This is a genomic window from Vibrio sp. 1978 (assembly GCF_033344345.1).
Map to the genome: position 1 here is coordinate 1 of NZ_JAWPOP010000015.1, position 57,671 is coordinate 57,671.

Annotated in this window: 51 protein-coding genes (1 of these 51 running past the window's edge); 32 read left to right on the plus strand and 19 right to left on the minus strand. The window is 45.0% G+C overall.

All coding sequences use genetic code 11. The features are described from left to right. Positions 1-348 precede the first annotated feature (348 nt). Positions 349-1,110, plus strand: coding sequence for a hypothetical protein (locus tag R8N49_RS15215; protein WP_064354473.1), 762 nt, complete (start codon positions 349-351; stop codon positions 1,108-1,110). 103 nt (positions 1,111-1,213) lie between these two features. Continuing rightward, positions 1,214-2,245 carry a cytosolic protein gene (locus R8N49_RS15220; protein ID WP_171342684.1) on the plus strand — a complete coding sequence of 344 codons (1,032 nt, stop codon included), beginning with the start codon at positions 1,214-1,216 and terminating at the stop codon, positions 2,243-2,245. A gap of 163 nt (positions 2,246-2,408) precedes the next feature. Here the strand turns inward: R8N49_RS15220 and R8N49_RS15225 are convergent, their stop codons facing one another. Both R8N49_RS15225 and R8N49_RS15230 read right to left on the minus strand, forming a co-directional pair. After that, positions 2,409-2,765 (minus strand): YibL family ribosome-associated protein, encoded by a 357-nt coding sequence (locus R8N49_RS15225; RefSeq protein ID WP_005374274.1) that lies wholly within the window; start codon positions 2,763-2,765, stop codon positions 2,409-2,411. 85 nt (positions 2,766-2,850) lie between these two features. Further along, positions 2,851-3,846, minus strand: coding sequence for a 2-hydroxyacid dehydrogenase (locus R8N49_RS15230; protein ID WP_132936944.1), 996 nt, complete (start codon positions 3,844-3,846; stop codon positions 2,851-2,853). Positions 3,847-4,088: 242 nt separating this feature from the next. Between R8N49_RS15230 and R8N49_RS15235 the strand changes: the two genes are divergently transcribed. Beyond that, positions 4,089-4,571, plus strand: coding sequence for a L,D-transpeptidase family protein (locus tag R8N49_RS15235; RefSeq protein WP_017819702.1), 483 nt, complete (start codon positions 4,089-4,091; stop codon positions 4,569-4,571). Between the two features lie 35 nt (positions 4,572-4,606). On the opposite strand, the gene R8N49_RS15240 is transcribed toward R8N49_RS15235, so the two are convergent. Further along, a complete protein-coding gene (locus tag R8N49_RS15240; protein ID WP_132936945.1) occupies positions 4,607-5,317 on the minus strand; it encodes a glycerophosphodiester phosphodiesterase family protein in 711 nt (236 codons plus the stop codon). A gap of 230 nt (positions 5,318-5,547) precedes the next feature. On the opposite strand from R8N49_RS15240, the gene R8N49_RS15245 reads away from it, so the two are divergent. The 19 genes from R8N49_RS15245 (at position 5,548) to R8N49_RS15335 (ending at position 22,577) form a co-directional block, all read left to right on the plus strand. Then, a complete protein-coding gene (locus R8N49_RS15245; RefSeq protein ID WP_005386018.1) occupies positions 5,548-6,213 on the plus strand; it encodes a response regulator transcription factor in 666 nt (221 codons plus the stop codon). Continuing rightward, complete coding sequence (locus tag R8N49_RS15250; RefSeq protein ID WP_064369509.1) at positions 6,213-7,586, plus strand: sensor histidine kinase; 1,374 nt, start codon at positions 6,213-6,215, stop codon at positions 7,584-7,586. The genes R8N49_RS15245 and R8N49_RS15250 overlap by 1 nt, the downstream gene beginning before the upstream one ends. A gap of 207 nt (positions 7,587-7,793) precedes the next feature. Continuing rightward, on the plus strand, positions 7,794-9,887 hold the full coding sequence (locus R8N49_RS15255; protein WP_054579204.1) for a TonB-dependent siderophore receptor: 2,094 nt from the start codon (positions 7,794-7,796) through the stop codon (positions 9,885-9,887). 74 nt (positions 9,888-9,961) lie between these two features. Then, positions 9,962-10,729 (plus strand): DUF3450 domain-containing protein, encoded by a 768-nt coding sequence (locus tag R8N49_RS15260; protein WP_005374260.1) that lies wholly within the window; start codon positions 9,962-9,964, stop codon positions 10,727-10,729. After that, positions 10,730-12,097 carry a MotA/TolQ/ExbB proton channel family protein gene (locus R8N49_RS15265; RefSeq protein ID WP_053350833.1) on the plus strand — a complete coding sequence of 456 codons (1,368 nt, stop codon included), beginning with the start codon at positions 10,730-10,732 and terminating at the stop codon, positions 12,095-12,097. Continuing rightward, positions 12,097-12,651 (plus strand): MotA/TolQ/ExbB proton channel family protein, encoded by a 555-nt coding sequence (locus R8N49_RS15270; RefSeq protein ID WP_054579205.1) that lies wholly within the window; start codon positions 12,097-12,099, stop codon positions 12,649-12,651. Before R8N49_RS15265 ends, R8N49_RS15270 begins: the two co-directional genes overlap by 1 nt. Continuing rightward, the gene (locus R8N49_RS15275; RefSeq protein WP_005374257.1) at positions 12,648-13,052 is read left to right on the plus strand and encodes an ExbD/TolR family protein; all 405 of its coding nucleotides are present in this window, start codon (positions 12,648-12,650) and stop codon (positions 13,050-13,052) included. Before R8N49_RS15270 ends, R8N49_RS15275 begins: the two co-directional genes overlap by 4 nt. After that, the gene (locus R8N49_RS15280) at positions 13,052-13,672 is read left to right on the plus strand and encodes an energy transducer TonB (protein WP_005374256.1); all 621 of its coding nucleotides are present in this window, start codon (positions 13,052-13,054) and stop codon (positions 13,670-13,672) included. Before R8N49_RS15275 ends, R8N49_RS15280 begins: the two co-directional genes overlap by 1 nt. Next, on the plus strand, positions 13,669-14,841 hold the full coding sequence (locus tag R8N49_RS15285) for a tetratricopeptide repeat protein (RefSeq protein WP_017635539.1): 1,173 nt from the start codon (positions 13,669-13,671) through the stop codon (positions 14,839-14,841). The genes R8N49_RS15280 and R8N49_RS15285 overlap by 4 nt, the downstream gene beginning before the upstream one ends. A gap of 133 nt (positions 14,842-14,974) precedes the next feature. Further along, a complete protein-coding gene (locus R8N49_RS15290) occupies positions 14,975-15,604 on the plus strand; it encodes a PepSY-associated TM helix domain-containing protein (protein ID WP_064369691.1) in 630 nt (209 codons plus the stop codon). A gap of 21 nt (positions 15,605-15,625) precedes the next feature. Further along, positions 15,626-16,165, plus strand: coding sequence for a DUF2271 domain-containing protein (locus tag R8N49_RS15295; protein ID WP_054576196.1), 540 nt, complete (start codon positions 15,626-15,628; stop codon positions 16,163-16,165). A 15-nt stretch (positions 16,166-16,180) separates the two neighbouring features. Next, positions 16,181-17,011 carry a DUF4198 domain-containing protein gene (locus R8N49_RS15300; protein ID WP_025768070.1) on the plus strand — a complete coding sequence of 277 codons (831 nt, stop codon included), beginning with the start codon at positions 16,181-16,183 and terminating at the stop codon, positions 17,009-17,011. Positions 17,012-17,053: 42 nt separating this feature from the next. After that, positions 17,054-17,374, plus strand: coding sequence for a hypothetical protein (locus tag R8N49_RS15305; protein ID WP_005374251.1), 321 nt, complete (start codon positions 17,054-17,056; stop codon positions 17,372-17,374). After that, complete coding sequence (locus tag R8N49_RS15310; protein ID WP_054576195.1) at positions 17,371-17,922, plus strand: DUF6162 family protein; 552 nt, start codon at positions 17,371-17,373, stop codon at positions 17,920-17,922. The genes R8N49_RS15305 and R8N49_RS15310 overlap by 4 nt, the downstream gene beginning before the upstream one ends. 22 nt (positions 17,923-17,944) lie before the next feature. Further along, a complete protein-coding gene (locus R8N49_RS15315) occupies positions 17,945-18,871 on the plus strand; it encodes a metal ABC transporter solute-binding protein, Zn/Mn family (protein ID WP_005374249.1) in 927 nt (308 codons plus the stop codon). Then, complete coding sequence (locus tag R8N49_RS15320; RefSeq protein WP_025768067.1) at positions 18,871-19,599, plus strand: metal ABC transporter ATP-binding protein; 729 nt, start codon at positions 18,871-18,873, stop codon at positions 19,597-19,599. The genes R8N49_RS15315 and R8N49_RS15320 overlap by 1 nt, the downstream gene beginning before the upstream one ends. Further along, complete coding sequence (locus R8N49_RS15325; RefSeq protein WP_005393560.1) at positions 19,599-20,474, plus strand: metal ABC transporter permease; 876 nt, start codon at positions 19,599-19,601, stop codon at positions 20,472-20,474. The genes R8N49_RS15320 and R8N49_RS15325 overlap by 1 nt, the downstream gene beginning before the upstream one ends. Positions 20,475-20,496: 22 nt before the next feature. Then, entirely contained in the window at positions 20,497-21,366 is an 870-nt protein-coding gene (locus R8N49_RS15330) for a metal ABC transporter solute-binding protein, Zn/Mn family (RefSeq protein WP_053304671.1), read from the plus strand. Positions 21,367-21,581: 215 nt separating this feature from the next. Continuing rightward, a complete protein-coding gene (locus tag R8N49_RS15335) occupies positions 21,582-22,577 on the plus strand; it encodes a porin (protein WP_031780879.1) in 996 nt (331 codons plus the stop codon). 215 nt (positions 22,578-22,792) lie between these two features. Here R8N49_RS15335 and R8N49_RS15340 read toward each other — a convergent pair whose 3' ends face one another. The 4 genes from R8N49_RS15340 to speA all read right to left on the minus strand — a co-directional run bounded on the left by R8N49_RS15340 (position 22,793) and on the right by speA (position 29,716). Continuing rightward, positions 22,793-24,958, minus strand: coding sequence for a S9 family peptidase (locus R8N49_RS15340; RefSeq protein WP_225455350.1), 2,166 nt, complete (start codon positions 24,956-24,958; stop codon positions 22,793-22,795). A 311-nt stretch (positions 24,959-25,269) separates the two neighbouring features. Further along, positions 25,270-26,475 (minus strand): multidrug efflux MFS transporter EmrD, encoded by a 1,206-nt coding sequence (gene emrD, locus R8N49_RS15345; protein ID WP_005374234.1) that lies wholly within the window; start codon positions 26,473-26,475, stop codon positions 25,270-25,272. Positions 26,476-26,883: 408 nt separating this feature from the next. Next, positions 26,884-27,804, minus strand: coding sequence for an agmatinase (gene speB / locus R8N49_RS15350; RefSeq protein WP_064369506.1), 921 nt, complete (start codon positions 27,802-27,804; stop codon positions 26,884-26,886). A gap of 1 nt (position 27,805) precedes the next feature. Beyond that, on the minus strand, positions 27,806-29,716 hold the full coding sequence (speA, locus tag R8N49_RS15355) for an arginine decarboxylase (protein ID WP_064369690.1): 1,911 nt from the start codon (positions 29,714-29,716) through the stop codon (positions 27,806-27,808). Between the two features lie 323 nt (positions 29,717-30,039). Here speA and R8N49_RS15360 point away from each other — a divergent pair, with 323 nt between their 5' ends. After that, a complete protein-coding gene (locus R8N49_RS15360) occupies positions 30,040-30,765 on the plus strand; it encodes an MBL fold metallo-hydrolase (RefSeq protein ID WP_033906547.1) in 726 nt (241 codons plus the stop codon). A gap of 66 nt (positions 30,766-30,831) precedes the next feature. Here R8N49_RS15360 and R8N49_RS15365 read toward each other — a convergent pair whose 3' ends face one another. From R8N49_RS15365 to R8N49_RS15375, 3 genes are all read right to left on the minus strand, one after another. Next, the gene (locus R8N49_RS15365) at positions 30,832-31,260 is read right to left on the minus strand and encodes an ATP-dependent zinc protease (protein ID WP_005384193.1); all 429 of its coding nucleotides are present in this window, start codon (positions 31,258-31,260) and stop codon (positions 30,832-30,834) included. A gap of 65 nt (positions 31,261-31,325) precedes the next feature. Beyond that, complete coding sequence (gene rimK / locus R8N49_RS15370; protein ID WP_005374224.1) at positions 31,326-32,231, minus strand: 30S ribosomal protein S6--L-glutamate ligase; 906 nt, start codon at positions 32,229-32,231, stop codon at positions 31,326-31,328. A gap of 329 nt (positions 32,232-32,560) precedes the next feature. Beyond that, positions 32,561-33,175, minus strand: coding sequence for a TetR/AcrR family transcriptional regulator (locus R8N49_RS15375; protein ID WP_025768062.1), 615 nt, complete (start codon positions 33,173-33,175; stop codon positions 32,561-32,563). 155 nt (positions 33,176-33,330) lie between these two features. Here R8N49_RS15375 and R8N49_RS15380 point away from each other — a divergent pair, with 155 nt between their 5' ends. Both R8N49_RS15380 and R8N49_RS15385 read left to right on the plus strand, forming a co-directional pair. Beyond that, positions 33,331-34,344: an MBL fold metallo-hydrolase gene (locus R8N49_RS15380; RefSeq protein ID WP_186585616.1), complete on the plus strand. Its 1,014-nt coding sequence runs from the start codon at positions 33,331-33,333 to the stop codon at positions 34,342-34,344. Positions 34,345-34,439: 95 nt separating this feature from the next. Then, positions 34,440-34,784, plus strand: a complete 345-nt coding sequence (locus R8N49_RS15385; protein ID WP_025768060.1) for a DUF5329 family protein — start codon at positions 34,440-34,442, stop codon at positions 34,782-34,784. On the opposite strand, the gene R8N49_RS15390 is transcribed toward R8N49_RS15385, so the two are convergent. Next, positions 34,752-35,651, minus strand: a complete 900-nt coding sequence (locus tag R8N49_RS15390) for a LysR family transcriptional regulator (protein ID WP_005384184.1) — start codon at positions 35,649-35,651, stop codon at positions 34,752-34,754. The two genes, R8N49_RS15385 and R8N49_RS15390, sit on opposite strands and share 33 nt — an antisense overlap. 1,331 nt (positions 35,652-36,982) lie before the next feature. Further along, on the minus strand, positions 36,983-37,321 hold the full coding sequence (locus R8N49_RS15395; RefSeq protein WP_005374208.1) for a YggL family protein: 339 nt from the start codon (positions 37,319-37,321) through the stop codon (positions 36,983-36,985). Positions 37,322-37,588: 267 nt separating this feature from the next. On the opposite strand from R8N49_RS15395, the gene R8N49_RS15400 reads away from it, so the two are divergent. Next, complete coding sequence (locus R8N49_RS15400; RefSeq protein ID WP_186585536.1) at positions 37,589-39,625, plus strand: PhoX family protein; 2,037 nt, start codon at positions 37,589-37,591, stop codon at positions 39,623-39,625. Positions 39,626-39,724: 99 nt separating this feature from the next. On the opposite strand, the gene R8N49_RS15405 is transcribed toward R8N49_RS15400, so the two are convergent. Both R8N49_RS15405 and R8N49_RS15410 read right to left on the minus strand, forming a co-directional pair. After that, entirely contained in the window at positions 39,725-41,116 is a 1,392-nt protein-coding gene (locus R8N49_RS15405) for a glycoside hydrolase family 1 protein (RefSeq protein WP_186585534.1), read from the minus strand. A gap of 148 nt (positions 41,117-41,264) precedes the next feature. Then, entirely contained in the window at positions 41,265-43,325 is a 2,061-nt protein-coding gene (locus R8N49_RS15410; protein WP_186585532.1) for a sensor histidine kinase, read from the minus strand. A 171-nt stretch (positions 43,326-43,496) separates the two neighbouring features. Between R8N49_RS15410 and R8N49_RS15415 the strand changes: the two genes are divergently transcribed. Continuing rightward, positions 43,497-44,846: a sigma-54-dependent transcriptional regulator gene (locus R8N49_RS15415; protein ID WP_186585530.1), complete on the plus strand. Its 1,350-nt coding sequence runs from the start codon at positions 43,497-43,499 to the stop codon at positions 44,844-44,846. 43 nt (positions 44,847-44,889) lie between these two features. Here R8N49_RS15415 and R8N49_RS15420 read toward each other — a convergent pair whose 3' ends face one another. Continuing rightward, entirely contained in the window at positions 44,890-46,098 is a 1,209-nt protein-coding gene (locus tag R8N49_RS15420; protein WP_005374203.1) for a GGDEF domain-containing protein, read from the minus strand. Positions 46,099-46,201: 103 nt separating this feature from the next. Then, the gene (gene brnQ / locus R8N49_RS15425) at positions 46,202-47,512 is read right to left on the minus strand and encodes a branched-chain amino acid transport system II carrier protein (RefSeq protein ID WP_186585529.1); all 1,311 of its coding nucleotides are present in this window, start codon (positions 47,510-47,512) and stop codon (positions 46,202-46,204) included. 836 nt (positions 47,513-48,348) lie between these two features. Between brnQ and R8N49_RS15430 the strand changes: the two genes are divergently transcribed. The 3 genes from R8N49_RS15430 to lhgO all read left to right on the plus strand — a co-directional run bounded on the left by R8N49_RS15430 (position 48,349) and on the right by lhgO (position 52,806). Then, complete coding sequence (locus R8N49_RS15430; RefSeq protein WP_005374185.1) at positions 48,349-49,359, plus strand: TAXI family TRAP transporter solute-binding subunit; 1,011 nt, start codon at positions 48,349-48,351, stop codon at positions 49,357-49,359. 88 nt (positions 49,360-49,447) lie between these two features. Further along, complete coding sequence (locus R8N49_RS15435) at positions 49,448-51,571, plus strand: TRAP transporter permease (RefSeq protein ID WP_186585528.1); 2,124 nt, start codon at positions 49,448-49,450, stop codon at positions 51,569-51,571. Positions 51,572-51,579: 8 nt separating this feature from the next. Continuing rightward, positions 51,580-52,806, plus strand: a complete 1,227-nt coding sequence (lhgO, locus tag R8N49_RS15440) for an L-2-hydroxyglutarate oxidase (RefSeq protein ID WP_186585527.1) — start codon at positions 51,580-51,582, stop codon at positions 52,804-52,806. Between the two features lie 65 nt (positions 52,807-52,871). Here the strand turns inward: lhgO and R8N49_RS15445 are convergent, their stop codons facing one another. The 3 genes from R8N49_RS15445 to R8N49_RS15455 form a co-directional block, all read right to left on the minus strand. Beyond that, entirely contained in the window at positions 52,872-53,276 is a 405-nt protein-coding gene (locus R8N49_RS15445) for a hypothetical protein (protein ID WP_054574501.1), read from the minus strand. A 174-nt stretch (positions 53,277-53,450) separates the two neighbouring features. Next, positions 53,451-54,449 carry a cytochrome d ubiquinol oxidase subunit II gene (gene cydB / locus R8N49_RS15450; protein WP_005374173.1) on the minus strand — a complete coding sequence of 333 codons (999 nt, stop codon included), beginning with the start codon at positions 54,447-54,449 and terminating at the stop codon, positions 53,451-53,453. 10 nt (positions 54,450-54,459) lie between these two features. Continuing rightward, positions 54,460-55,848 (minus strand): cytochrome ubiquinol oxidase subunit I, encoded by a 1,389-nt coding sequence (locus R8N49_RS15455; RefSeq protein ID WP_017635517.1) that lies wholly within the window; start codon positions 55,846-55,848, stop codon positions 54,460-54,462. Positions 55,849-56,007: 159 nt separating this feature from the next. On the opposite strand from R8N49_RS15455, the gene R8N49_RS15460 reads away from it, so the two are divergent. Both R8N49_RS15460 and R8N49_RS15465 read left to right on the plus strand, forming a co-directional pair. Next, positions 56,008-57,252, plus strand: a complete 1,245-nt coding sequence (locus tag R8N49_RS15460) for an NADH:ubiquinone reductase (Na(+)-transporting) subunit B (RefSeq protein ID WP_318190013.1) — start codon at positions 56,008-56,010, stop codon at positions 57,250-57,252. 298 nt (positions 57,253-57,550) lie between these two features. Beyond that, a protein-coding gene (locus tag R8N49_RS15465; protein WP_053307136.1) for a tryptophanase crosses the window boundary here: on the plus strand, positions 57,551-57,671 show its 5' portion. 1,280 nt of this gene lie beyond the right edge of the window; 121 of the gene's 1,401 nt are visible here — the first part of the coding sequence; it begins with the start codon at positions 57,551-57,553; its stop codon lies off the right edge, out of view.

The window sequence follows — 57,671 nt, forward strand, 5'->3', positions numbered from 1 at the left end:
GAAAGCACCGGTCTTGAAAACCGGCATACGTTAATAGCGTATCTAGGGTTCAAATCCCTATCTCTCCGCCACTTTTAAAAAAACCGCTGTTCTTACAGCGGTTTTTTTGTATCTGCTGTTTTTTAACCGCTGTTATCGAAACTTCTAATTGGTTTTTCTCTAGCTCTTTCTCCAAGTTTTTGCGTACCTACATTGGGTTTAGTTTACGCAGTAATACCTTCAATCGAAGACATTTCCATACGTCTCATTTGGGCTTCAAATAGAGCTTTGTTAAGTCTCAACGTGGGATGCTTAAACGCATTTTGATAGAGTCCCAGTCTAAATACTGCAAATGTACTTGGAGAAAAAATGAAGCTACTTTACTGGTTAGATGAATGGCAAGCTCTTACTCAACAAGAACAAGAGATGGCTTTACCTATCTCTGGCTACGATTTACTTGATGATGTGTTTGTGAAGTATGAACTCGTTGATCTTAACAAGCCATTGTTGTTTACATTTTCTCCTTCCGGTACTGATGTGCAGGTACAAGATTTAACTCCGGATTTTTCTCCTTGGGGCTACGAGCTCGGAATACAACAACAAGTAAACATTATTGCCTTTCAACATTTAGGACAAAGTAATTGGTTCCGTAGTCGGAATTTGATTTTCTTTCTGGAGCAGCTATCTGAGTTGCTTCATCCCTTCAAATGTCGTTTGGGTTATGGGCAAAGTCGAGGTGGCTTTGCAATTGGCGCGTTCGCTAACTTGCTGAAACTAGAACATCTTTTGTTGTTTTATCCTGTTAGCACTAAAAATAAAGCGTTAGTGCCTTGGGATGATCGGCCGAGTACTGAGCTTGCTCAGCAGTTTGCTTGGGAAAGCGGCTACCATGATCGAGATTTGGGCAATGCCAAAGGTTATATTATTTATGACCCATCCAATCGCATTGATCGTCTTCATGCTAAACGTTATCCAGAGCTTACCCATTTAAAAGTCGTCGGTATGGGACACGGCACTCAATCCACACAATTAGATAAATTAGAATTTTTTAATCTGGTGGCGCAGGAGTTTGTTCGCCATCAAACCTTAGATATTGACCAATTTAATAAGCAAATTCACGCTTTGTTTTAAAAGAGGACTGATATCAGAGTCCCCTGTAACCAGGGGGGAGATGATCACACACTAAAACTAGATTTTTAACACAATTGCTAGGCGCAATTTAGATGGAGGATTAATGAAGTTACTGTACTGGTTGGATGAATGGCTGGCTCTTTCTCGTGAAGAACAGCAAACCAGGCTACCGATGTCCGGGGAGGACTTACTTGATGATGTATTTGTTAAGTATGAGTTTGTCGACCGCAATAAACCGTTGTTGTTCACCTTTTCCCCTGCTGGTACGAATCTACAAGTACAGGACTTACACTCAGACTTTGCGCCTTGGGGCTATCGCTTAGCCCAGAAACAAAAAGTAAATATTATTTCATTTCAGCATCTTGGGAAAAGTAACTGGTTTCGTAGCCGTAATTTAATTTTCTTTCTAGAGCAACTGTCGACTTTACTTGAGCCCTTTGAATGTCGTTTAGGCTATGGACTTAGCCGCGGTGGTTTTGCTATTGGTGCCTTTTCCAATCTATTAAAGTTGGATCAAGTATTGATGTTTCACCCGGTCAGCACAAAAAACAAAGTTTTGGTGCCATGGGATGATAGGCCAAGTACTGAATTAGCCCAACAATTTGATTGGGAAGGAAAGTATCACGACCTTGACCTTGGCGATGCAAAAGGCTACATCATTTATGATCCAACTAATGAAATCGACCGCCTTCACGCCAAACGCTACCCAGAGCTCACTCACTTAAGAGTCTTCGGGATGGGACATGGTACCCACGCGACGTATTTGAATAAATTCGGTTTTTATAAGCAAGTGGCCGTAGACTTTATACGTTATCAGAAGATAGATATAGCGCAGTTTCGTCATCAGACCAAAACGCTGCGCTTAAAAGAAGATTACTATCAGTGCCTTAACAAGGCGAATGCGAGCTCACAGCATCGTTTAAACTTACTGAGTACCGCTCATAATGTACTAATTGAAGAAAAGAAAGAACATGTGAAGGAGCATCAAGCGCAAATCGATATTCAGCCACTTGTTGATATTGCACTTAAGCATGAGTATGACAACCCGCAAGATGCAGTACAGCTTTTGGAAGTCGCTCAGCAGCTGGTTCCGAATGATCCCGTTGTGGAGCGCAAGTTGCAGCAACTGTCGTAACGTGGAGATGTAATGCGGACGATATTGGTCGAAATAGGTCAGTGGCTTTTGTCGCTGGCCTTTTTAATAGCTTATGGATTGATATTTCGATGAAATCTAATGAAGCAGTACAAAATAAAAAGCCCAAGCAAATGCTTGGGCTCCATAAATGTTAATGCGAGTTTTAAAACTCTTTTGGCGCAAAGCCTGTCATCACATCAAGGCGAAGTTCTTTACCAACTTTTGTTAATGGGTGAACGATTACTAAGCCGCGTACGCGTTTTTTCAGTTTGCCGATGTCCGCTTGTTCTGCTTTGGTGATTTCACGAGAGAAAGGCATATCAAGTAAGCTTTTACGTTCTTTGTTCAGCTCATAGTTTTGCTTGTGCTTTAACTGGTTAAGCTTTTTGGTAAGCTGTTCTACTTCATCCGTGAACTTTGTAATCATTTCGTGATCACCACGAGAACGTGCCGCATCAAGTTTACGTTGGCATGTATCTAAACGGTTGTGCAGCTTTTGAATATCAGTTTTTATGCTCATGGTAATTTGGCTCAAATTTTAAATAGTCGAGAAGTATAGCATAGCTGAGATCACACGCTCTACTATACTTCTCGATTGTCTGGCTTTAGTTAATCAGTTCATTGCCCGATACGTTACCAGAGAAAAAGGCTTCGACGTTATCAAGCGTCACAGAGGCAATATTATTCAGTGCTTCGTGAGTCAAGAATGCTTGGTGGCCAGTAAACAGCACGTTATGACAAGCCGATAAACGGCGGAAAACATCATCTACAATGACATCGTTAGATTTATCTTGGAAGAATAAGTCTTTTTCATTGTCATACACGTCTAGGCCAAGCGCACCAATCTTACCTTGTTTCAACGCTTCTATCGCCGCTAGTGAATCTAGCAACTCGCCTCGACTGGTGTTAATGATCATTACACCATCTTTCATTTGCGCGAAGGCTTTTTCGTTCAATAAGTGATAGTTTTCTTCACTCATTGGACAATGGAGAGAGATAATATCCGCATTAGCGTAGATTTCTTCAAGCGAACAGTAACGGGCTCCCATTTCTAGCGCTAATGGGTTTTCGTAGGGGTCGTAGCAAAGCAGTTCCATGCCAAGCCCTTTGAAGATACGCATCGTCGCGATACCAATCTTACCCGTACCAATAATACCAACGGTTTTTCCGAAAAAGTTAAAGCCAACAAGACCTTCTAGCGAGAAGTTGGCGTCACGTGTGCGTTGGTAGGCCTTGTGAAGACGGCGGTTTAGGCACATCATTAAACCAACCGTGTGCTCTGCCACTGCTTCTGGTGAGTAAGCAGGAACTCGAACCACTTGTAAGCCTAGTTCTTTGGCTGCTTGTTGATCAACTTTATCATATCCCGCGCAGCGCATAGCAATAAGCTTGGTCCCGCCCAGAGAAAGCTGTTTAAGGACAGGAGCTGAAAGATCATCATTAACAAACGCACATACGACATCACTGCCGTGCGCCATCTTGGCTGTTTTTTCGGTTAGTCGGAAGTCGTGATAGTGAAATTCAAAATCGCGGTTATTTTTAATTTTATTAAAAGAGGCTTCGTCGTAGGATTTTGCACTAAAAAAAGCAATGTTAATCATGGTTCCCTCTCAAAAAGTGCGGACTTTATAAATAAATATGCTTATAAAGTAATGCAACTTAGCCGCAATGAATAGAGAAATCTTCTCTTTGACTTTTGTTGTATCAAATAACAATAAGAAGTACGCCTTTCAGCGAGTGCTATCTTACGGTTCCGCATTAGATACTGTTTGCTTTACGAGCATTAACTGACTAGCATTATCGCTCTTTTCTTGTTCACTTTATTAGCTTAGGCGTTACGACAATGTCAGTAAAATGGTGCTCTATGTTCTTGTGTTGTGTGTTTGCTTCTGGCACTCACGCAGCTGTTGACCTCGTTAAAGTCGACAAGTCTAAGCGTCGAATGTATTTGATGGAACAAGGAGCAGTGCTAAAAGAATACCGAATTGCTTTAGGAGCGAACCCTCAAGGACATAAACAAGAAGAGGGAGACAATCGCACACCAGAGGGCGAATACACTCTAGATTATGTTATAGAGGACTCTGCTTTTTATCGTTCTGTGCATATCAGTTACCCTGATGCGATTGATACGTTGGAAGCGAAGCGCCGAGGTGTCTCCCCTGGAGGGAACATCAAAATTCATGGCTTAAAAAACGGTGAGAGTCAGTTGCCGATTTATATCCAAAGTTTTGATTGGACTAATGGGTGTATTGCGATTACCAACGAGGAGATGGACGAATTTATCCAGCTTGTCGAGATGGGGACACCAATTCAGATTGAGTGGTAATAAAAGGTCCCCTTTAATGTTCTGGCTCTTATAGGCTATGGCATAAAGCGCTGTGGATGATCACTAAAAATACCGTCTAACTGAGGCAGGTATTTCAGTTTATTTGGATTGTTCACCGTATAGCACATCACTTTGTAACCGGCTTGTTGGAGTTTGTTTATCTGGCGAGTACGAACCCAGTTAATGTTTAGGTTGCAGCTATAGGCACTAACTTCTTCCAAAAGGCGTTTATCTTTTCTCGTAAAGAATTCACTTAACACACCCAATCGGTAGCCACTGCAGTATTTGTGCATCGCTCTAATGATGTCATGACTAAAGCTCGATAGGAGTACATTCTCTTGCGGCATTGGACTTTTTGCTAACGCATTGGCGAGAGTCTGCGCCACTTCTTCCGCTGGATGGTTGTCTACTTTAACTTCGATATTCAAGTTAAGCTTATTCTCAGTAGCTAAAGTGAGCAGTTCATCTAGTGTCACGATCTTCTCGCCTGAAAAGTCTGTGCTAAACCAACTACCGAAATCTAATGCTTTTAACTCTTCCAGGGTGAGCTCATCAACACGGCCTTGTCCATTGCTGCATCGATTGACGGTATGATCATGGCAAACCACGAAAACATTATCTTTGGTAGGCTGTATATCCACTTCCACCCACTTCAACCCCAGGTTAATGGCTGCTTGAATGCTTATTTTTGTATTCTCAGGGTATGAACCTGCCACGCCACGGTGACCAATTAATAACGTTTCCATTCGCTTTATCTTTTGCATTGCGGTTGCCAGATTGTACTCGTTTTTTCTATGAAGATATATCTAGGTGCATATTGTTAGGAACCTTTAGTAAAAGTGAACATTAAACTCTAATGGCACGTTGCTGCTTCTTGGACTGAGTCCTGTGGACTTAAAGCCTTAGAGTGTGTAGTTGTTTAATTGGTAAATGAGTAATAAAATGCGAACCATTTTTATTTGAATGGTGAGTGGTAATGTCACGAGTTTTGATAGTCGATGATGACGTTCCTTTGTGTGAGCTGTTAGAAGCGGTTTTGCAAGAGGAGGGCTACATCGTCTCTTCTGTGCATTGCGGTGAAAGTGCGCTGCAATATATGGAAAAAACGCCTGTAGATCTTGTATTGCTTGATGTCATGTTACCAAACCTTAACGGCATGCAAGTTGCTCGTAGGATCTGTCAGCGCTTCGCGACACCTATTCTAATGCTTACCGCTCTCAACGATGAAAACTCGATGCTTGATGGTTACCAAGCGGGGGCCGATCAGTATATCGGAAAGCCTTTTAATGTCGCTGAGCTTCTAATGCGCATCAAAGCGATTCTTCGTCGTGTTGGCTTGGAACGTCAACGTCAGACGATGTGTAGTACCGTTCAAACGATCAGTGACCAGCTTAATAGCTTACCCCTCACAAGTACGGAAGCTGAACTATTGAGCTACTTGGTAAAAAACCAAGGAGTCGTGATTTCAAAAGCAGAGCTTCAAACTGAAGTGTTAAAGAAAGAGCTGAGTCCTTTTGATCGCAACCTTGATATGCACATCAGTAACATACGTCGCAAGTTAGTTGAAGCGGGGCTTTCCAAGCAACATATCAAAACCTTCCGTGGCAAAGGTTACAGTTATTTAGAGGCTGTAAACCGTTAATGAAGCTCCGGTGTCCACCTTTTATTGCAAAACGTAAAGACAGCTTAGCGTTCAAGTTATTTAGTTGTATGACCGCAATTGTCATTAGCATTTTGGTCGTGCAATCCTTAGCGGAACAAGCTCTGGTGAAAGCCATGTTGAAAGTGCCCGATAGTGTGCGAGAAGAAATGCTAGACCTTGCACATCAAGCCAATGTATTGATTGAGCACGGAGACATGGACGAACTTGCTGACTGGGCAAATGCGCAAAACTTTTATTTATTTGTGTTGAATGAACATCAGCAACCAGTTACGCACCGTCTGATGCATCCGCACTTCGAGTTCAAACTTCAATTTAAGAGAAGCATTGATGATCAACTTGAGGGGAAAGTGAATCGCCCCATCATCAATATTCCTTTAGTTCATGGCAATACTTTAGTGATTCAATTGCCACATCGACTGCACCCTGCAAATGACTTCATTCTGTATTTCTCTATTCTCAAAGTCGTGATTGCAGTGGTTATTTTGGCGCTCTTTTCACTGCTAATGGCACGTAACTTACAGCAACCATTGGATCGATTGAGAGAAGCAAGCAAAAAGCTATCTAATGGAGATTTTAATGTCAGTGTCGTGAAAGAGCTGAAGTCGAGCACGCGTGAGTTTAACGAGTTAGCGCAAGATTTCGATCACATGACGCAACAGATTCATTCTCTCGCTGAAAAGCAGCGACTGCTTATAAGAGATGTCTCTCACGAATTGAGAACGCCGTTAGCGAGGCAGAACTTGGTTCTACATCTTTTGCGAAAGCGTGTTGGAGAAAGTGAGCAAAGCCTAGTGACAAGGCTAGAAGATGAAGCAAAAGAGCTAAACCATTTGATCAGCGATATATTGGAGTTCAGTCGCTTGGAAAATGCGCGCTTCGACAAAGCCACGAAACGCTGTGATTTAGAAGTTTTGCTCTCCCCGCAAGTAGAACGTTGCAAAATAGATTTGAAGTCAGAACAGACGTTGTCTTTCCGCTCAGAAGCTGTATGTGCTAAAGCCATTTGTGAAGAAACGCTGGTCATTCGTTGTTTGAACAATCTTATTGGTAATGCCATTAAATATTCAGGACAAGCATCTCAGATAGAAGTTTCTCTGGAAAATTATGTCAAAGAAGGGCAGCAATTCACCACCATGTCAGTATCTGATAATGGGCCTGGTATTCCAGAGAACAAGCTAGTCGATATTTTTGATCCGTTTACACGCTTAGATGCTTCTAGAGATAAAAAGCTTGGTGGCTACGGTTTAGGTCTTGCGATTGTCAAAGAATCCATGCGTATTATGGGTGGAGCAGTCACGGCGAAAAACCGTGAGCAAGGCGGTTTGAGGGTTACTTTAGTGTTCAAGCAATAAGTATGATTAAGTCGTAATTTTTGTGATTAATGTCACATTATCATGGCGCATCATCAGAGAGTACTTTACAAAAGTTTGCAAATGCAAAGAATGTAAATTTAATGCAAATGGTAATACTTATCACTTATATTCACCCGCGAAATAATTAAGAGGGAATCGCATTCAACAAGTATGTGACCCGAAAAATAATAATCGGAGTGAAAGGATATGTTTACTAAGAGCCATTTGGCGTTAGTGATCGGTGCAGTGTTAGCAACACCTGCAGTGGCGGAAGTTCAAACAGACGAACATGTAGTTGTAGAAGGTCGAGAGTTCGGCTACAAGGCAGATACAAACAGTACAGCAATGCGCATGGAAATGACGCAGCTGGAAACGCCGGGACAAGTAGCGGTTATCGATGAAACGGTAATTGATGAGCAGCGTGCAAGTACACTTGGTGAAGTGCTACGTAACGATGCAAGTGTTAGCGCGGGTGGTACAAGCCGTAACCGCGAACGTTTCTCTCTACGTGGTTTTGAACTTAGCAGTTCAGACGGTTTTCTTCGTGATGGTCGTCAACACTGGTCACACTACCGTCAGCCAATTGAGCTTTTAGAGCGTGTTGAAGTGCTTAAAGGTCCATCAGGTCTGCTATACGGTAAATCTGAGCCGGGTGGTTTGGTAAACATGGTTTCGAAAAAACCAACAACTCAAACACAAGCAAGTTTGAGTCAAGATCTAGGTTCGAATGATCACTCACGCACTGTGCTTGATGTGAGTGGCGCGCTAAATGATGCAGAGACACTGCGTGCGCGCGCAATTTTTGCCAAAGAAAGCTACGGCTCTTGGCGCAGGTACGGTGATGGCACTGAGCCTAGAACAGATCGTACGGTAGCGGGCCTAGTGGTTGAGTACGACATCACCGACAACTTTATGGTGTCAGCGCATTACGATCGCACGAAAGACGATGGTAGCGTAGACTCTGGCGCATACATTGTTGATGGCAAAGCGGTTCGCGGTGATAAGTACATTTGGGATGCGCAGTGGTCTGAAATTGATAACGAAGTAGAAAACTACGGTGTCGATATTAATGCGCAAGTCACGGATAACGTGAACGTAAAAGCAGGTTACAACCGCCAAGACTTTAAGCGTTTTGATGTAGAGTCTTACCCTAAGTTTGATCAGTATGAAGAGTTAAATACGATTAAGCATCGAGGCAACGATCGCTCCGATAATTGGGTATTTGATACTGCATATATAGATGTGACGACGGACTTTACTTTGTTCGGTACGGAAAACACGTTGTTAGTGGGCGCTAACTACTTAGACTACAGTTATGATCGCTTTATGGCATTTCATAATGAGGCGAGTATTGCGCCAGGAGAAACGGTGCCTAAGCCTAGCTATAGTAGTTCGAGGAAATCACCAACAGCTGAGTACGATACTTGGGGTATCTACGCGCAAAATATGATGACGATTAATGATTACTGGCAAGTGCTTGCAGGTGTTCGTTATGACGAAAAGCGTGATGATGAACTGACCGAAAACCAAGTTTCTCCAAAGTTAGGTGTGATATTCCACCCATCGACGAATGGCTCGGTTTACGTTCAGTATTCTGAAAGCTTCATGCCTCAAGGTGAAGTCAGCAACGGTAGTCGTACCTACATCAATGAAGGTGAGAAACTCGACGCTGAGCGTGGTATCTCTTATGAAATCGGTACGAAGTGGGAACTGTTTGATCAGCGTTTATTTGTATCTGGTGCTGTGTTTGATATCACGTTAGAGAACATCTCGCTGGATGTTGAAAGCGGCAAAGACGCGGGCGGCAATCTCCTACACAAGAAAACGCAAGGTGGTGAGCAAGTTCACAAAGGCGCTGAGTTAATGGCTCAAGGTTTTGTGACCCCAGAGTTGTCGCTAACCGCTTCTGCAATGTATTTGGATGCAGAGCTTAAGAAGGCAGAAAGATATGAGGGCAACCGCCCTGTAGACGTGCCAGAGTTCTCGGCAAGCCTATGGTCTAGCTACAAGGTTCAAGACAACACTAACTTAAACCTTGGTTTGATTTATGAAGGTGATCGCTACGGTGATGCAAAAAACACCTTCAAGAAAGATGGCTACGCTCGCGTTGATATGGGCGTGTCATACAAACATAAGTACGATGAAAACTTGGATATCATTGCTCGATTCAATGTCGAGAATTTATTCGATACCGACTACTTCGCAGGTGGTGGTAGCACGAATGGCGAGCAAAAAGGTGCGAGTGGGGTTGTGGTTGGAGAAAGCCGCAACTACATGGCAACAATCCAGTTCAAGTACTGATAACAATTTGATTATTAAAGGGGAAGGGTAGTCTTCCCCTTTGGTCGTTTTTGGAACACAGAAATATAACTCGTATGAATCTAATGAAATCAAGTATCGCTCTGTTGATATCATCGGTTTTGATTCCCGCTCACGCGGCGAACTTAAACGATGCACAAGCTGTGCAGAGTAAAACAAACCAGTCGTCGGCGGTAAGCCAAAAACGTATTGATGCAAGCGCAGAAAAATCACTTACTCTAGAAGCTGAAATTGAGCAGCTGCAAGAAGAAGTCGGTAACTTGAAGATTTATCGCGATCATCTTGCAAGCCTTGTTGAGAGCCAAAATCAAGAAGTTGATAGCTTGAACGAGCAAATTGAACAGATTGCTCAAACTCGTCAAGGTGTCGTGCCTTTAATGTATCACATGCTTGAGGGCTTAAAAGTGCTCGTCGCTAACGACAAGCCTATACGCAAAGCGCAACGTGAGGAGCGAATTGCAAAGCTGGATTCCATGATGACGCGTGCAGACGTTGCGGATGCAGAGAAGTTTCGTCGTATTTTAGAAGCGTACCAAATTGAAATGGATTACGGCACCAAGCTTGGCGTTTACCAAGGCAAGATTAACCTGGGTGACAATGAAGCTGTGGAGGCGGACATTCTCTATTTAGGCCGTTTGTCTTTGGTAGCGCGTAGCTTATCTGGTGACACATTTTGGAGCTGGTCACAGCAACAACAAGCATGGCAACAAGTGGGTTCTGAGCAAAAATCAGAGCTAGACAAAGCGTTCGCTATGGCGAATAAACAGATCGCGCCGAGTATGTTAACTCTGCCAGTGTCGTTAACCGCTGCGGAGGGCAAATAAATGATGAAAAAATGGTTATCGGTTGCATTAATCTCGACAGCCGCATTAATGCCTTATACAACTTTTGCTAGTGATGCGTTGTTACAAAAGGCGCAGCAAGAAAATCGTCAACAGCAATCGCACAATGTCGCGCGTGAATCAGGTTTTAAGCAAACAGAGCAAGACCTACAGGCTATAAAGAATAAATTGGTGGCAGAGCGTGCTGCTCTTCAAGCAGAGGCGGACTCATTAAGTGTTACCTTCGGTGAAAATGAAGCAGAACTGGCACAGCTAGAAGAAAAGTTGCGTCTAGAAACCGGGAGCCTAGGTGAGTTATTTGGCGTCGTTCGCCAGAACGCAAAAGAGCTAGAGTCTGAGCTAAAAAGCTCAGTAACCGGTGTAGATGCAAACTCATATCAGAAAGATATCGATGCTATTGTTGCGGCTAAATCACTGCCAACGTTGACCCAACTTCAGGCGATGTGGCGCAGCATGGAAGAACAAATCAAAGCAAGCGGTGAAATGGCAAACGTCTCTTTCACACTGCTAAATGGCGAGGGTCGTGAACAAACGGTTAGTGGTGTTCGTCTTGGTTCTATGGCGCTGCTGGATGACACTGGCTACGTTAAGTGGAATGGTCAACGCGGAGATGCGGTAAACTATCTTCGTCAGCCTGAAAGCGGTCCAACAGCGAATACTATTTCCTCTGGTGACATTGATGCGCTTGTCATAGATCCGTCACGTGGCATTCTTCTTGAGCAGCTCGCAAACTCACCGACTTTGGCTGATCGCCTAAATGCGGGTGGCGTTGTCGGCAAAATCATCCTTGGTTTATTGGCTATCGGCCTATTGATTGCGCTCGTACGTGGTGCATCTCTGATGATTTCGCGCCAGAAAATCATGAAGCAACTGAAAACCCCAGCGCAGCCAGGAAACAACCCTTTGGGTCGCGTGCTTGCGGTATACCAGAAAGACAAGCATCGCAGCGTAGAAGCGTTAGAACTACGTCTTTTGGAAGCCGTTGTTGATGAGCAAACCCACCTAGAAAAAGGGTTGTCGATGCTTAAGCTTCTTGCTGCTCTAGCTCCTATGCTTGGCCTATTAGGCACGGTAACGGGTATGATCGAAACCTTCCAAGTCATCACTCAATTTGGTAATGGTGATCCGAAAGTAATGGCGGGTGGTATTTCAATGGCACTTGTGACTACCGTACTTGGCCTTGTTTCAGCCATGCCTTTGCTATTAGCGCACAACGTATTGAGCTCTCAAGCAGAAAATATTCGCAGTATCTTAGAAAAACAAGGCATCGGTTTAGTTGCAGAACAAGCTGAGCGTGATATGCCGAGTAACAAAAGCCATTCTAACACCTTAGCGGAGAACGCAGCGTAATGGAGCAGATCCTACTCAGCACATTGGGTTTGATCAGTGAGGATTGGGCCACAACCTTGATGAGCTTTATGCAGCAAGGTGGTCAAATCCTATGGTGGTTGGCCGCCGTCGTGGCGGTGTGCTGGCTGTTGGTTATGGAGCGAGTTATTTATCTCACAACGGTTTTCCCTAGGGTAAAAAAACAGCTTTGTGAGCAGTGGCAAGCAAGATCAGAGCACCACTCTTGGTACGCGCATCAAATCCGTGAAGGATGGATTGCAAAAGCGCAAATCGAACTGCGCCAAAACCTATCGACTATTAAGCTACTTGTGGCGGTTTGCCCAATGCTAGGGTTGTTAGGGACGGTGACAGGCATGATTACGGTGTTTGACGTAATGGCATCGCAAGGCAGCAGCAATCCGAAATTGATGGCTTCTGGTATCTCACTTGCTACGCTGCCAACCATGGCAGGTATGGTAGCAGCGCTTGCGGGCATGTTTATTCATGCTCGCCTTAGCAAAGTGTGTGAACGAAAAGCTATCCAGTTAGAACAATCTTTAAGGAGTCAAAAGTGAGACTCGGACGCAGACCTAACCAACAAGATGAAGCTCAAGTCGATTTAACCTCGATGCTTGATATCGTCTTCATCATGTTGATCTTCTTCATTGTGACCAGTTCGTTTGTACGTGAATCCGGTGTAGAAGTGAATCGCCCTCAGGCTTCTAATGTAGTAAGCCAAAAAGACGCGGGCATTTTTATCGCAGTAACGGCAGCGAATGATGTGTACATCGACAAACGAGTGGTTGATATTGAGCGTGTTGAGGCCTCTATTGAGCACCTGTTACTTGATCAGCCTGATGCTTCGTTAGTTATCCAAGCTGACGAGCATGCTTACAATGGCACTGTCGTGAAAGTGATGGACGCTGCAAAGGCGGCAGGTGTGAAGAACATTGCATTGGCGGCGGAGAAACCTTAATGGGCAGGCTGTTACTTGCACTACCAGCATCACTGTTAATTTCTGTGAGCTTGTTTAGCTTTATGGCGTGGATGGTTGATAAAGGCAACCAGCGTGCGCCAGAAGCTTCAGAAGCCGTTCGTTTTGATATGGTGATGGTAGAGAATGAAGCAGACGTGCAGCGTCGTCAACGTTCAGTGCCGGAGCAACCAGAACCACCTCAAGCGCCGGAGCCAATGGATCTGTCTCAAGCTGACACTCAAATGGAACCAATGAGTCAGATGACGCCAGTCAGTGCTTTAGGTTTAAACACTGCCCTTGAAGGCATCGCGATTAGTGCACCAAACTTGAAGGGAACAATGGGCAACCAGCAAGCACTGCCGTTGTATCGTGTTGATCCTCGCTATCCAAGTAAGGCGCTGAAACGTAGAGTGGAAGGTTATGTCATTATGCGTTTCACGATCGATGCAACTGGACGACCAAAAGATATTGAAGTGATCGAGGCTGAGCCCGAGCGCATGTTTGAAAGGGAAGCAATCCGTGCGCTTAAAAAATGGAAGTATCAGCCAAAAGTTGAGGATGGTGTGTCAATTGAGCAGTTCGGACAAACCGCTAAAGTGGAGTTCAAGTTAGCCAAATGATGAAAAAATTCTTAATCGGTACGGTATTAAGCCTGAGTGCACTCTCAACCATTGCCAGTGAGTTAAGCCAATACACCGCAGCGAGAGTTCAACGAGCACATAATTTGGCTCAAGAAGAGAAACTGAAAGAAGCGATTTCATCTCTTGAAGCTATGGAGCTTTCTCGTGGATATGACCAAGCTTATGTCGCTCGAATGTTGGGTATTTTTTACTGGCAGAACGAGCAAACTCAAGCGGCGATTAAGCAACTTGAGTTGGCAGTCAATAGTGGTTTGCTACAAGATGAGCAAGCATGGCAAACCCGAAAAATGTTGGCTGATATACTGCTGAACGAGCAACGTTTTTCTAAGGCTTTACCTCATTACTATGCCTTGAGCAAAAACATTCCTAAAGGTCAAAAAGCGCATGAGCTATGGCTGCGTATTTCCCAATCTCATTATCAACTGAGTCAGTGGCAAAAAGTGCTTTCAGCAATGGCTCGTTATGAGAAATTTGGTCAGCCAGACAAGCTTGGCGCATTGTCGATAAAGCTTTCTGCTGAGCTAGAACTGAAAAAGTGGAAGCCGGCAATCTCGACCATCAAACGCTTAATCGTGATTGAACCTGAGCGAATTGAATGGTGGCGTCAGCTTGTTGCTCTATACCTACGGGTTGATGACAACAAACGTGCCCTAGACTCTTTGGCGTTGGCAAAACTGAAAGGGTTACAACTTAGCCAAGATGACTTAAAGCTGCTGGCACAATTGTACGCGAAACGAGGTATTCCTGAGAGAGCTGCGTTGGTGATGAACGAGCTAGAGGATGTAAACTCGAATAGTAAGCTAAAAGCTCAGCAAGCAACGTATTGGCAAATGGCAAAAGAGTGGGAAGAGTCTATTGATAGCTGGCGTATTGCAGCTCAGCTAGATAGGCAGTATTACTGGAACTATTCTCAACTGTTGGTGCAAGAAGGCCATTATAAAGATGCCATTGCCGCGCTCGATAAGGTCAGAGGTCGTAAAGCGGATGTTGCACTTATCAAAACTCGCGCTTACTACAAACTTAAGCGGTTTGACGATGCGCTCGCTAATGCCAAAAGAGCGAATGAGATTAAGCCATCGAATCAGGCAAAGAGTTGGGTTAAGTATCTATCACAGCTACGCAAAGTAGAATCGACGCAGAACTCATAGCGAACATTTTTATTAAATACCCGAGCTCAGTCTCGGGTATTTTTTTGTTTAAAGTAAACAATGTAAATTAAATGCCAATACGAATGATTATCACCTAAATTATGCCCCACATTTATTGGTGATGATTGTTTCTATGTTGCTTAAAAGCAAAGGTGTTCAAACTTGGGCTCGCCGCCTACATATCTATATTTCGATGGCTCTTCTCTTAGTTACGCTGTTTTTTGCAGTAACTGGTATTACCCTCAATCGCCCCGAATTGTTTGAACGCAGCGAACCTATCATTCAACAACATACTCTGACGGTTCCGCACTCAGTTTTATTCTCACATTCAGATACCTTTCAACCTAATCGTGAAGGGCTGGTGGCTTTCTTGACTAAAGAAACCGAGCTTCGCGGCACTCCCTCCGCACTAGATGTGTATACCGAAGTTGAGCAAGGTGAGTTGTTACTCGGAGAGCTTTCTATGGATTTTAAAGGCCCGGGTTATAACGCTACGGTCTTTATTGATATGACTACTGGTTCAGCAGACGTCGAAACGACGCACTACGGTATTGTTGCGCTGCTGAACGATCTACATAAAGGACGCAACAGTGGTGGGATTTGGAAGTGGTTTATCGACGTCACTGCGCTTTTGATGGTGTTTTTTGTTCTTACAGGCGTGTGCTTGTTACTGCCTAAGAAGAAGACGCTCAGAACGTCAATGCAATGGATGAGCTTTGGTACGTTACTGTCGCTCGTAATTTATTTTGTTGCTGTTCCATAACAGCTTTTTTAGAGAACACTTATGTTGAACACAGGAAGATTTTTCCGCCGTAATCACTTTTGTAAAGCCGCTTTGATCGCGGCTTTTACTCCTTTCTCTCTTTCCGCGGCGCCTCTACCAGATAACGCGAAGGTCGACTTCGAACTCGAACTTCCAAAGATAGATACCTCAATGTATGCACGCCCTTATGTGGCGGTTTGGGTTGAAAACGATCAGCGTAAACCGGTTAAAACCATTCAGTTATGGGTAGGGAAAGACGAATGGTTAAAAGATCTACGCAGCTGGTGGAGAAAAGCGGGTCGTTATGATCGTGAACTTGTTGATGCGGTGACTTCTGCAACACGTCCTGCTGGTCAATACCGCTTTGTCTGGGATGGAACCAATGACTCAGGGGAGCGTTTGGAACAAGGAAATTACACGTTGTACGTCGAAGTCGTTCGTGAACACGGTGGGCGAAACTACTTACGTCAAAAAATAACGCTAGCGGACAGTGACGTGCGCTATGAGCTTAAACCAACACAAGAGACGGGTGTCATCACCGTCAATTATCAAGTTAAGTGATTAAAGGACACAACAATGAAAACCAAAATGAAAGCAGTGGCATTGGCGAGTGTAATGGCAATGGGATTGGCTGTAACCACCACCGCGCAAGCACATCCACGTTGGGTTCTGCCCTCTCACTTTACGGTTTCTAAAGAAGGCGGTGACTGGCTGACATTTGATGTTACTGCCTCTCACGGAACGTTTGTTTTTGATAAGCCTGCGGGTAGTGATCAGGCATTTGTGGTGATGCCGGATGGCCGCTCTGAGCGTCCTAACTTTGTTGTTCGTGGCAAGCGTCGCTCTATGTTTGATTTCTTTTTTACAGAAGAAGGCACGCACAAAGTTGCGATTAATAATCAGCCGAGCTACTACACACAATACAAAGCGGGCCGTCGTGATACGGTGAAATGGGCGCGAGCAAGCAAAGCTGAGCGTGGTGATGTGCTTCCCGAGCAAGCGCGTGATGTGGTTACTCAACTAAGTTACACCCGAGCAGAAAGCTACATTACGGTTGGTATGCCAACGGACAAAGCGTTGGAGATTGAAGGCAAAATGCTGGAGATGAAACCGATCACGCATCCATCGGACATCATTGAAGGTGAGCCTGTGACTTTCCAGTTTTTCTTTAACGGAGAGCCACAAGAGGGCGTTACTGCTGAGATTACACGTGAAGGTACTATGTACCGAAACCATCAAGAACAAATCGATGTGGTGAGCGATAAAGATGGCAAAGTGATCTTCACGCCAGAAGTCGCCGGGCGCTACTTAATGAAAGCGAACTACAAAGGTGAATTGAAAGATAATCCATTGGCGGATAAAGCGAGTGCCAATGTTCACCTTACGTTTGAAACTCAACTTAACTAATCGAATTAGGCTCAGCAATTGCTGGGCCATTTTGGAATTATCATGAATAACACTTCTCTTCTAAAAGCGGTTTTGCTTTTTTCTGGATTTGCGTCCTTTCACGCTGCTGCACATTTTCCTCTGATGAGCTGTCACTTGGCGCAAGATAAAGTGATTTGTGAAGCGGGCTACTCGGATGGATCGACAGCGGTCGACTACGATGTCGAAATGTACGATTACGACGACAATCTGATCGCCAAAGAAAAAACAGATAAGCGTTCCATCGCAGAATTTACTCACCCTGAAACAGATTTCTATTTGGTATTTGATGCCGGACATGAAAGCCCGGTGGAAGTGGATATCGTTGAGCTGAAAGAGAAATGAGCGTTCAGAAAGTTCGCCCTGATGATGGTAACCGAGAAGGAAAGTGGGTCGCACTGACAATCGCAGCGATTCTCAGTTCAGCAGCCATACTTATGCCCTACCATCAGGTCGCGACTGAAAAGCCAGACATGCAGTCTCATCAAGTGTTAATCACGGATTTACATCAAAATGAGTTGGGGTTGATCGCTGAACTTAAGCTCGCTCATGAAGAGATTCGTGATTTGCAGTTAGATACCGGAACTTGGCCTGAGATCTCTGATATGGAGGCGCTTTGGATTGCTCCATTCGTGAAAGACCAAAACTGGAAGCGTAAAGGCTCTCATCAGTGGCAACGAATTGATGACGGTGTCTACATTGGCGTGAAGACCAGTGCCCAAGGCTCTGCTTCCATGCTGTTGGATAGCCGCAGTTCTCAAGCTGATATTTGGTTTAATGATTCTAGCCGTTCGTTAAATGTGGAGGGATTGAGCGAGCTAGCAAAACGCCACGATTTCGGTTGGAAACAAATCATTCTGTCAGACTCTTCCTCTCACTCTCACGCCCATTAAGACAACATAATTGATAAGTACTATGATCAAACGCTCTCTTTTACGTCGTATTCTTACAGCCACCGCGTTATTGACGGTGTCTTCTACTGGCTTTGCTGCCGATAAACTCAGTATTGGTATTACGCTTCAACCTTATTACAGCTATGTTAAAGCCGTTGTTGGTGAGAAGGCGGACATCGTTCCTTTGGTTGATGCTGGTTTTAATCCTCACAACTATTTGCCACAACCTAATGATCTTAAGCGCTTAAATGAAATGGACGTAATAGTGATCAATGGTATTGGTCATGACGATTTTGCACTGAAAGTGATCAAGGCTTCTCAGCGTGATGATCTCGTGGTTATCGAAGCGAACAAAGAAGTGCCTTTATTGCCCGCTATGGGGCAGTCTGTTGGTCAAGGAGCAGTGAACCCTCACACCTTTGTCGGTCTATCAACAACCATTCAAAAGGTTTACACCATCGCGAGTGAGCTAAGCCAATTGGACCCAGACAATGCTACGTTCTATCGCCAAAATGCTCGTAAATACGCGAAAACATTTCGCCTGATGAAGCGTGATGCAATGTTGTCTCTTGGTGAGTTGGACACGGCTGGTATGAAGGTGGCGACAACCCACAATGCTTACGGATATATCCTTCAGGAGTTTGGTGTTGACGTTGCCGCTGTCATTGAGCCTGCTCATGGTGTTGAACCAAGTGCAAGTCAGCTACAGGAAACGATAGAGAAAATTCGTGAATCGGGCATTGATGTGCTGTTTTATGAGCTCAATATGCCGAATCGCTTTGTTGATACCATCGAAGAGGCGACTGGGGTGCAGCTTTATCGCTTTTCTCACATGACTCACGGTGAGTATGAGGCTGATAAAGTCGAGGTTGAGATGCGAGATAATGTGGAAACACTAATCGAAGCCATGAAATTTGTGGCGAGTAAGCGAGCAGGGGAAAAGGCGTAATGACTGGACCTTCCGTTTCCTTAAGTAACGTGGGCCTAAAATACGCCGACAATATCATTTTGCAGAACATCAGCGCCGAATTCGAGAACGCGAAATGTCACGTGATTATGGGACCGAACGGCGGTGGTAAAACCTCTTTGCTTCGTTCGGTACTTGGACTCACGCCATTTTCGGGAAACATAGCGCTCAATTGGCCAGAACCATCAGCTGCATCGGGGAAGATAGGGTATGTGCCACAAAAAGCGATGTTTGAAGCAAGCCTCCCGTTAACCGTGATGGATTTTGTACTGCTTAACCAAACTCGTATCCCTCTATTTTGGCGACGTAAAACGAAACAAACTCAACATGCCCTGGCCCAGCTGGATCGCGTGGGTATGGCAACGCGTTGCGATCGTCGTATGGGGCAACTCTCTGGCGGTGAGCAACAGCGTGTTTTGTTTGCGCAAGCTTTACTGGATGAGCCCAATTTATTGGTTTTAGACGAACCTACAACTGGCATGGATGAGCAAGGTGTTCGATATCTTGAAGGTTTGATTCATGAAGTCGTTGGAGAAGGCAAAACGGTACTGGCAGTGCACCATGACGTGACCGCAGTGCGCCGTTTAGATGCGCAGGTCCATGTTGTAAATCGTCAAATTGTGGCGTCAGGGCACCATTCAGATGTGCTAAGTCCTGATCGTATAGAAACATTATTCAAGCACTACACAGCAAAAGTGGAGGCTGCATAATGGATTGGTTGCGAGAGTTAGCGGTTAGCGGCGTTGAAGCTGGATGGTTAAGCGATAGCTTTTCTTATGCTTTCATGGTGAACGCAATTGTGGCAGCGCTGATATTAGGGCCATTACTTGGTGGTCTTGGTACATTAGTCATCGCCAAGCGACTGGCTTTTTTCTCTGAAGCGGTTGGGCATGCTGCGCTTACCGGAATCGCGATTGGTGTGTTGCTCGGTGAGCCGCCAGAGAATCCGATCATCGGATTGTTTAGCTTTTGTATGATTTTTGCGCTGTTACTTCACTTTGTTCGTAATCGTACGAATGTACCTTACGACACACTGGTTGGGGTTTTTCTTGCACTAGCGTTAGCGGTTGGTGCTGCGCTGTTAATGTACGTTGCTCGCAAGATCAACATTCACATGTTGGAGAACGTGTTGTTTGGCTCGATCTTGACTGTGACGGACAACGATATCCTTATTTTAGCGATCAGTTGTTTGATCATATTACTGCTTCTTATTCCAACGTTTAACCGCATTTTGCTAACTTGTATCAGCCCGGATATTGCACGTGTACGCGGCTTTAATACCAGCTTTTATGATTACTTATTTGTCATGATGATCACCTTGGTCACCATCGCCGCGGTAAAGATTATTGGCGCGGTATTGGTTGGTGCATTGCTACTGATTCCTGGTGCAACGGCTCGGTTATTGACTAAACGCATGGGCAGTTTTGTTCTCCTTTCTTCTTTATTGGCAACCATTGCGTGTTTAGTAGGAACCATACTGCCAATGGAGCTTGAGCTACCAGTGCCATCAGGCGCATCCATCATCATTGTTTCTGCGGCATTTTTCCTAACAGCAACGGTTTACCGAATTATCCAAAAAGCGTAACCATTTTTATAAAGTAATGAACATGAAGATAAAAAAATTAGCGATAACTTTTGGTTTGGTTATAGCGACAACACTTCCATCGTTGGCAAGCGCCAAAGACATTTTAACCAGCACTCCCGTCACGTACATGTTGTCTGAGCAACTCATGAAAGGTACAGGGATAGAGACTCAGTATCTGCCTCCAAAGCGTTACGGCGTTGAGCGTCTTGAAAACTGGTTCGCAAATAAAGGTACAGAGCAAGTTAAGCAAGCGGGTCAAGTCGCGACGGTTGCTATTACTCTTGGTGCGATTTGGAAACAAGACCCGACTTATGTTTACGCTCGACAGGGCAACATTCACTTGATTGAAATCGATGCATCGCAGGCCATTTCTCCTAGAGCTCAAGGAGTTGCAGTACTGACATTGGAAAACGGGTCAACATCGAAGTACGCATGGCTGAACCCTACAAACTTAATCCGAATGGCGGGCATTGTTGGAGAGGATCTACAACGTGTATATCCTGAACACCAAAAGGCTATTCAAACGAATCAACAGGCTCTTATGCTCAATGTGCGTGAACTGATCAACCAACAACAGGCAGAGATCTTCGATAAAGGCATCGATTCAGTGGTACTGATGAGTGAGTCATTAGAGGACTTTGCCTCTGGCAACCAATTGTTTGTGGTTGGGCGCGAATTTAAGCCGGAACTCGAGTGGACAGAAGAAGACAAATTATCTTTAAAAGCTCAGTTTGAACAAGATAAAACGCTATGGTTAGTGACGGATAAACGACCGTCGAAAACCTTGACATCGCTTATTAAACCGAGCCGCATACTGCAAATTGATGTTATTGACCGCTGGGGCAGTAAGGGTATCAAAACTGAGAAGCCACTAGCACGTTGGGAGATGTGACACGTAAAAAGCCACAGATTTTATGATGGGGAATGAAAAGTTCCCTATTTTTTTGTGACTCAGTTCAAAATGTGAGTATTAATACCACTGGTTGCTTAAGAAAGTGTTTGTTTCATTTCTATTTCATTACTACTTTGTTATGTGTTCGTTGCGATTGATTCGGATTTAATCTGTTTCTAAGCGAACCGGTACAAACAACTATACGGATGTTAACAATGAAAATGAAAACTCTAGCCGTTGCAGTGGCGGCACTAGCATGTGGTTCACAGGCCTTCGCAGCAGAAGTTTACAACAGCGATGGTACATCTTTATCGATCGGCGGTCACGTTTCAGTTGGCGTGGGTGAGTATTTCGAAGAAGATGTAAAAGTTCACCAAGTGTCTCCACGTATTAACGTTGCGGGTAAGAAAGACATTGGCAACGGTATTACTATCGACGCTAAAGGTGAATGGGCGCTTAACTACCTAAACGGTGGCGAGCAATCGTTCAAAACTCGTCTAGGTTACATCGGTGCTACTCATGAGCAGTTTGGCCGTTTAGTAGCAGGTACTCAATGGTCACCTTACTACGATGTCGCTGGCGTTGCGGATCTACCAATCGCGTTTGCGAACGACTTTTTGTACGACAACCACGGCAACCTAGGCTCAGCTCGTGCTGATAAAATGCTTAGCTACCGTAAAGGTTTTGAATTTGGTGAAGGTTTTGCTTTCAACCTAGGTCTAGGTTGGCAAGGTGAGCAAACTTCAGATGCAACAACATACGAGCAACGTGGTCAAGTTGCATTGAGCGGTTCTGTAGCTGGCTTTGGTCTAGGCTACGTATACAGCGGCGGTGATGTTAAAAACGCGACTCTAGGTACTAAGAATGCTGAATCACACCTATTCTCTGTAAACTACGGTCAGTACGGTTCAGGTCTATACGCAGCAGTAGTATACGGTATGAACGAGTACTTCTACCAAATGCGTAAAGACACTTCTCAACTTGAAGCTCTTTTGGCATACGGCGTAAACGATTGGACATTCAGCGTTAACTACGAAGGCGTAGAAGACGAAGAAGACAACAAGACACTTTCAAGCGAAACTGCGCTACAAGCAGAGTACGCTGTAACTCCTGCTTTCGTAACGTTTGCAGCTTACCAGTTTGATCTAGGTAACGACTACAACAATGAAGAGAACGACTACTGGACTCTAGGTGCTCGTTACTACTTCTAATAAATAGGCCAGTTTCTACTGCCTAAACACATTTATTGTGTTAACGCCTACTCGTTGTGAGTAGGCGTTTTTCTTTCTGCTATCCTTTGGCTATAAGAGACGCTAGTCATTCTGTGCTTAGGTAACTCAACTCTTTGTTTAGAGAGTGCGTCTATAAAAATGCCCGCAACTTGCGGGCATTTTTTGTTGTTAGAGATACAGTTCTATTAATACGCTTATTTTTTATCGAGTAAATCGAGGAAGAAGGCATACTCTAGCGCATCTTCTTTTAAGCGCTTAAATCGACCAGATGCGCCGCCGTGTCCGGCTTCCATATCGGTTTTGAACAACAAGACGTTATCGTCTGTCTTCATTTCACGAAGTTTGGCGACCCACTTCATTGGTTCAAAGTACTGTACTTGAGAGTCGTGCAAGCCAGTCGTTACCAACATGTTCGGGTAGTTTTGCGCCTTGATGTTGTCGTAAGGCGAGTAACTCAACATATAGTCATAGTATGTTTTGTTATTTGGGTTACCCCATTCATCATACTCATTGGTGGTCAATGGAATTGATTCATCGAGCATAGTGGTTACCACGTCCACAAACGGAACATGTGCACCGATACCGCGGTACAGTTCTGGTGCTTGGTTGATGATAGCCCCCATTAAGAGACCTCCTGCAGAGCCACCAACAGCGAAGACTTTATCTTTAGCGCCATAGCCTTGTTCAACCAAACCTTTAGTGACATCAATAAAGTCGTTGAATGTGTTTTGCTTGGTTAGTTTTTTACCGTCTTCATACCAAGGGCGGCCAAGCATTTCAGATCCACGAATATGAGCAATGGCGTAAACAAAGCCGCGATCCAATAGACTCAAACGTGTCGAGCGGAAAGTTGGCTCAATGGTTGCGCCATAAGATCCATAACCATATTGGTAGAGTGGATTTGTACCATCTTTCTTAAATAAGTCTTTACGATACACCAAAGAAACGGGTACTTCTTTACCGTCACGGGCTGTGACCATGATGCGTTCTGATTGGTAATTGTTAGGATTAAAATCACCAAGTACAGGTGTTTGCTTCATGACTTCTGACCCGCCCGTTTTTAGATCGAAATCGTAGTAGGTTCCTGGAGTGGTTAAACTGCTGTAATAAATACGAACTTTCTCGTTATCCAGCTCTAGGTTACCTGTCAAATAGGCAGCAAACGCATCGTCATTAAATGTGAGGGGGAATTCTTTTCCTGTTGAAAGCTGACGTACAGTGACGCTTGCTAGGCCGTTAGAGCGCTGCTCATAGACGATGTGATCATCGAATAACTCGAAGTCGACAAGTTGAGTGTTGTTGTCTGCCGCAATCACATCTTGCCATTTAGAGCGGTCATGCATGTCATTTTGATGAACTTTCATCAAACGGAAGTTGACGGCTTGATAGTTAGTATAAATGTAGTACCAATCGCCTAGCTTAGAAATACTGTATTCAATGCCATCTTCACGAGGATAGAACGGTTTCGCCTTTGCTTTAGGGTTGTTCGCATCAATAATAGAGACCCCACTGGTTTCTGTACTCGAATGCCAGATATAAATATCTTCGCCATCTTTGCTTTTGCTTAGTGAGGTGTAATAGGCGCTGTCGGTTTCCTCAAAAATCAGCTCATCGCTGCTTTGTGGTGTGCCCAATACATGACGATAAACTTGGTAGCCCAATAAGGTCTGTGGATCTTTTTTGATGTAGTAAAAGGCGTTGTTATCGTTCTGCCATGCGACAGCGCTTGAGGCCCCTTCGATTTCATCTTGTAGGTAATTGCCTGTTGTCAGGTCTTTGATCTTAAGGGTGTACACGCGGCGGCTTAATGTATCTTCGCCATACGCCAATAAGTTTTCATTCGGACTAACGTATAGGCCGCCGATACTGAAAAATTCATGTTCTTTTGCTAGTTCATTGACATCTAAAATGATTTGTTTGTCTTTGCCTGCAAAGTCTTTAGCTCGCAAATGGACTTCGTACTCGTTATCTCCGGTCACTTCACTGGAGTAGAAGTAGTTGCCTTTACGAACCGGTACTGAGTTGTCGTCTTTTGCGATGCGCCCTTTAATTTCTTCAAATAGCGTATCTTGAAGTGTTTCAGTGTGCTTTAGAACGGTTTCTGCGTACTGATTTTCTGTCTCTAGGTGCTGTAAAATTTCAGGGTCTTTACGTTCGTCGTCACGCATCCAGTAGTAGTTATCAACGCGGGTATCGCCATGAATAGTCATCGCGTGAGGGACTTTTTTCGCAACTGGAGCTTGAGTTTGTTGAGCAACGATCTGTGTTTGGGAGTATTGAGTCATGCTGGGGATTCCTTGATTGCTGCATCCGGCGACAAGCGCGACCGAGACGGCCAACGTAGTTAAAGTGAAACGCATCTGATTTTATCCTTATTGTACACCCAAGTGGCCTCATCCTGAGGGCTGGGCTTTCATTTTGTTAGTGGTTTTCAGTTGTCCATTCTTTGTTATGGGGTATACCGAAAAAGTGAGAATCCTCAATATTTCCGAGTTGGATACTCAATTTGAAGGGCGCTGAAAACACATTGTGTAAGCAGCTGTTATTTTTAACAAATATCAATTCGAAAGTTAAATCATTCTCATCGGGGAATCGATATAGTGTGATATGAAAAAAGGGACACACTTGTTGAGTGTGTCCCTTTTGGATTTTGAAAGTAAGCTGATAATGATCAGATAACTTGCGGTACTTCGTTTGAGTGATTGTGTGCTCGATTCACCCACATTAACCCAAGCATTGCAATTACCGACATTGCCATCATCAAAATGCCCAAAGGCATCTGGTTATGCGCTGGAAATAGTGACGCGAGCAAAGTTGCGACACCTGCCCCCAAGTTTTGCATGCCACCTAATGTCGCGCCTGCTGTTCCTGCATGGTATGGGAATGGCGCAATCGCTCCAGTTGTTGCTGCTGGGAAGAGAATACCCGCACCCAAAAAGTACACGGTTGCGCCTCCAACTAGCGTTAACGCCGTGGTCAAACCAAACAAGCCTGGGATGAGCACAATAGCAGAGCCCACAAAAATAGAGACCAAGCCTACGTTTAAAGCACGACGCTCAGAGCGACGTCTTGCGATGTAGCTAGATAAGCCCGCACCCACCAAGTAACCTGGGATCGGCAATATAAACAGCAAACTTACCGTTGTTGCAGGTAATTCTAATACCCCACCTAACAACACCCCAGCCGCCGCTTCGAATACACCCACACCAGCGAATGTTGCAACCAGGCAAATCAAAAAGCCTTGAAAGCGACGGTCAGACAAAACGTGTTTGTAGCTTTTGGCTACTGGTTCGAATTTGCGTTTCTCTTTTGGTAGCGTCTCCATCATGCTTGTCATCATGGTGATCACAACCGCGATAGCAAATAGCGCTAAGAACAAGTAGCTCGACCGCCATCCGAAAGCTTCTGTTAGGTAGCCGCCTAATACTGGTGCCATTAATGGTGAGAAAATCACACACATGCTAATTAAACTGTTTGCTCTGTGTAGATCAGAGCCTTCAAAGCAATCGCGAGTCAGAGTGCGTGACATCGCACCGCCGCAGCCAATACCTAAGCCTTGGATAAAGCTACCAATCAAGAACCATTCAAATTGATGTGCAAATAATGCTACCAGTGTACCCGCGATGTAGATAAGCAGCCCGACGATGATGATCGGTTTGCGTCCCAAGCGGTCCGATAGTGTGCCATACGCAAATTGCGACAAGCCATATGGGATTAGGTAACAAGCCATCACAGCTTGAAGTGATGACGCAGATACCAAAAACTCGCCCGCCATATGACCGATTGAAGGCACGTACATTGTCTGGGTCATTTGACCCACGGCAGTCAATATAGCGATTAAAAAGGTAAGTTTCGCTAATGGAAACGAAGCAGACATTTGCGTATCTCTCCAAAAAATTTAAGACGTAAAAACCCTTAGCGCTCTTTTACAGAGTGCCAACTGACTTCTTGTGTTGCGGGGTATTTGCGCGAGATAATAGTGCTTGCTTGTATAATTAGCAATCAAAAAGTGTGAAGTTGAGCAAGATAAAAATCTATGATTTCAATTAGAAAAAGTAATCCGATTTTGTTTTCAAAAAGCGGTGCATTTCTTTGTCTAATTACGTTAAATCTTTTACTTTTCGTGAATAGAATGAGCCTTATAGGTAACTGGTTTTAATGGTTAAAGTGCAAAAATAAAGCGTCTGATCGGTTGATCTGAGTTCAAGATGAAACGAGTGAATAAAAGGTAGAGGAAGGCATCAGAAAGAAAAGGGAGCCGAAGCTCCCTTAGAAATGATTATGTCTATTCGCGCTCAGATGCGTATGCGTAAAGCATTTCTAGTGCGATGGTTGCTCCCGCTAGTGCGGTAACATCACTGTGGTCGTATGGAGGCGATACTTCGACAACATCCATACCCACGATATTCATGCCGGCTAAACCACGAATAATTTTCAGCGCTTTGTCTGAGTTCAAGCCACCACAAACTGGTGTACCAGTTCCCGGTGCGAAGGCCGGGTCTAAGCAGTCGATGTCAAAAGTGACATATACTGGCTTGTCTGCGACGGTGCGACGAATTTCTTCTAGGATCTCGTTCACCGACATGTCATTCGCTTGCATCGCATTAATCACATTGAAGCCGTGATCTTGCTGTTTGTACTCCGTACGAATGCCGATTTGTATTGAGTTCTTTGCTGAGATCAAACCTTCTTTCGGCGCATGGTAGAACATCGTACCGTGGTCGTATGAACTGCCATTTGCATAGGTGTCCGTATGAGCATCAAAGTGAATCAAAGCCATTTGGCCATGATGCTTCGCATAGGCACGCAGGATAGGTAGCGTGATGAAGTGGTCACCGCCCAATCCCAACATGGTTTTACCACTTTTTAGAATTTCACAGGTTGCCGCTTCAAGGCGGTAAGTAAAATCTTCCGCATCACCGCAATCGAACACGAGATCACCTGCGTCGATCACTTTCAGTTTATCCAATACGTTGAAGCTCCAAGGGAACTTCTTACCTTCCCATGCCAAGTTGACTGAGGCACGGCGAATTGCATCTGGACCCATACGCGCACCTGGACGACCAGATGTTGCCATGTCCAGAGGGACTCCCAACACCACAACGTCTGCGTCTGCCGATACCGGGTTACGAATGTACGGCAGACGTAAAAACGACATAGAGTTGGAGTAAAGCGAATAATCAGTTTTAGTAAACAAATCATTCATATCAGAAGTCCTCTAAATAGGTGTATCCTGCTAGACCTTGTTCTAGTTCTGCTAGGATTTGTGCTTGTTCATTGGCTTCAACTCGCTGTGAAACCAATTGTTTATAATTGTCACGAATCGCATCCACGTCGATATGAACGTAGCGCATCATGTCTTCTACACTATCACCTTCGTTGATGTAACTGATCTCAAATTGACCACGTTCATCAACATTGACTACAGCACTGTGGGTATCACCAAATAGGTTGTGCATGTCACCAAGGATTTCTTGGTATGCGCCTACTAGGAAAAAGCCCATTAGGTACGGTTTGTCTTTGCTCCAAGCTGGTACAGGTAGCGTGCTCTCGATGCCTTGACCATCAACGTAGTGATCGATCGCGCCATCAGAGTCACATGTGATGTCCAACATCACTGCACGACGCTCTTCCGCCTCGCCAAGACCAGAAAGTGGCAGAACAGGGAACACCTGATCAATACCCCAAGCATCTGGTAGAGATTGGAAGAGAGAGAAGTTCACGAAGAACTTATCTGCAAGACGTTCGCTCAACTCGTCCAGAATCGGACGGTGGAAGCGATTCTTAGTGCTCATCTTTCGGCTTAATTCGAAGTAAATGCGTAGTGACAATTGTTCTGCCCACGCACGTTGTTCCAAGTTAAGCACGCCTGTAGCAAATTGAGAGTGCACTTCTGCCAAATCACTTTGGGTATCATTGTAAATCTCAATTAACGCACGAGCGTCTGTACCATCTTGTAAGTTTTCCCAGTTTCGCCACATGTTTTGTAGCAAAAGCGGAGCGTCATCATCAAGCTCATGTACTTCTTCCGGTAGGTACGACTCGGTACCAATTACGTTAGAAATCAATACAGCGTGGTGCGCTGTTAGCGAGCGACCCGATTCCGAAATGATCACTGGCATTGGTTGTTCGTATTGCAGACACACATCGCCCACTGTGTTCACGATATTACGTGCGTATTCTGCAAGGCCGTAGTTCATCGAATTCGATGATTGGCTGCGTGTGCCGTCATAATCCACTGCCAAGCCGCCGCCCACATCGAAGTACTCGATGTTTGCACCGAGTGCGCGTAGTTCGCAGTAGAAACGTGCAGACTCGTTCACACCATTGCGTACATCACGGATGTTTGCCATCTGTGAACCAAGGTGGAAGTGAACCAGTTGCATCGCGTCTAGGTTGCCTTCGCGTTTAAGACGTTCAATAACGCTAAGCACTTGCGATGCTGATAAACCAAACTTCGATTTTTCACCGCCACTTGCTTGCCATTTCCCTGCGCCTTGAGAGGCGAGGCGAATGCGTAAACCAAGGCGCGGTTTTACACCCAAACTTTTCGCTTCTTCTAGTACCAGATCCAGCTCAGAAAGCTTCTCTAGTACGATGAATACCTTGTGACCCAGCTTTTCACCGATCAGTGCAAGACGCACATACTCACGGTCTTTGTAGCCATTACACACGATCACGGAGCTACCTTGTTGAGCCAATGCAAGTACCGCCAACAACTCTGGCTTGCTACCCGCTTCAAGACCAAGCTGCTTGGTTTCTAGTTGAGCTTGGCTCGCTAGAATTTCATCCACCACTTCACGTTGTTGGTTTACTTTAATTGGGTACACCAACAAGTATTTGTTTGGATATTGGTATTCTTCAATTGCTTGGTTGAATGCGTGGCAAATACCATGCACACGTTGGTGCACGATTTGCGGGAAGCGTACTAATACAGGCAGATTTAACTGCTTCGCTTCTAGCTCATTTACAATAGCGCTGAAAGGGATTTGATGTGCACGATCACTACGTGGTGATACATATACTTCGCCTTGGTCATCAATGCCGTAGAAACCTTGGCTCCAGTAGTGAACGTTGTAGTCCGCGCGGATGCGGTCTAATTTAGTTGCTTTTTCCAACTCGATTCTCACAAAAATGTACTTAACTCCTTAATTAATTAGAAGGAAAAGTACAAAAAAGCAAATCATGAGGTATTTACCTCATACCCTGACACGAACTCCGTGTGCGCGCATTAACGGATAAAAGGGCCCTTGAGTCTAATGATTAAAATCTATCATCTCGATTATGATTTGTTGTCGTCGCTACGTGTGAATATTTGTTTACCGAAGCGTCCATTCTGCTGTTATAGTTGGTCTGACCAGTAAGGATTCGGTCATGAAGCATCTCACTAAAATAAGGACATACTTTGCAGCTGCACAGAATTCAGGGGTACATTCAGACCATGTATCTCGCCGAATATTCCGATAAATTATTGTTGCTTGATGGTGCCAGTCGAGCAGACATCCCTCATCTTAAAGACTTTATTGAACATCAACTCCATCGTCCTTTTTCTGACCTAAAGTTGGTTGTTGTGACCCACATGCATCCAGACCATGCTGGTGGTGCGCACAAACTACGTGATTTAACAGGATGTAAGCTATTGGCCGCAAAGCGAGAGAGCCAGTGGTATAGCGGTGTAGACGGTTGGCTAATGCATTTGACCGATTTAATGTTAGCACGCTGGATGGCGAATCGGATGCGTAAACCAAAGCAAAACCTGTGGTATTCCCGCAAGTTAAAGCCAGATATTGAACTTATTGATGGAGAGTTTATTCCTGGATTTGATGATTGGCAGGTGCTAGAAACGCTAGGGCATACTGATCGAGATCTGTCGGTTTATCATTCTGAACAAGATGTGCTGTATGTGGCGGATTTAATGGTGCAGGTGAAAAAGCATCTGATTGCGCCGTTTCCCATATTTCATCCGAATCAATATCGGCAATCATTAAAGCGTGTGTTTGAGATGAATCCGCAATGTTTGCTTCTGGCACATGGGGGAGAGGTGACTTTGGATGAAAAAGCGTATCAGCACATTTTGAATACAGCGCCGACTAAGCCAATGACGCACTGGCGAGTGACAAAAGTTAAAGCGAAGGGATTGTTGTTTGCGTTATTTCGTAGGAAGTAGGCGAAGATAAAGCCAGACGAGTGATGCTCAACAAAAACGTTCGATCACTCATCTGAAGCTACGGGGTTAAGATGCCAATAAGTGAGATTGGCTAGGATCAACGAGCACTTTGTCTGCCATGCCTTGACGACCTAACAACATCATGTAAGTCATTTTTTCACGGTTAGTCAACGTAATGTCGATTGGCCATTGTTGGTCGCCCATACGCAGCATCGTCGTGATCACGCAGCGGTGCTCAAAAGTACCGTTAGAAGATTTAACCTTACGGTTTGCTTTTAGTTTCGCTGTGCAGCGAACCACTTGTTCTAAATGGTATACATCTGGGTGCAGATCGAATGCAACATAAGACTGACCATCTTTTTCAAAGCAATCAATATTGTCTACATGTAATGAAGAGGTTTGAGCGCCTGTATCAATACGCGCTTCAAGGTGAGTAATCCCTAACTCTGGCAAGCAAATAGCTTCGGCATTCCCAATGATCATTTTCTGATTCATAGTGTCATCCTAGCGACGAGTAACAAGAGAGCCGGTTTTTGGCTCTCTTGTGCGTTAAACAAAAATCAACCTTTACCGCGAGTACGGTTTGAATTTGGCTTAGCGTTTTTCTCGATAAAATCGAAGATCATACCTGCAATGTTTTTACCAGTTGCTAGTTCGATGCCTTCTAGACCAGGGGAAGAGTTCACTTCCATTACCACTGGGCCATTTTTAGATTGAAGGATATCCACACCACAAAGGTTCAAGCCCATCACTTTCGCTGCATTTACAGCGGTCGCACGCTCTTCTTTGCTCAAACGCACGAGTTGTGCAGAGCCACCACGGTGAAGGTTAGAACGGAACTCGCCTTCTTTTGCTTGGCGCTTCATTGCGGCAATCACCTTATTACCGACAACAAAACAACGGATGTCCGCGCCTTTTGCTTCTTCGATAAATTCTTGCACCATGATGTTAGCTTTCAAACCCATGAAAGCTTCAATCACGCTTTCTGCCGCTTTATTTGTTTCAGCAAGTACAACACCAATGCCTTGAGTGCCTTCTAGCAATTTAATCACTAGAGGTGCGCCACCAACGTTTTTGATCACGTCCTGAATGTTGTCAGGATGGTGAGCAAAGCCAGTGCGTGGCAAACCGATGCCTTTACGTGATAGCAGTTGTAATGAGCGCAACTTGTCACGAGAGCGGCTGATCGCGACAGATTCGTTGACACAAAATGTACCCATCATTTCAAACTGACGTACAACAGCAGTGCCGTAAAACGTAATAGATGCCCCAATACGTGGAATAACAGCATCGTATTGCGGTAATTCTTCACCCTTGTAGCGGATCTTAGGGTTGTTGCTCGTAATGTCCATATAACAGTGAAGCGTGTCGATCACATCGATTTGATGCCCACGTTCTTCACCCGCCTGTTTTAGGCGCATGGTTGAATATAAATTCTCATTACGAGAGAGAATAGCAATACGCATGGCAATTCCTTAGTAAGTCAGTACCAAATTAAAATATAAGTATAGAGCATAGAATGCAGTAGGCAGGTGATCATGTTATGACATAACCTACTTACTTCAACGATTTAGAATTGTGGTTGAACAACCACGTCGTCAGAGGTGCGCACCTTAGGGCGTTTTTTTGTGAGATGAAAACGAAAAAGCATCGTCGACACGACAAAAATATTTTATCGAACGCTCACGCCTTGCGGTATGAGACTGTCAAGGGTGAGATAAATAAAATTGAGCAAAAATTTCATCGCTTTGTCACGAATTATCGCTTAAAAAAGCGGCCAATTTGACCGCTGCTTTTAGCTGTTTTGATAGTGACTTAAAAAAAGTTCCGCCGTTTGGGTAGCTAACAGCCTAGATTCTTCATTCGACAAAGAGGGGCGAATTCCCATTAACTGCGGCCAGAATGCACTGCCTTTAAGTAAGTTGTGCAATTGAGTGCTTGCTATATGTACATCATCAATTTGCAAAGCGCCACTGTTCGATTTCTCAGTAAGCCAGCGGTATAGGGCGGTTTCCTGTTTCGACATTTGTTCTGCTTGTTCTTTGAGATCTTCCGGCTTAAATAAGAAGTGCCCAAATGCCACTTTTGCCAGCTCAATATAGTTTGGTTCCGTTACCACAATGATCTCGCTGTAGAGTAATTCAATCAATTGATCTTTGAGTGGCAGAGTGGCCAAGCGTTTAATGTCGCTTTCCATCATTGACGAACGCCAAAGCTCAGTCAGCAACTCCGTCACGATCGCTTCCTTAGAAGGGAAGTGATTATAGACCGTGCGCTTAGAGACTTGTGCGATTGCAGAGAGCTTATCCATGCTGGTGTTTTGCACCCCAAACTCTTGGAACGCTTGCCTTGCCGCGCATAAGATGGCTTCTCTTTTGGTTTCGCTACGACTTTTTCTTTTTACATTCATAAGCTTGCTAATTTAAGAAGATCATTTCTTGATCTATTTTACACTAAGTAGTTTACTTTTGATAATTAGAATGTAAACTGCACTGTGTAGTTTACTTTTGTTCGGGTTAACTTTTTATGAAAAAAACTTTGCTAGCCACAGTAGGAGCGTTCGCGATGGGTACATCCATGATTTCTTGTTCTAATGTTGATACTGAAAAAGCGCCAACATACCCGGACAAATTTGCAAATACAGAGTTGGAATACAAAAGCGGTTTGGGCGACATGTTCGAAATCATGAAAGCGTATTTTACGACTGGGCGCCTTAACCCAACACCAACGATTGAAATTCCAGTGCATGCGATCACAGCGCGGCAACTGTTAGAAGAGCAAGATGACGTCATCTATCGTCTGGGTCACTCAAGCGTATTAATGAAGCTCGATGGAAAACTGGTGATGACCGACCCTGTATTCAGTGATCGCGCGTCTCCTGTGAAATGGGCTGGGCCAAAACGTTTTCACAAAACTCCCATCACGATAGAAGATTTGCCAACTATCGATGTGGTGGTGATCAGTCATGACCATTACGATCACCTAGATAAAGCTTCTATTAAAGTGCTAGGCGACAAGGTGGGCACTTTCTTGGTGCCGTTAAAAGTTGGCCAATTACTGGTGAATTGGGGTGTACCCAAAGAGAAAGTGATCGAACTAGACTGGTGGGAGTCACACTCTGTTGACGGCATTGAATATACACTAACTCCGACTCAGCATTTCTCTGGTCGAGGTTTGACAGACCGCGATACGACTCTGTGGGGCAGTTGGGTTATCAATGCACAACAACACAAAGTGTTCTTCAGTGGTGACTCTGGTTACTTCAATGGCTTTAAAGAGATTGGCGAAAAGTACGGTCCGTTTGACTTCACCATGATTGAAACAGGTGCGTACAATGAACTCTGGTCAGACATTCACATGTTCCCAGAGCAAAGCGTTCAAGCACACATCGATGTGCAGGGCAAAGTGATGATGCCGATCCATAACAGCACGTTTGATTTATCAATGCACGATTGGAATGAGCCAATGCAACGCGCGTTAGATATTAGTGAAGAGCGCGGTGTAACGTTAGTGAGCCCTGAGATTGGTCAACGCTTGGCGATTGCGGAGCCTCAGCCTGCTCAGGCATGGTGGCAATAATTGCTGAGCTAAACAGTCAAACACCAGAATAGTTAAGTCACTTATCAGTAGTTACTATTAGTAGTTATGTGGTCAGGGATAAGGATAAAGGTGCGATGAAAGCAAAGTGGACGTTGTTACTTACATTAAGCATTCTGCCTACCTTTGCACTAGCAGGGGTAGAGCAAGATATTTCGACGTTGATAAAACGAGTTGAGCAATCCTCTTGCACCTTTATCCGCAACGGCAAGGCGTACACTAATCAAGAAGCGGCAGAACACATGCGCAATAAATGGGATTACGCCAAAGATGACGTTGATTCCGTGGATGTGTTTATAAAAGAGGTCGCGTCAAAGAGCTGGTTATCTGGCAAACCATATTGGGTGGATTGCCAAGACAAACGCATTACCAGCGAAGAGTGGCTAACATCATTGATGCGCACCACCGATCACATCCAATAACACTTCTTTGATGGTCTGATAGCGCAGAGGTAGAGCACGACTGCGCTTACGAACTAGAAATAGCTCTTCACATACAGTGTTTTTCAATTGAGCAATGTGTAACGTGTCTTTTAGCGGAAAATTGTCGACCGCACTTTGAGGCAGCACGGTGAAGCCAAGTCCTTTGCTGACAGGTAGCAAAATTTGGCTCAATTGATTTACGTAGCCGGATAATGGTAAATCGCTCATCTTAATTTCTTGGAGCTGTGGTTCTTCACACTGGTCAAAAAACAGCGTCATGTAATGCTCAGCATCAGGGTGGCTAATGACACCACAGTCATGCAAGAGTTGTGGCGTTATCTGCTTATTTTGATAATGCTTTGGCAGAACCAAGCACAACCTCTCTTTACCAATTCGCTCACTGTGAAACAGACCTTTGTTGGGAACATCAGTCACGATACCAATATCGATGTGCCCTTGCGTTATGGCGTTGAGAATAGATTGATTTGGCGCGGCTTCTAAATGTAACGATAAGCTCGGGTGCTGTTTTTGCTTCTCCAAAATGGGCCCATACAACATTAACGCCATTGCACCAGAACAAGCCAGTTTACAGTGGCCTGAAAACGCATCATCAAAACTGAGCTCTTCGAGCAGCTTCTTCTCTCTATCTTCTAACTCGAGCGCATATGCGTAGACAATCCTGCCTTGTTCGGTTAATTCGAAGCTTTTGTTTTCGCGCTTGATCAAGGCATGCTGACAACTTTGCTCTAATTTTTTGATGTGTTGGCTGACGCCTGGCTGAGTCATAAAAAGTTTTTCTGCAGTTTGCGTAAAATGACCGACTTCAATCAATGTCTTAAATGTATGTAACCAAACAGGATTAAGCATAGTGTGTGATTTTCTGAGAGCTTCGTTGGGAGACGTAAAGAAAATGATAGCACGGTGTTTTATGAAAACAGAGAAGACTTAAACGATAAAGATGAATCGCTATCAATACATTACAGACAAAATAAAACCCCGCCTGGTTTCCCAGACGGGGCTTATTCTTTTTCGCAGCAATCCAGCTACTAATAGGTGCTCCCTGCATCTATCCTTGATTGTGGCTAAGTCCTTTAACCGAGTTCCTTGTTCATCGCCTTCCTAGCGGTGTCCATTCTTGCCTATCATCCTGACGGGCGAACTCTATCCTAGAGCTTAACTACTTCCTTGCTGACAACTCATCCTAAGCTATCAAATCTTCATCCTGAAGATACCCAATCCTTTAGGCTTTTTTCCTGTTCCCGCCAACATCCTGTCGACAAGTTGAGTATTGATGTTTTGCTGATTTGACTCAATTAACTTTTCTAAATTATTTTTACTTATTATTTTAAGTGAATTTAAATATTACTTTTAAATCATATATTTAATGTTTTTTTCTGGCATTGCTCTTAGAGGTGATTAATCTATTTGCTTACAACTCTTGTAAGAGATCTCGCACAAGTTTGGTGGTGAATGTATTAATGTGCGCTTTTTGTTCCGAGTTCTGTGGATTGAACTGGATCACAATGCGTTAAAAGGGAGACGATAAAGATGAAAGTGAATTGATCTTGAGTAGAGATTTGTTTGAAAAGAAATAAAAATTCTTGCGGTTTTTATAAACAGTATGGTAAATCTGAAATGCCCACCTTGTTAATCCTTATTAAGATTCAATGACAGTATAAGTAGGGAACTTGATTGCCATTTTTCTGTCATATCTGGTGAGTAAGTTAACTGTGTCAGATAGATAATATGCCGTTTGCCAGTAAAAACAGGCTGCAAGATATCGGTAATTATCATTATGTTGTGAAATTGGTCACGGTTAAATGATTGATTCCCTTATAGATTGAAGGGGATACGACCTTAGACAATAAGCTCCATGAGGAGCGTTACTTATATAAGATGAGGGACTTTACTATGAAAAAGACTAGAAGAGCTCAGCTACATCGTGTGCGTATTCAATACTGGAAAGACACGAAAGACGCCCCAGCTAAAAAATCATAGTTAATTATACCTAAAGGCACGAGCTGGCTGTGGAACGCAGTTTCCCGTTGATTGCCAGCTCAAAAATGCCACAATCACTCCGCGCAACTTCCCAAGCACCCAATTTTAATATCACATTCTTCAAAAAATAAAAAAGCCAGTCTTAAGACCAGCTTTCTCTACCATTTATTGAGCTCTGCGTATTACAGGTTGCCCTTTAGTTACAGGTAGTTGGCGTCAACTAGTTCGCCCGCTTGCGCGCTTTTCACTTCTGGGCGTGCTTCTAACCATTTGATAACTTGCGCTTTCTGTTCTTCAGTCGCACTGCCGTAACGGTCAGTAGAACATAGGAAGCCTTCAAACAGTTCTAGACCACCGCCACCGAAGCAAAGACCAAGCTCGTCAATGTAGTCGATAAAGTCATCAACGAATGCATCGTAACGGTCGAAGTCGTTAATGTCTGTTTCACAGCTGATCTCGAAACCTAGGATTGCGAACTCACCTAAGAACAGCTTTTTACGGATACGACGGCTCTTGTTATCGATCTTGTCTAATTTCATGATTATCTCTCGTAGATGATTTGATTTCGTACACCTTATACCTTCTATCACACTTTAGCCCAAGTAAAATCAGAATGAAGCGATACAGTTGGTGATTATGTGACCAGAATTTAATTGCTTCGTTAGCTGTGTTGGTTTAGTTTGCAGTATTGTTGAAACACAAGTTTCATATGTTTTAAGCACTTTTGTCATTTTTCTTATCCAAACTTCTTGCCGTTCAACTAATCACTTATTTATTAATTAAACTATAAGATCGGGAAAGTAAAAATGAGCAAGGAAACCTTTGACGCGACGCGTTATAACCAAAGTGAAAACAAACCATTTGAAGAAGTATTAGAAGCGAGCCTATCTCGACGCAGCATTCTGAAAGGTGGTTTAGGTATCAGTGCGATGACAGCGTTTGGTGCTTTCGGATTGGCTGGTTGTAACTCGTCTGACTCAGGGAGTACAGTAAGCAGTGGTTCGGGCGCATCTAAAGCCGTTCTTAACTTTGAATCTATCCCTGGCTCACTCACTGACGCAGTTTCAATTCCACAAGGTTACACCGCACAAGTACTAGTACCTTGGGGAACACCACTTAATGCACAAGGCAGCGCATGGCAAAAAGATGGTACCAACACCAGTACCGATCAGTTAAATGCGCTAGGCATGCACCATGACGGCATGCATTTTTTCCCATTGAACGATAGCACTACAGATGGCTTGTTATGTATTAACCACGAGTACATCGACACATCAGCACTGCATCCAAACGGTCCGACGGTTGAAAATGGCGTACGTACCATTGTAGATGAAGTGCGCAAAGAGATTAACGCGCACGGTGTATCAGTGGTTCGCATTCAACTGGAAGACAACATGTGGAAGTTGGTTGATACCGATCCACTAAACCGTCGTTATACTGGTGCGACAGTCATGGATTTGTCTGGCCCGGTGGCCCACACATCTTTAACTGTCACTCGTTTCTCGCCAGATGGCAGCCAAGCGCGTGGTACGTTAAACAACTGTGGCAACGGCTACACGCCGTGGGGCACGTACTTAACGTGTGAAGAGAACTGGCCAGGTTACTTTGTTAATGCCGGGACTCGTACAGAAGAGCAAGATCGCATTGGTGTCGATGACCAAAGCACACGCTACTTGTGGGAGACATTAGCAGGAAATGCAGAAGAGCGTCTTGATGAGTTCTCTCGCTTTAATGTGGCTCCAACAGGAGCAAGTGCGATGGATGATTACCGTAATGAAGCCAATGGTCACGGTTACATTGTCGAGATTGACCCTTACACGCAAAACTCACGTGCGAAGAAACGTACTGCGCTAGGTCGTTTCCGTCACGAGGGCTGTACTTTCGGTAAGCTTGAAGAAGGCAAACCAGTGGTATTTTATTCTGGTCACGATTCTCGCTTTGAATACCTATACAAATTTGAATCTGCGGCAGTGTGGGATCCAGCAGATGCTAACCCTGATAACCGCTTGGCGATGGGTGACAAGTACATGGACGAAGGCACACTGTATGTGGCGCGCTTCAATGAAGACAGCACAGGTACTTGGTTACCATTAACGCTTGATAGCGTAACAACCGCTGGTGGTACGTTAGCGGATCACTTTGATTCACTGGCTGAAATTATCATCAATACTGCGGGTGCGGCGGATTTAGTTGGGGCAACACCAATGGATCGACCAGAGTGGTGTACGGTTGATCCATTCACGGGTTCATTATATTTAACATTGACGAACAATACGCGCCGTACAGATGAAACCAATCCTGCGAATCCACGTTTGAATAATAAGTTTGGTCATGTTATTCGTTGGGATGAAGGTGCTTCAGCAACTGACTTTACTTGGGATATCTTTGTGTTTGGTTCGCCAGCAAATGGTGATGCAGATACCAACCGTTCTGGCTTGAATGAGTTAAACCAGTTTGCGAGCCCAGACGGATTAGCGTTTGATGGCCGTGGTATTTTGTGGATTCAGACTGATAACGGCGCAGATGAAGTCACGTCTTACACCAATGATCAAATGTTGGCTGTTGTGCCATCTAAGCTAACAGATGAGAATGGTGATCAAGCTGTGATTGGTGCGGATAATCAAGCTGAATTGAAACGCTTCTTTGTCGGACCAAATGGTTGTGAAGTAACAGGCTTTACCATCAGCCCTGATTACAAATCATTGTTTGTGAATATTCAGCACCCAGGTAACTGGCCATACAGTGAAGATGCAGCCGAAGAAACGCCTGCTGGTGTTTCTGTGCGCCCACGAGCGGCGACAGTGGTTATTCGACGTGAAGACGGTGGAGAGATTGCAGTTTAATCTCTAAATGAATAAACACCTTAAAATTCAAGCCCTGCAATTGCAGGGCTTGATGGTTTAGGCGAATGCCTAGTTGCACTTTATACCTAGACAACAGGTTTAGCTTTTCAATGAACCGCCTGAAGTACGAATCACGTCTTGATACCAGAAAAAGCTTTTCTTGCGTTTACGTTCTAGCGTTCCTTGCCCATCATCATGACGATCGACATAGATAAAGCCGTAACGTTTGCTCATTTCAGCAGTTGAGTTCGCGACCAAATCGATTGGTCCCCAACTGGTGAAGCCCATCAGCTCAACGCCATCCAAAATTGCTTCATGTGCTTGTACAAGATGGTCGTTCAAGTAAGCGATGCGGTAATCATCTTGAATCTCACCGTTTTCGTCGATTTCATCACGCGCGCCTAAGCCATTTTCTACGACGAACAGTGGCTTTTGGTAGCGATCGTGTAGGAAATTAAGCAGAACGCGAAGACCTTTTGGATCGATCAGCCAGCCCCATTGGCTCTTTTCAAGGTATGGGTTTGGTACGCTATCGACGATGTTACCTACTTCTTTCTGTTTCGGATCCGCACTTGCACAGCCACTTGCGTAGTAGCTGAATGAGATGAAATCGACACTCGCAGACGCAATTTCTTCTAAGTCGCCTGCTTCCATCTGAATTTCGATGCCGTTTTCACGGAAGTAACGCTTCATGTAGCCTGGGTACTGACCACGTGTTTGTACATCACCGAAGAACAACCACTTGTTGTTTTCATGCATGGCAGCAAGCACGTCATCAGGGTTACAGGTGTATGGGTAGTTGATTGCGCCAAGCAGCATGTTACCAATCTTGCCGTTGGGTACGATTTGCTGACACAGTTTTACCGCTTTTGCGTTGGCGACTAGTTGGTGGTGAATCGCTTGGTAAATCTCTTGTTCACTGGCGTCTTCTTGCAAACCAACACCAGTAAATGGTGCGTGTAGAGACATGTTGATTTCGTTGAACGTTAACCACAGCTTCACTTTGTCTTTGTAGCGTTCCAGCACGGTGCGGGCATAACGTTCGAAGAATTCGATGACGCGACGATCGCCCCAACCGCCATAGTTTTCAACCAGTGCGTAAGGCATTTCGTAGTGAGATAAAGTTACGAAAGGTTGGATGTTATGCTCGGCAAGTTCGTCAAAAATTTTATCGTAGAACGCCAAACCTTCTTCGTTAGGTTCTAGTTCGTCCCCGTTAGGGAAGATGCGGCTCCATGCCAAAGAGAGACGCAGACAGTTAAAGCCCATCTCTTTGAACAGCGCGATGTCTTCTGGGTAGCGATTGTAGAAGTCGATCGCCACGTCTTTGATACCCGGTGTACGTTCTTCACGGGTTTGATGCGGACTCAAAATACCGTTTGGCAGCATGTCTGATGTCGATAACCCTTTACCCCCAAGGTTGTACGCCCCTTCTACTTGGTTTGCAGCAATGGCACCACCCCAAAGAAAATGTTCAGGAAACTTAATCATGTTTCTCACTCTTTATATTTAGGAAATGTTTGTGGATTTATTGCTTGAGAATAGTGTAGGAGACACCTCGATACTTGTATCGAGATCGTATTTTTCTCAAACAGCGGGGATGCTTAGTTCTAATGATGATTTTGTAATCAATATCAACCTAGGCTGATTTGAACAATAGAGTGAAAGTCAGCCCATTTTGTTCATTCTTATGCACGGTAATTTGTCCGTTCATATCACGCATATTGTTGGCCGTAATCGCTAAACCCAGCCCCAATCCTTCACCAATTTTCTTTGAGGTTTGGAAGGGCTCGAACATGGATTCAAGCATCTCATTCGACACGCCGCAGCCATTGTCACTGACGATCAGTTCGACCTGATTAACAGTTGGATTGACGATCAAGTTGAGCTGCGGGTTGGTGGTGTTGTTCATTGCGTCTAGCGCATTCGAGACAAGATTACCGAGCACCTGAAGCAGTCGTTGTTCTTCACCCATGATGTTAGGTAAGTCATGAGGAACCCGAACACGCACATCCACCTTATCTAATTGGGATTGATAGACGCGCAAGGTCTCTTCGAGTGCGGAGGTAAGAGAAATTGCTTGTAGGCTTTCTGGTTTGTTATAGGCGAACGTCTTTAACTGGCTGGTCATGCTTGCCATGCGATCAATCAGCTTCTGCACCAATACGTTGTTGGCTTTCATCATCTCGGTTTCGCCACGTTCTGCTAACAGTTCATTTGTTGTGAGCAGGGTACGCAAGCCTGTCAGTGGCTGATTGAGCTCATGAGTAATCGCGCTCGACATGCGACCTAAGGCGGCCATTTTGCTCGATTCAATCAACTGGCTTTGCGCCTCTTTTAGTGCTTGAGTTCGCTCTTCTACTCGCTGCGCCAGTTCTTGGTTGACCTGTTGCAGTGATTGCTCGGCTTTTTTCCGCTTGCTGATGTCGATGATCGTCGCAAGGAAATACTGCTCGCCATGCCAAGGGAAACTGGTCAGTGAGAACAAGACAGGGAAGACGCTACCGTCACTGCGTCTGGCAATGGTTTCGACCGTACTGATCTCTGCGAGCTCTTTATGTTTAGGTAAGTCCTTGAGCAACTTAAGTGTGGTGGAATTAGGATTGCCTGCATCGAATAACTCCCAAGCAAAAGCGTGTCGATTGACGCTTTCTGGTAAACAGAACAAACGTTTCGCCATTGGGTTGAGATCGAACAGTTGACCTTGTTCATCAATCAATAGCAAACCAACGTGGGTCTTATTGATCATCTGTTTCAAGCGGCGTTGGGACTCTTCCAACAGAGCTTGAATTCGTTGTTGATTGATGTGCTTTTGTCGTCGTTGTAAGCCAATGATGACGAGCAATACAACCAATAAGAGCAGCGCTGCTACGCTCCAACCAATCACATTGATGGTTTGTTGAATCGGCTTAGAAGGGGTGAGGTAGCTGACGTACCAATTCAAATCATCTAATTTAACGGTGTGTGCAAAATAACGCTGTTGGTTGAGCGTCCACACACTGATATTGGTGTTGTCGTATAAGCGCTGCGTTTCTAACTGAACGGTGTTGCTTGGTTCGTTAAACCAGTCTGCGTTATAGAGCGAGCTGCTCGATAGGAAAAAGCGTTGCTGACGGTTCTGCAACGTAATGATGTCTTGGCTAGTAATGGTCTGTTCGGTCAATAGGCTAAGGTTGATTTGCACCACCACAATGCCAGCGATATCCAGACCATCGTAGATAGGGGCTGCAAGATAATACAATGGGCTCGAACCTTTGGTTTTGTTCACCAAGGAAACACCGCCGCCTTGGTTGTGAATTTGTTCCACAATGGCTTTTCGGTCAGACAGGCTAAAGCGCTCTTCGATCAAACTTGAGACCAATACTTCGCCAGAGTTAGACAGGATTAGCCAACCTTCCGTATTGGCGGCTTTATCTAGTTGAGTCAGTTGGGTTTGCAACGGTTCGTAATAAGTCAGATTCCCTTTCACAAAAGCGATGGTTTCTGGGTTATTGGTGACGAGGTAAGGTAAGTGGTAGAAACGTTTGAGTGCACGGCGAACTTCACCGATATAGTCGAGCAGTTTTTGTTGAGCTTCGGTTTGAGTTTGTACGCTCAACCATTGACGAGCAACCTCTCTGCTGGCGCTATAACAAGACAACATCAGCACTGCTGCAATTACGACCACAAGCCACGTTTTGCCATTCCTTTTGCGCTGCATACTGACTCCGTTCAGCTAATGCGTTCTCACCGAGAGTCATTAAAGAGTGCGCCTAACTGGTTGGATGTTAAAGACTTGTAAGCAAGAAGTGAGATCTAGCTCCTTTTCTCCTCAGTGGTTTTTGCTACCGTTAGCAAAGAGCGATTTCTATTCCACCTACGGTAGTAACTCATGGCTTTTGACGACACCCCTAAAATTGCACTTATCGAAGACGATGACATTGTTCGTCAGGCTACCAGTCAGTGGCTGCAACTGGCGGGGTTCGACGTGACCGCATTCAGTTTAGGAGAAGAGGGGAAAGCGGCCATTCTTAGCCAAGAATTTGATGCGATTGTCAGTGATGTTCGCCTGCCGGACACCGACGGCTTGTCGATACTAGAAAGCCTGATTGCTAATCACATCCCAACGCCAGTTATCTTGATCACCGGACATGGTGACGTCGATATGGCAGTAGGGGCGTTACAAAACGGTGCGTTCGATTTTATTGAGAAACCTTTCCAACCTGAGCGTTTATCCCAACGAGTAACCGAAGCGGTCGAGAGCTATCGCGCACAAACGTCTACTCAAGATCGCCAAGAGTATCTATCTAGCGTTAGCGGCTTAGAAGAAATGCTGATTGGCCGAAGCCGAGTGATGCAACAGCTTAGAGAACAAGTAGCCAAGTTAGCACGCATTGATACTAACGTGATCATTTACGGCGAAACAGGTTGTGGTAAAGAGCTGGTGGCGACCAGTTTGCATAATGAAAGCCAACGCAGATCCTATCATTTTGTGCCAATCAACTGTGGCGCTATTCCTGAGAACCTGTTTGAAAGTGAGCTGTTTGGGCATGAAGCAGGGGCATTTACCGGAGCGGGTAAAAAGCGCATTGGTAAGTTGGAATACGCGGATAAAGGCACTTTATTCTTTGATGAAATCGAGAGTATGCCGCTGTCTATGCAGGTGAAAGTGTTGCGTTCATTGCAGGAACATACGGTTGAGCGCGTTGGGGGTAATCAGCAGATCTCGGTTGATTTGAGAGTGATCGCCGCCGCGAAAGAAGATCTCAATGATCATGACGAGTTTCGTCAGGATTTGTACTATCGTCTTAATGTGGCGCAGATCTATTTGCCACCGCTACGTGAGCGAGAAGAAGACGCGTTGATCTTGTTTGAACACTTTGCTCTGAAAAGTAACCCTGAGAGTCGTCCACTGAGTGAAGCTGATAGAAAAGCCATTCTTGCTTACGCTTGGCCCGGTAACGTGCGTGAGCTAAGGAATGTCGCGATGCGTTTTGCATTGGATGAAACCGTCTCCGTGATGGAAATTCTCTCCAGTCGACCATCCTCAACAACTGAAGAGACGCATGCGGGCGTGCCGTTGGCGATTCAGCTACATAACTTTGAACGTAAGGTGCTACATGATTCTTTAGTCAGGCATCATGGACGCATCAATGAGGTGATGCAGGAGTTGGATTTACCACGTCGAACCCTTAACCAAAAGATGCAGAAGTTTGGTTTGAATCGCTCCGACTATACTTAGTACGATTTCTAGCTAATGTAAAATCATTGGCATAACAAACATGTTATGCGCTTTTGGCAGGAGCTGGGACAAACTTATAATTTAGGTCTTTACCTTCTCCAAACAAGGTAACGAGGTTCCTTCCAGTATGTTTAGAGCTATATAGCGCTTCGTCTGCTTCAGCAAGCGCCTCTTGAAGTGATTGCCCCTCAGATAACTGACTGATACCAAAGCTCATGGTCACTTCAGTTTTAAATGATTGCAAAGCGGTTTCAGTTTCGACCGCAAGGCGAATTTGCTCTGCGACAATTTTGGCTTGTTGTGCTTTTTCGAGCAAAACAATCATGAACTCGTCACCACCAAATCGCACAATGCAGGCTGACTCAGGAAGATGCTTTTTAAAAATAGTGGAGATCGTTGCCATGACGGAGTCGCCAACCGTGTGACCATAGTGATCATTAATCGCTTTGAACTTGTCGACATCAGTCATAATAATGCTGATTGCTTGGCTTTTTTTATGTGCTTTACTAACCAAGTTTGGAACGATTTCTTCCATGGCTCGACGATTATATAGCCCTGTGAGTGCATCTAAATGAGAGAGATCATTTATGGATTGCACCAAGCGTCCGTTAATTAACCACAGCATACTAAAGCTCAAAGCAACGATCAGGCAGATGCTAAATAAGAAAGTCAGCTGATGGATAAGGCCTGCGACCATAAAACTTGGTAACTCACCTGAAAAAGTACTCCAAAGCGCCCTAAATCCCATAAAAAAACTAAATCCAAAGAAAGAGTAAGCCATTGCTTTAACAGGGAGCTTTAAGTCCTTTTGGGTACCTTTAAGCATGGCGACACCACTAAAGAAGGTGACGATACAAATATACATGCTCAGATAAATAATGCGGCTTTTGATAGAAGGGTCATGGAAGGTGAAATAGTAAAATGAACCACTGAAAACAGGTGTTAACAAGGTAAGACAGTGAGCCAATTTTAAAGGATATTGACGAAAAATGCTTACGCTATATAGCGTAAGCAAGAAGCCGACTAATATGAGAGTGTTGGCTATGACGATGGTCAGCCAGTCTGGCGCAGAGCCTCTAAAGCCAAGTAAAAAAGGGCCTAAACCAATAAACAGTAGTGATATCGAGAAGGTTTTTAAGCCTTTGACTCTACCCTGAGTGTATTGATAACAAAGCAGACTAATAGAGTAAATGCAAGAGAACAGAATAACGATAAAGTTCAGTGTTCTGATGTCTAGATACTGATTATCCATAGGCGACCCATATCAATCTTTCATTCAGGCAACTCCTTTGCCTGATATCAATAAGCGAGCTACATAGTAACGCACTTATTGAGCGATGTCTTATGTTAAACGGCTATTCATTCACCAGCTCGAATTGTTCGGTTTGGTTGGTTTTCGTCGTAAACAGCAGACCAACAATCATCATAAATACGCTAGGCACAATCCAGCTAGCAAAGTCATTGTACAGAGGCATGTAATTACCCATCCACTCATCAGTGGAACTTGGCATGTAACCTAGGATGTGCAGCGCATCAACACAACCAAACATTAGAGCAGTGAACGCGGTTGCGACGACCATGATTTGCGACATCTTGTCGCGCACTGGTGCCATGATCATCAATGCAATCGCTACTGGGTGAAGCGCCACAACCGCTGGTAATGTGATAGCCAATAGTTGCTCTAGACCTACGTTGGCGATCAAACCAGCCAATACCATGGTCGTGATAACGCAGCCTTTGTAGTTCACTTTGCTGAAAGTGTTGTCGTAAAACTCACTGCCTGCTGTGGTTACGCCGATAGCAGTAGTCAAACACGCCAATACCATCACGGCACCTAGTAATAGTGAGCCAAATGCGCCGAAGTGGCTGAAGGTGAATGCCGTTAAAATGTCGCCACCATTGCTGAACTCAGAACCCAAGTATGAGCTTGTCGAACCAATGTAAGCCAATGAGATGTAAACAAATGCCATGGCAACCGCGTACATCAAAGCTGCAATTAGCGTGTATTTTGCGGTCGCTTTCGGGCAATCTACACCCATGCTGCGAATCGCACGGAAGATGATCCAACCAAAACCGATAGAACCTAGCGCATCCATGGTCATGTAGCCTTGGGTCAAGCCTTCAGCAAATGCACCAGATAGGTATGGTCCCGTTGCGGCAGTTAGCTCACCTGCAGGAGAAACCAAAGCCGTCACAGACATGATGATCAAGATTGCCATCAAGGCAGGCGTTAAGATCTTGCCTAGGTTGTCGACCAATTTACCCGGATATAGGGCAAATAGAATGGTGATAGCACAGAAGGCAATAGTGAAAGGCACCAAAGCTGCATCACCAAACATTGGCGCAAAGCTAAATTGGTAAGCCACGGTAATTGCACGTGGGATCACGAACGCAGGGCCAATCACAATAAATACCATCACCCAAAAACTGGTCGCCAAAGGTTTAGGTAGGGCGGCGGTTAATTTGTCTGAACCGTTTACGATAGCCACCATCACCAGTGCCATCGCAGGCAGACCTACACCCGTCAAGAGGAAGCCAGACATCCCGCTCAGAAAGTTTTCACCTGCTTGGTAACCCAAAAATGGAGGGAAGATCAGGTTACCCGCGCCTAAGTACATGGCGAAAGTCATGAAGCCCAAAGCGGCGATATTACGTGCGCTTAACATTGTTATTCCTCTTATGTTTCGCTTGGAAGAAACTGAAAGGAATGGAAGGAGTATGTGGTGTTCCCGTCAGCTTCTTCTCAAGCTGACAGAAAGTTTAGATATAGCCTGTCAGCTCTGAATCAGTTTCAGAGAGAGCAGGAGGATCGCAGCAGCAACGCCAGATGGGCGTTTTAAAGCGAATTGTGATTGCGCAGTTGCTGACATGGGTAATCCTTAATGACGAAAAAATACCAAGGAATACGTTTGCCTTGGTGTGTTGTTACACTAACGAACATAGGGCTATTGGTACAACCCCGAAGTAGAAAATAAGTTGATACGGTCAATGTTTGTTTCTGAACTGGTGGATCGAGCTGCTTTTTAAATTGAAAATCAGAATAAATGACTTTTCATTTCTGTAACATGGCTTGCTTTGCTGTATTTTTGTGCTATTTGAAGTCGTTTAGGCTATAAACCTTAGCTGATAAAGTGAGCAGTTTAGAATGATACGCTTTTTCTTCTTATTGTTAAGATGCTCATTAGTTGCAGTTCAATCCAAAATTGCATCGGCAAAATATTGCTTATTAGTGAATCGTGCATTTATTTTGTCTTGATCACATTTTATTAACCTTTTGCGATCTAGGCGTACAACCTTCTCATCTTAGATAGGCAAGATCTTGCTCATTGCTTTGCTATCAAATCAGCAGAATCTTGCTCATTTTTGATGTATTTCAGCTCTTAGTTCAATAAATACAAAGGTTTAAAAGTTGGCATTTCAATTGCTCTAGGGAATGTGTTGTTAATAAAGGTTTAACATGATGTAAATCCCCAATCGTGAAACGACTACACGGAGAGTAATAATGAAAATGAATAAGCTGGTAAAAGCTTTGGCTGTCGCTGTGACTTCTTTTGGTATTGCTGCTAACGCTGCGGCAGAAGATCGTAGCTACATTCTTGCAACGGCATCGACAGGTGGTACTTACTACCCTGTGGGCGTAGCGTTGGCGACGTTAAGCAAAGTGAAATTGGCACCAAAGCACCACTTCTCCCTTTCTGCAATCAGCTCTGCGGGCTCTGGTGAAAACGTCAAACTGCTGAACGAAAACGAAGCACAGTTCGCGATTCTACAAGGCCTTTACGGTGCATGGGCTTGGTCTGGCGAAGGTCCTTATGAGAAAAGCGGTCGCCAAGAGCAGCTGCGTTCAGTCTCTATGCTGTGGCAAAACGTTGAGCACTTTATTGTTCGCTCTGACCTAGCAAAAACGGGCACAGTGACTGACCTGAACAACCTAGATGGCAAGAAGTTCTCTATCGGTAAGAAGAACTCAGGTACTGAAAACTCTGGTCGCCAAATCATGAAAGGCCTGAAGGTCGACCCTGATAAATTCAATCTTGCTTACATGGGCTACGGCGGTAGTGCGAGCGCACTTCAAAACGGCACCATTGACGGTATGAACACGCCTGCAGGTGTACCTGTTGGTGCGGTTACTCAAGCTTTTGCTGCGCTGGGTAAAGACATTTCGATTCTTTCGTTTACTGACGAACAAATCAAAGAGGCGAACGGCAATTACAACCTATGGACGAAGTACGAGATCCCAGCGAACACGTACCCGGGTCTAGATAAGCCGATTACCACCATTGCACAGCCAAACTTCTTGGCAGTTCGTGAAGATATCTCGGAAGAAGACGTTTACCAGCTAACCAAAGCGATCTACGAGAACCTGCCTTTCCTACAAGGAATCCACAAAGCAACCAAAGCAATGGCGATTGAGAAAGCGATCGCTGGCTTGCCAGTGCCTCTTCACCCAGGTGCGGCACGTTACTACAAAGAAATGGGCATCGAAATCCCATCAGATCTAATGGCGAAATAACGCTAACTTGGCCCCGAGTTTCGGCTCGGGGCATTTTATCCCTACCGATTTCTAAGATGGAAAAAGCCGCCAGAGCTTGGAGTATGAGATGAGCGACTCAATAGAAAAGGAATTGCAGAAGTTTGAGCTGCCCACGCGCACTGATTTTCCGTGGGTAACCACCACAATTACAGTGTTTGGCGTTGTGTTGTCTGCTTTGCACATTTGGTTTAACACCTTATCGACGTTACCAGAGTTATGGATATCCGCTACCCACTTTGCTGGCTTTGCGGTGATTTGTGCGCTTTGGTATCCGGCTCATATCTCTCTCAAGCAGAGTAAGATTGCACTCGGTATCGATGTGTTAATTGCTATGGGTGCGGTCGCGTGTTTGCTCTACATTCCCTATGCCGAAGATGCGCTCTACGAACGTGGCGTGAAGTTCGTGACCAGCGATTGGGTCTTCGCCATCATGGCAATCCTGATTGTGATTGAGCTTATCCGACGCACCATGGGCTGGTTTATTCCAGTGCTGATTGTGGTGTGTCTGAGTTACGTTGTGCTTTGGGGTAAGTGGGCAACAGGCATTTTCCATTTCCCGGGTTTGAGCATGGAAACCTTGCTCTACCGCAGTTTCTATTCTTCTGAGGGTATGTTTGGCTCTATTTCGCGCATCAGTTGGACATTCGTATTCATGTTCATTCTGTTTGGTGCGTTTCTCGTTCGTTCTGGTGTAGGTGATTACATCATCAATGTGGCACGAGCTGCGGCAGGCAAAATCATCGGTGGTCCCGGTTTTATTGCGGTGATTGGTTCGGGATTGATGGGCTCAGTATCGGGCTCAAGTGTGGCAAATACGGTTTCCACCGGTGTTATCAGTATTCCTTTGATGCAAAAAGCGGGTTTCCCTTCGCGCTTTGCAGCGGGGGTTGAAGCTGCGGCGTCGACAGGTGGTCAGTTGATGCCACCAGTGATGGGCGCGGGTGCTTTCATCATGGCGTCTTACACGCAAATTCCTTATGTCGATATCATCGCAGTTTCTTTCATTCCTGCTCTTATCTATTTCTTGTCTGTTGCGTTCTTTGTGCGTATAGAAGCCAAACGCAGCGGTGTTCAAAAAATCACGACCAGCGATGAATCTCTATTGAAAGTGTTGATCAGCGGTTGGCACAACCTTATCCCACTGGTGGTATTGGTTACTTTGTTGGTTCAAGGCTTTACGCCAACTTACGCTGCTGGCTTATCGATCATTTCAGTAGTGGTGGCGTCTTGGTTCTCGAAAGATCACAAGATGGGACCAAAAGCGATCATCGAAGCACTTTCGCAAGGCGCGAAAAACATGGCGACAACTGCCGTATTGCTGGTGGGTATTGGTCTGGTGATCAATGTGATCAGCACAACGGGTATCGGCAACACGTTCTCACTGATGATCGACGGTTGGGCGAATGGCGACTTGTTCATCATGATCGTTCTGATTGCACTCGCTTCTCTTGTTTTGGGTATGGGTTTACCTGTAACAGCGGCGTATATTGTATTGGGAACACTGTCTGCCCCTGCGCTTTACAAGTTGATTGCAGAAAACCAATTGCTTGAATTGATGGTATCGGGTCAATTGCCTGAACAAGCAAAAGCCATCTTTATGTTGGCGGCGCCAGAAAAGCTGGAACTGCTTAATGCGCCAATGGCGTTGGAAACCGCGAAAGAAATGGTGGCGCTAGTACCTGCTGACTTTATGGAAACCCTACTAGAGCAAAGTTTGGGTATGGAAGCGGTAGGCTTGGCATTGCTGGCTGCTCACCTCATCATCTTCTGGTTATCGCAAGACAGCAACGTAACGCCTCCAGTGTGTTTGACCGCCTTTGCTGCGGCAACCATCGCTAAAACACCGCCAATGCGTACCGGTTTGATGGCATGGAAAATCGCTAAAGGTTTGTATCTTGTACCGCTGCTGATTGCTTACACAGGCTTAGTAAGTTGGGATGTAACGTCGGTAATTACCGTGGGCTTCTTCGCCATCATCGGAACCTATGCATTGATTGGTGCGATTGAAGGCTACTTGGAAGGTCCTCTAAACATTCTGACGCGTCTCTTGTTGGTACTGGTGGGTACATTGCTGGTTTGGCACGACATCCCAATGTTGGTTCGTGTGGCAAGCTGTGCGGTATTTGTCGCGGTGTTCATTTACAGTGGTCGCAAGTTCAAATTGCAACAATCTCAACTATCGGTTTTATAAGAGGTCGTATGAAATCAGTCTATGACTACATCATTGTTGGTGGCGGTATCGTTGGTGTGTCGACAGCATGGCAACTGCAGCAACGTCATCCAGACAAATCCATTTTATTGGTTGAGAAAGAGTCCGGTTTTGCCAAGCACCAAACCGGACACAATAGTGGCGTGATTCATGCCGGGGTGTACTACGCTCCGGGCAGTTTAAAAGCCGACTTTTGTAAGCGTGGGGTAGAGCGAACCATTTCGTTCTGTGCTGAGCACGATATTCCGGTGGAGAACTGTGGCAAGTTGTTGGTTGCGACTAATGAGCAAGAAGTCGAACGCATGAATGCCCTCTATGAGCGCTGCCATGTCAACGGCATCGACGTAAAGCTACTCGATGAAGTTCAACTCAAACTGGCTGAACCAAACATCACAGGCTTGGGCGCGATTTATGTCAAAACCACCAGTATTGTGGACTATCGTTTGGTCACTGAGCAGATGGCGGAAGAGTTCAAAAAGCTCGGAGGTCAAATCAGCCTGAGAACCAAAGTGGTGGCTGCCGAAGAGAAAGACGAAGAAGTTCAATTGACCTGCATTGCAGACGGGCAAACCATGCAGCTCAATGCCAAATTCTTGGTCACTTGCAGCGGCTTGATGGCGGATCGTATGACTAAGATGATGGGTATTCCAACCGATTTCCAAATTATCCCTTATCGTGGTGAATACTACCGCTTAGATAGCAAACACGACCAAGTGGTGAATCATCTTATTTACCCAATTCCCGACCCTGATTTGCCATTCTTAGGTGTCCACCTGACTCGCATGATTGATGGCAGTGTGACCGTTGGTCCAAACGCGGTGCAAGGCTGGAAGCGAGAAGGGTACGACAAGGTTAACTTTAGCCTGCAAGATACCATGCAAATGCTCAGTTTCTCCGGCTTTTGGAAGGTGACACAAAAGCATCTAAAAACCGGACTGGATGAGTTTAAGAACTCGTGGTGGAAGCCGGGTTATCTCAAGCTGGTCAATAAATACTGCCCAAGCATCAAGGTCGATGATCTCAAACCATATCCTGCGGGTATTCGTGCGCAAGCGGTGTTATCCGATGGCACTTTGGTTCATGACTTTTTGTTTGCCGAGAGCGCAAGAAGCCTGCACGTTTGCAACGCACCCTCACCCGCAGCGACATCTGCGATGCCCATTGGGGAGTACATTTGCGATAAAGTGAATGAAAAGATAGAGGCGAAAACGGTATAAAACAAAGGCGACGTAAAAAACAAAGGCGACGTAACGGTCGCCTTTATTGTATTTGAATCTGGGATTTAGGAGTTGCCATCTTTAGGGCAGAGTTCCCCTTTCTTTGCGTGTCTTTCTATCATGTAATCGCCTCGGGCACTGTGCAATACAATTGCATTCCAGACTTGACCATCTTGCAACTCGAACTCAAACGCATAATGGGTGCCGCCGACCATTTTCGTTCTCACCTCATGAATTGCTTTCAATTTATCATCGGCATTCATTTGATAAAGCACCATGTTGAGTGAGCGTCTGGCGTCAGGAGTTGCCTCAGCAAGTTGCCAATGGCTCTGTTCGTTTGTTGCGGAGCAAATAGACCGCATTTTACTTTTCATGGCGGATGACATCTGCTTGTCTACGGCCAATGCATTTGGTGAAAACAGTGGAACCGTCAAAGGAATCAAAGTTACCAGAAACCGCTTTAAGGTCATAAAAACACTCCGTTGTTTTACTCTTGCTTGAGTATAGACCTCAATGGCTTCAGATGTGGTGCAGTAGACTCTGGGCCTACAATATCGCAGTTCGTATCAACGAACTGATGATAAACAAGGAGACCACGCTTGCCAGCCAAATGCCAATGAACCACAAAATGGGTTTTAGTTTCATCAGTGATATCCTTCTCCACGTTTCATCTTGCCGCGGAAAACCCAGTACGAATAAGCCGTGTAGGCTATGATCAGAGGAAGTAATACCACCGCACCGGCAAGTAAAAATGCCAAACTCTTATCTGGCGCGGCGACGTCTTGATAAGTGAGTGCGAATGGGACCAAGTAAGGGAATGTACTGACACCGAAACCCATCGCGGACACAAGAAACAGGCCGATCGCAAGAACGTAGGCTCGGACGGCTTTGTGGTCGAGTAAGGCTTTGAATAACTGCCAAATAAGTGCCGCAGCAATAATTGGTAAAATGAAAAACAGTAGCGAGTTTGGTAATGAGAACCAACGTTCAAAGACGATATTTTGGCTCAATGGCAGCCACAAACTGGCGATGAATATACAGGCTACCATCGCTAGTCCCCATCGTCGCGCGACCACGTAATAGCGCCCCATCAGCTCTTCTGGAAGCTTGATTAATAACCAGCATGAACCGAGCAGAATATAAGCACAAACAAGCGCCAGGCCACAAAATACGCTAAATGGTGAAAGCCAATCAAACCATCCACCTGCGTATGCTCGTTCACTAACCTCTATACCTTGGAGCAGGGTTCCGAGCATAATGCCTTGCATCAATGCCGCGGTGAGTGAACCAATGAAAAAAGCGCTATCCCATAAAAACTTTCCGCGTTGTGTTCGGAAGCGATACTCAAAAGAAACCCCGCGCAGAATTAACCCGAGCAGCATTAAAATCAGGGGAGCATAGAGTGCTGGCATAATGACCGCGTAGGCGAGGGGGAACACGGCAAAAAGCCCACCACCGCCAAGAACTAGCCAAGTTTCATTCCCATCCCAAACAGGAGCGATGCTGTTCATCATCATGTCGCGCTCTTCATCGTCATTAGCGCTGAGGAATAGGATACCAATACCGAGATCAAAGCCATCTAACACGACATAAATCAGAACGGCGAGCCCAATCAAAGCGTACCAAATTAATGCGTAATCCATGAGTTAGCTCCTAGGTTAGATGGTTAGAATGTGTGATGGCATCGGTTTTCGTGCCATCAGGAAGTCGGCTATCTAGACCTTCTTCATATCGAGTTGGAGACTTACGCATCAAACGTAGGAGATAGAAGAAGCCAGCTCCAAAAACCACAAAGTAAACCACGATGAACGCCGTCAGGGAGACGCTCACCGCGGCGGCATCAATAGGCGATGCCGAATTGGCTGTGGTTAAAAGACCGTATACGGTGTAAGGCTGTCGACCGACTTCGGTAGTTATCCAGCCTGCTAAAACTGCAATGAACCCCGCTGGGGCAAACAGCACACAAATACGTTGAAGTGCCCTCGAATCAAAAAGTTTGCGACGCTTTCTTAGCCAAAGGCTCCACAAACCAATAACAAGCATGCCAAAACCAAGCGCGACCATGACTCGGAAAGACCAGAAAACGATAGAGACAGGAGGGTGTTCCTCCTCTGGAAAAGCATCTAATCCCTTCACTTCACCGTTGAGGTCATGAGTTAAAATCAAACTACCGAGTTTGGGGATTTCCAGTGCGTATTCCATGCGTTTTTCTTCATCGTTAGGGATACCGAAGAGGATCAATGGCGCGCCTTGGTGAGACTCATAGTGCCCTTCCATCGCGGCGACTTTGGCGGGTTGATGTTCAAGGGTGTTTAAACCATGCATGTCTCCAGCAACGATTTGAATTGGTGTCACGATGGCAGCCATCCACATTGCCATCGAGAACATAATTCTGGCTAGAGGGTTATGGTTTGCTTTTAGCAAGTGATAAGCGGCAACGCCGGCTACAACAAAAGCAGTAGTAAGGTAAGCGGCGAGCAACATATGAACGAGCCGGTAAGGGAAGGAAGGGTTGAAGACAATCGCCCACCAGTCTTCTGGGATAAACTGTCCGGCTTCGTTGATACTGTAGCCCGCTGGTGTTTGCATCCAACTATTAACAGAAAGTATCCAAAACGCAGACAAAAACGTCCCGAATGCAACAATACAAGTCGCGGCGAAGTGAAGCTTCTTACCCACCTTATCCATACCGAAAAGCATCACGCCTAAAAACCCCGCTTCGAGGAAAAACGCAGTAAAAACTTCATAACCCATTAGCGGGCCTAGGATTGGGCCTGTTTTGTCGGCAAACACGCTCCAGTTAGTACCGAATTGATAGCTCAACACGATGCCACTCACCACACCCATACCAAAACTGATGGCAAAGATTTTGAGCCAGTACTTATAGATTTGCATGTACTGTTTGTTGCCCGTTTTTAAGTACAAGCCCTCTAATACAGCGAGATAACTTGCCAAACCGATCGTAAAAGCTGGAAAAATAATGTGGAAAGAGACAGTAAAGGCAAATTGGAATCTAGCTAGGTCAATGGCGAGTGTGTCCATGAGCGGTCCCTTTTTCGTTGGATAAACTGTTCGCTGGATTTAAAGAGGAGACAGAAGAGTGGCGAACAAGGTGAAATACGAAGAAGGAAGACGAAGAGATTAAAAAACGATCGCTTTTTACACATGTGCGTACCATCTTTTAGATAAAGGAGGAGTGTTATGAGCCTTAAACATTACTTTGAGAAAGCGACACCTAAGTTTGGTCCAGGTGGGAAGTATCACAAGTTCTACCCACTTTTCGAAGCTGTCGAAACCATTTTTTACACGCCTGGTAAGGTAAACCAGGGCATGACTCACGTTCGAGATAGCATCGATTTAAAACGTATTATGATCATGGTGTGGCTGGCGGTCTTCCCTGCCATGTTCTGGGGTATGTACAACATAGGCCAGCAAGCGAGTGATGCCTTGTTGTATGGAATGGAACAAGCCTCAGCTCAGCAAGCGCTTGTTTCTTCATGGCAACTGAGTTGGGTATGGGGCTCGTTAGATGCGGTTTCACAAGCGGGGTGGGAAAGTAAAATGTGGCTTGGTGCTACTTACTTTCTCCCGGTTTATGCGACGGTGTTTATCGTTGGTGGTTTCTGGGAAGTTCTGTTTGCTATTGTGCGAAAGCATGAGGTGAATGAAGGTTTTTTTGTCAGCTCTATACTCTTTGCGCTGATCCTTCCTCCGACAATTCCACTATGGCAAGCGGCTTTAGGTATCACTTTCGGTATTGTTGTGGCGAAGGAGATTTTCGGTGGTACTGGACGAAACTTCCTAAATCCAGCTTTAGCAGGGCGAGCGTTCTTATACTTTGCCTATCCTGCCAACATGTCCGGTGGTGCTGTGTGGGTCGCGGCTGATGGTTACTCTGGCGCTACTCCACTTAGTCAATGGTATGAAGGCGGGCAAAGTGCTTTGATAAATAATATGACAGGACAAACAATTTCATGGGGAGATGCTTTTGTTGGTAATTTACCAGGCTCGATGGGTGAAGTCTCTACGTTGTTGATCGCACTAACAGGCTTGGTTCTCATCTTTATGAAGATTGCATCGTGGAGAATTGTTGCGGGCGTGTTGGTCGGTTTAATCGGAGCTTCATTACTATTGAATGCGATCGGTTCAGACTCTAACCCCATGTTCTCCATGCCGTTCTACTGGCACTTCGTGATTGGTGGGGTTGCGTTTGGTACCTTCTTTATGGCGACAGACCCTGTCTCGGCAGCTTTTACCAATAACGGGAAATGGACATACGGAGTATTAATCGGCGTGATGACGATTTTTATCCGAGTGCTGAACCCGGCTTATCCAGAAGGCATCATGTTAGCGATTCTATTTGCTAACTTATTCGCGCCACTTTTCGATTACCTAGTCAAAGAAAGTAATATCAAACGCAGAATGAAAAGGGCGAGACCTTCTTAAAATGAGGGTGACCTCACTGAAAATTGATTGAAAACTGCACTATATTGAAAAGGTCAGAGACATGGGGTTTCTGACTTTTTATTTTTATCAGGAGGACGAAGACGATGAGAATAAAGGATATTCTCGATAGCCGTTTGGTGCTGTCGTTCTGGTATAACCTAGACTACTGCTTGTCTCTTCTTAGTAAAATCTCTTCTCGTTGATTTCCTCAATGCAATCGCATTGAAAAGCATTCTATCTATTTGTTTTTTAGTCTTACGTGAAACTGCGTAGGGCAATGCGTATAAGGAAATTAACAATGAAACGTATTCCAGAACCTTTCCGTATCAAAATGGTTGAGCCAATCAAAATGACGACTTTGGCAGACCGTGAAGTCGCGTTAAAAGAAGCGGGCTATAATCCATTTCTTCTTCGTAGTG

Coding starts and splice junctions, on each gene's coding strand:
- R8N49_RS15460 (WP_318190013.1), top strand. CDS start 56,008: ATGAGCCTTAAACATTACTTTGAGAAAGCGACACCTAAGTTTGGTCCA.
- R8N49_RS15375 (WP_025768062.1), bottom strand. CDS start 33,175: ATGAATGTAAAAAGAAAAAGTCGTAGCGAAACCAAAAGAGAAGCCATC.
- R8N49_RS15340 (WP_225455350.1), bottom strand. CDS start 24,958: ATGCGTTTCACTTTAACTACGTTGGCCGTCTCGGTCGCGCTTGTCGCC.
- R8N49_RS15250 (WP_064369509.1), top strand. CDS start 6,213: ATGAAGCTCCGGTGTCCACCTTTTATTGCAAAACGTAAAGACAGCTTA.
- R8N49_RS15420 (WP_005374203.1), bottom strand. CDS start 46,098: ATGGATAATCAGTATCTAGACATCAGAACACTGAACTTTATCGTTATT.
- R8N49_RS15330 (WP_053304671.1), top strand. CDS start 20,497: ATGAAGATAAAAAAATTAGCGATAACTTTTGGTTTGGTTATAGCGACA.
- R8N49_RS15415 (WP_186585530.1), top strand. CDS start 43,497: ATGGCTTTTGACGACACCCCTAAAATTGCACTTATCGAAGACGATGAC.
- R8N49_RS15365 (WP_005384193.1), bottom strand. CDS start 31,260: ATGAATCAGAAAATGATCATTGGGAATGCCGAAGCTATTTGCTTGCCA.
- R8N49_RS15230 (WP_132936944.1), bottom strand. CDS start 3,846: ATGATTAACATTGCTTTTTTTAGTGCAAAATCCTACGACGAAGCCTCT.
- R8N49_RS15360 (WP_033906547.1), top strand. CDS start 30,040: ATGTATCTCGCCGAATATTCCGATAAATTATTGTTGCTTGATGGTGCC.
- R8N49_RS15285 (WP_017635539.1), top strand. CDS start 13,669: ATGATGAAAAAATTCTTAATCGGTACGGTATTAAGCCTGAGTGCACTC.
- R8N49_RS15455 (WP_017635517.1), bottom strand. CDS start 55,848: ATGGACACACTCGCCATTGACCTAGCTAGATTCCAATTTGCCTTTACT.
- R8N49_RS15305 (WP_005374251.1), top strand. CDS start 17,054: ATGAATAACACTTCTCTTCTAAAAGCGGTTTTGCTTTTTTCTGGATTT.
- speB (WP_064369506.1), bottom strand. CDS start 27,804: ATGAATGATTTGTTTACTAAAACTGATTATTCGCTTTACTCCAACTCT.
- brnQ (WP_186585529.1), bottom strand. CDS start 47,512: ATGTTAAGCGCACGTAATATCGCCGCTTTGGGCTTCATGACTTTCGCC.
- R8N49_RS15240 (WP_132936945.1), bottom strand. CDS start 5,317: ATGGAAACGTTATTAATTGGTCACCGTGGCGTGGCAGGTTCATACCCT.
- R8N49_RS15320 (WP_025768067.1), top strand. CDS start 18,871: ATGACTGGACCTTCCGTTTCCTTAAGTAACGTGGGCCTAAAATACGCC.
- R8N49_RS15295 (WP_054576196.1), top strand. CDS start 15,626: ATGTTGAACACAGGAAGATTTTTCCGCCGTAATCACTTTTGTAAAGCC.
- R8N49_RS15265 (WP_053350833.1), top strand. CDS start 10,730: ATGATGAAAAAATGGTTATCGGTTGCATTAATCTCGACAGCCGCATTA.
- R8N49_RS15390 (WP_005384184.1), bottom strand. CDS start 35,651: ATGCTTAATCCTGTTTGGTTACATACATTTAAGACATTGATTGAAGTC.
- rimK (WP_005374224.1), bottom strand. CDS start 32,231: ATGCGTATTGCTATTCTCTCTCGTAATGAGAATTTATATTCAACCATG.
- R8N49_RS15270 (WP_054579205.1), top strand. CDS start 12,097: ATGGAGCAGATCCTACTCAGCACATTGGGTTTGATCAGTGAGGATTGG.
- R8N49_RS15385 (WP_025768060.1), top strand. CDS start 34,440: ATGAAAGCAAAGTGGACGTTGTTACTTACATTAAGCATTCTGCCTACC.
- R8N49_RS15300 (WP_025768070.1), top strand. CDS start 16,181: ATGAAAACCAAAATGAAAGCAGTGGCATTGGCGAGTGTAATGGCAATG.
- R8N49_RS15260 (WP_005374260.1), top strand. CDS start 9,962: ATGAATCTAATGAAATCAAGTATCGCTCTGTTGATATCATCGGTTTTG.
- R8N49_RS15435 (WP_186585528.1), top strand. CDS start 49,448: ATGAGCGACTCAATAGAAAAGGAATTGCAGAAGTTTGAGCTGCCCACG.
- R8N49_RS15310 (WP_054576195.1), top strand. CDS start 17,371: ATGAGCGTTCAGAAAGTTCGCCCTGATGATGGTAACCGAGAAGGAAAG.
- R8N49_RS15325 (WP_005393560.1), top strand. CDS start 19,599: ATGGATTGGTTGCGAGAGTTAGCGGTTAGCGGCGTTGAAGCTGGATGG.
- R8N49_RS15380 (WP_186585616.1), top strand. CDS start 33,331: ATGGGTACATCCATGATTTCTTGTTCTAATGTTGATACTGAAAAAGCG.
- cydB (WP_005374173.1), bottom strand. CDS start 54,449: ATGGATTACGCATTAATTTGGTACGCTTTGATTGGGCTCGCCGTTCTG.
- R8N49_RS15280 (WP_005374256.1), top strand. CDS start 13,052: ATGGGCAGGCTGTTACTTGCACTACCAGCATCACTGTTAATTTCTGTG.
- R8N49_RS15430 (WP_005374185.1), top strand. CDS start 48,349: ATGAAAATGAATAAGCTGGTAAAAGCTTTGGCTGTCGCTGTGACTTCT.
- R8N49_RS15220 (WP_171342684.1), top strand. CDS start 1,214: ATGAAGTTACTGTACTGGTTGGATGAATGGCTGGCTCTTTCTCGTGAA.
- R8N49_RS15445 (WP_054574501.1), bottom strand. CDS start 53,276: ATGACCTTAAAGCGGTTTCTGGTAACTTTGATTCCTTTGACGGTTCCA.
- R8N49_RS15290 (WP_064369691.1), top strand. CDS start 14,975: ATGTTGCTTAAAAGCAAAGGTGTTCAAACTTGGGCTCGCCGCCTACAT.
- lhgO (WP_186585527.1), top strand. CDS start 51,580: ATGAAATCAGTCTATGACTACATCATTGTTGGTGGCGGTATCGTTGGT.
- R8N49_RS15235 (WP_017819702.1), top strand. CDS start 4,089: ATGTCAGTAAAATGGTGCTCTATGTTCTTGTGTTGTGTGTTTGCTTCT.
- R8N49_RS15400 (WP_186585536.1), top strand. CDS start 37,589: ATGAGCAAGGAAACCTTTGACGCGACGCGTTATAACCAAAGTGAAAAC.
- R8N49_RS15215 (WP_064354473.1), top strand. CDS start 349: ATGAAGCTACTTTACTGGTTAGATGAATGGCAAGCTCTTACTCAACAA.
- R8N49_RS15245 (WP_005386018.1), top strand. CDS start 5,548: ATGTCACGAGTTTTGATAGTCGATGATGACGTTCCTTTGTGTGAGCTG.
- R8N49_RS15225 (WP_005374274.1), bottom strand. CDS start 2,765: ATGAGCATAAAAACTGATATTCAAAAGCTGCACAACCGTTTAGATACA.
- R8N49_RS15410 (WP_186585532.1), bottom strand. CDS start 43,325: ATGCAGCGCAAAAGGAATGGCAAAACGTGGCTTGTGGTCGTAATTGCA.
- R8N49_RS15315 (WP_005374249.1), top strand. CDS start 17,945: ATGATCAAACGCTCTCTTTTACGTCGTATTCTTACAGCCACCGCGTTA.
- R8N49_RS15255 (WP_054579204.1), top strand. CDS start 7,794: ATGTTTACTAAGAGCCATTTGGCGTTAGTGATCGGTGCAGTGTTAGCA.
- R8N49_RS15395 (WP_005374208.1), bottom strand. CDS start 37,321: ATGAAATTAGACAAGATCGATAACAAGAGCCGTCGTATCCGTAAAAAG.
- emrD (WP_005374234.1), bottom strand. CDS start 26,475: ATGTCTGCTTCGTTTCCATTAGCGAAACTTACCTTTTTAATCGCTATA.
- R8N49_RS15405 (WP_186585534.1), bottom strand. CDS start 41,116: ATGATTAAGTTTCCTGAACATTTTCTTTGGGGTGGTGCCATTGCTGCA.
- R8N49_RS15335 (WP_031780879.1), top strand. CDS start 21,582: ATGAAAATGAAAACTCTAGCCGTTGCAGTGGCGGCACTAGCATGTGGT.